Consider the following 57,671-nt stretch of genomic DNA (forward strand, 5'->3'; position numbering starts at 1 on the left):
CGATATTGGTGCTGAAGACCGGAATCGAACCGGTACGGTGTTTAAGCACCGCAGGATTTTAAGTCCTGTGCGTCTGCCAGTTCCGCCACTTCAGCCTATATTGTCCTACGCCATTCAGCCGGGACAACAAAATTAATTATAATCTAGGATATGATTTATGTCAACACTTTTCGCAAAAAATTTAATTCACATGTTATTATGGCATAAACAAAGGCTTCTAGTGCACCTAGAAGCCTAATTTAAACAATACTATTTAACCTGAATTTTTTCTTCCTCTACCTTTAAATTCTTGATTTTTCTTAACGTCTTGAAGCCTTTCTTCGCTATCCTTTAAAAACTTTGACATAATATCTTCAAAGTTTTCAGTAGATTGAGATGGCTTCTTTTTATCTGACACCCAATCAATTTCTACTGGTTTTACACTTTTCTTTTGAGGATTAGCTTGCTTAATAGATAAGCTAATTTTTCCATTATCATCAATTGAAATAACTTTAACTTTAACTTTATCTTGTTCTTTTAGATGTTGTCTAATGTCTTTTACAAAAGAATCAGCTACTTCTGATATATGAACTAATCCTGTTTTTCCCTCCACCTCAACAAATGCGCCAAAGTTTGTGATGTTTACTACTGTACCTTCTAAAATGTTTCCTGCCACTAAGGTCATGTTTAAAAGACTCCTCCTTAAAATTATATATATGTTATAAAATAATAACCTTTATTTTGAGTTTGAACTTCCATTACTATTATTGACAACTTTTTCTCCATCTTTAACTAATCCTAGTCTTTCTCGTGCCAATTTTTCTGCAAATTCATCTGTATTTATACTATCCACTTTTTGTTGAAGTAATTCATTCTCTTTTTCTAAAGCTTCAAGCTTATTCTGTCTCTCAGATACCTGTTTACTTAGTTTTTTAATAGCATTTTCTTGTCTTACTACACTAAAACAAAATATAGCAAGCAAAAAAACTATTACTATGTTTTTAAGGGTAATTCGTTTTGCCATACATATTCCCCCGATTTAAAATAATAATGAATCTTATACTCTATTTTAAATACAATGAGGTATATATTCAAGCTATTTTTAAATTTATTTACTTTTTTCAAATATTTTATAAATAATTATCTTACAAATATATATGAAATTTTTTATAATTACTCTCGAGCCTTTACCAGCTTTTCTTGCGCTACTTCTCTCGACTTTCAATATATATGAGCTTAAGGTTTTCATATACACTATAAACCCCAATACAATACCTATATATACATATAATCCTAGGAAGGCATAATTTGTATATAACAAAAAGGTGAATACTATTAATCCACAAAGCCCTCCAAAAAGTACATCTTCTATAATCACAATAGCCCTAGGAGCCCCAACTCCTCTTATTAGCCTATATCCATCAAATAATACTCCAGTTAAAATTCCGCCCAATATACTAAATAAAACTATATTATATTGGATACTAGTAGGTAATAACATGATCTCCTCCTACTTAAAAAGCCTTTTTAATAAGGCTTCCTTTTCTTTTTTTGCCTCTTTACTTGAATATACTATACTATAAACTAACCCTATTATCATTACATCTCCATTTTGTACATCAAGTTTATTCATTTTAAGTCCTTGTCCTTTTATAATTAACATTCCCCCGTTTGTATTTAGCTCTATTTTTTCTTCATCAAAGCTTAATACTTCCATTACCCCTGTCAAATCTAATCTTTTTCTATTTTCAAGATGTATAGAATTCTTATTTTCTTCAAGATTTAAATCTTTTCTACTTTCCATAATTTCTCCTCTTCATAATATTTCTATAAGAATATATGACTTTCATCTAGTGTATATTCTATTATAGTCATCTTTTATATGTGAAAATTTATAAAAAATAAAAAAAATGACCGAATACTAACTTTATATGAAGTCAGTACTCAGTCTATAATTTTATTCTTTATCTTCTTCACCTTCTAATATCTCATACAAATCTCTTGCTTCATCTTTTTTTACATGTTCAGAAACATTCAATATTTTAGCTTTTAACTTTTTATTTGCAAAAGTTATTTCTATAATATCTCCTTCTTTTATGTCAGTAGATGGTTTAGCTACTTTTCCATTAATAGAAACTCTTCCACTTTCACAAGCTTCCTTTGCAACTGTTCTTCTTTTAATTATTCTAGAAACCTTTAAATATTTGTCTAATCTCAAAATTAAATTCCTCCTATAATACAAAAACCCGAGAAATTCTCGGGTTCACAAACTACTATTTGCTAACTGTATCTTTAAATTCTTTTCCAGCTTTGAAAACAGGAACTGTAGAAGCTGGGATTTGGATAGTTTCCTTAGTTCTAGGATTTCTTCCTTCTCTTGCAGCTCTTTCTCTTGTTTCAAAAGTTCCAAATCCAACTAATTGGACTTTTTCTCCGTTAGCTAATGCTTCTTGAACACTTTCTATGAATCCCTTTAAAGCTGCTTCTGCATCTTTCTTAGTTAGTTTGCTTTTTTCTGAAATACTAGTGATTAATTCTGCTTTATTCACGATTACATCCTCCTTAAACATAGAGATATTTAATTATTACTGTAGTCTTTTTTATGTACAATACTACATTATCATATTATATACCTAGTTTTATACCTAGTCTATAGAATAATAGATATTTAATACAAAAAAGGCATATTTATGATTAAGTAGCAATACATTTATTTATTTTAATATATATATTCTCCTTAAAAGGCGGTTTTCCTTCACTATTATACTACTTTTTTAGTTTTTTTGCATCTTCCCACAACTTATTCATTTCATCTAAAGACATTTCTTTCATATCTTTGTTGAGTTCTTTAGCTTTTTCTTCTATAAAAGAGAATCTTTTAATGAACTTTTCTGTGGTTTTATTTAATGCAAGTTCTCCGTCTATATCAAGGAATCTACATATATTTACACAAGCAAATATTAAATCTCCCACTTCTTCTGTTATTATTTCCTTATTTTGCCCATTATATACTTCTTTTATTTCATTTAATTCTTCAATTACTTTATCCATTGCTTCTTCAACTTCATCCCAGTCAAAACCAACTTTTTTAGCTTTCTTTTGAACTTTATTAGCTCTAATTAATGCTGGTAGATTTCTGGCTATAGCTCTCATCTCTTCTGTAATACTATCTATTCCTTTTTCTTTCTTCTTTAGTTCATCCCAATTCTCTAAAACCTTGCTAGAAGTATTTATACTTTCTCCTCCAAATACATGAGGGTGTCTGTATATCATTTTATTACAAATTCCTTCTATAACATCATTTATAGAGAAAAACTCTTCTTCCTTTCCTATACTTGCGTGGAAAACTACTTGAAGAAGCACATCTCCTAATTCTTCTATAATAGCATCATCATCTTCGCTTTCTATTGCATCTATAACTTCATAACTTTCCTCTATTAGTGCAGATTTTAGACTATCATGAGTTTGTTCTCTATCCCAAGGACATCCATCCTCACCTCTTAAAGTTTCTATTATATTTACTAAATCATAAAAATCTTTTTTGTTGCCTAAATCTTTTGGTATATATATTGAAGTCAAATAGTCTATATCTTCCTGCCTATCTAATTCGTATAAAGGTATTTTTCTTATACTCTCCATACCCTTAATTCCAGCAGCTCTTACAAAGAATATCTGAGTATCATCATTATAATACTCAGAAAGTTTTAATTTAACCTCTGAAGCTATAAACGGGTTATATACTTGAGTTATTATGGTCCCTATTCTCTTGTCAAGAATTTGGCTATCAAGTTCAAAAGCATCAAGAATTTTTAAACCTTCTATTGGATCTATCTTTAATGCCTCCATCATAACGTCAACAAAGCTTACTGCTGGTATAATCTTGTATTCAATATTTCTTTCTTCACAAATATTTATAATATTAAATACTGACTTTTCTGCAACTAATGGATGCCCTGGCACTGCATAAACTAAATCTCCAATTTTATCATGCTCTTCTATTAAATCTTTAGCTATATTTTCGTATACTTCATCAAAAGATGATCCTTCTTCATATTTTGAATCATAGGTTTCAAACAAAAAATTTCTTTTACTTAAGTATTCTACTGTAGGATGCTTTTCCGTCCTTAGAAATATTCTATTACCATTTCCTAGCACATCTAATGTCCCTAATGTTAAAGCTTCTGGTGCCCCAGGCCCTAATCCAACTATTGTTATCATTAAATAATCTCCTCTTTTCCCTGTATATATTAAATTATAACTTAGGTATTTCTATTTAATCTACTCCTAATAATATCATAATTAAATACTCCAAAAATAATTATTAATGTTATATATATAATAATACCTAAAAATATTGAAATTAAGCAAGCGAGAGAAGAACTCTTTAAAATATATGCTAAAGGGATATAACTTCCCATTACTCCAACACTCATTATGATGGTTGCAAATGCTGGTTTTACCAATATCTCATAGAATGGAATTTTGACTGACATACTTGTCTTTAATGTAATTAAGTTTAATATAGAGGATATTAAATATGCAGATACACTTGCAATAACCGCTCCATATATATTTATTTCATTTATAGAAACCAAGGTATTTGTTATTACTATTTTAATAACACATCCTATGAATAAATTAATTACAGGCAATATATATTTCCCTATCCCTTGTAATATGGCTGTTGTTGTCTGTGCTAAAATAATAAATGGTATTGATATAGAAAGATATTTTAATATCTCATAACCTTCATATTTTCCTGGAAACAAAATCTGCATTATTGGCTGAGCTAAAAAAAATAATCCTGCAAAACACGGTAGTCCAATTGCAAAAGATAGCTTTAATGATATGTTTACTTTCGATTCAACTTCTCTCTTGTTTTTAAGAATAAAATTTTCTGCTATGATTGGAACTAAAGAGGCACATAAGGCTACAGATAAGGTTAATGGTATATTGGTTAATACAGCAGCCTTGCCCGTTAACTGTGCATATAATATGGTAGCACCCTTTTTATCAAATCCTGCCTCTAATAACCTCTGTGGCACTAATACAGAGTCTATTAAGCCCATCACGCTTCCTACAGTTGCCCCAAGAGATATAGGAATAGATATCTTTAGTAGTCTTGTTAATATCTCTGGATTAAAGTTAACTTTTTTTACTCCACTTTCTTTCCTAATCTTTCTATATTTAAAGAATAAGTATCCTCCCCCTAATATCCCTCCAGCTGTGGCTCCAAATGCTGCTCCACCTGCAGAGTATTCTATTCCTCTAGGAAGTAACAATATAGCTAGTCCAACTCCAACTAGGATTCTAGTGATTTGTTCTATTAATTGTGATATTGCTGACGGGGTCATATTCTGAAGCCCTTGGAAAAACCCTCTGTATATTGTCATAAAAGACATCGCCATAGGTGCAAATGCTATTCCCATTAAAGAGTAGTAGGCATTATCTTCCCATTTTAACAATGTTATAAGAGGTTTCGCTCCAAAGAATAAAAATAAACTAGTACCAACCCCTAAAATTATCATTAACAAAAAGGCTTCCTTTATAATCTCAAAGGCTGCCTTATCATTTCCAAGTGCATTATTCTCAGAAACCATTTTAGATATAGCAACAGGTACACCCGATGCTACTGCTATAAAAAACATATATAAAGGATATGACATTTGATAATATCCTACCCCTTCATCTCCTATTAACATAATTAATGGCCATCTAAAAAATATTCCTAAAAACTTTGCTAATATCCCTGCCATGCCTAAAATAATACTTCCTTTTATAAGGGATTGTTTCTTCATATAAAAACCTCCACATTGATACTGTTACTAATAATTTTTATTTCAATGGTGGAGGTATTATTCTACTTTAACATAAATAAAATCAATTTTTCTATTGTTCCATTTGTTTTCCTAAAAACGATGCAGCTGTTTCTGCAAGTTTCATTTCTAAATCTCCTAGTTTTTCAGAACTATCTTTAGAAAGAATGATTACGGCCCCAATAGCATCTCCCTCAGCAATTATAGGAGATATAACTTGATAATTATATTTGCCTTCTTCTTCGTCATTATAAAGTGGTATTACCTTACCTCCTCCTTCTCCTAATAGAACTGGTTTTCTATCTTCCATGACTTTTTCTAAATCATTAGATATTTTCTTTTCTACATATTCTTTCTTTGAACTACCACTAACTGATATAAAAGCATCCTTGTCAGCGATAAGTATTATATGACCTATAGATTGTTGTAGTGATTCTGCGTATTCCTTTGAGAAATCTGTTAGTTCACCAATAGGAGAATATTTTTTTAATATTACCCCACCTTCTCTATCTGTGAAAATTTCAAGAGGGTCTCCCTCTCTTATTCTCAAAGTCCTTCTTATTTCTTTTGGAATAACTACTCTACCTAAATCGTCAATTCTTCTAACTATGCCTGTAGCTTTCATCCTTAGCGTCCCTCCTATTTATATTTAAATTTTTTATTTACAATACTATTATTTTTCTAAATGAGATTTTTATACGTAAAAATGGTTATATTTATTTTTATTTACAGTGCTCATTGAATTTTGTCAATTATGGAATATAAAAAAAGGCATAATTAAAGAGCCCATGCAAATAATTGCAATGAGCTCTTTTTTATTAATTTTATAGTTTATCTTCGTAAGTTTTAACGTTAAGTTCTTTTTTCCACTCTTCTAACTTAGTATTATATGCTTCATTTTGTTTTTGTTGAGTTAATGTTTGAGTTATTTTATCTTTTACTGCATAAAATTCTTGAACTTTATCTTCGCTTTGAACATCAGTTACCTTTATTATATGATATCCAAATTGACTCTTAACAGGAGCTGATATTTCTCCTTCTTTTAAGTTCTTAAATCCATCCATAAATTCTTTAACATATTGAGTTGAAGAATAATCAATATGACCTAAACTTCCACCTGACGTTGCTGAGCCAGTGTCATCTGATTCAGCTTTTGCAAGCTCCTCAAAGTTTGCGCCGCCATTAAGCTTAGACTTTATTTCATCTATTTTTGCCTTAGCTTTAGAATCTTCCTCAGCTGTTGCTTCTGTACTAGCATCATTAAACTTAGCTAATATATGAGCTACTGTAGCTCCAGCACCTTGTGTATAAGTTGCTTTATTTGCTTCATAGTATACTTTAGCATCATCTTCAGTTACTGTTGCATCTTTAGTTATCTCATCATAAACCTTATTCATTGTTTCATTTTCTTTAATCATTTTCTTAAGAGCATCCATATCTAGTCCATAAGCTTTAAGAGCTTCATTTAATTTATCTTCTCCACCATAAACTTCTTTATATTGTTCTAATTGCTCATCTACCACTTTATTTAATTCATCTTCTGTTGGAGCAACACCTAGTTCATTAGCCTTATTTAATAGAATTTTTTGTTGAACTAATTGCTCTAATGCACTTTTTCTTTGTTCAGTTAAAGTACTTTTAGCAGTTTCATTGTTCTCATAATCATCCCCATACTGTTCTTTAAGTTGAGTGATTACAGATTGAATTTGCTGATCTACATCCCCTAGTGTTATCTTTTCACTTCCTACTTTTGCTACAACTGTCTTCTTTATAGCCTCTGGTGTTTTCTGTATCATGCTGCATCCAGCTACAGATACACCTATAACTCCTACTATTAAAAGTCCTAATATTTTTCTGAATTTTTTCAACTTCTCCCTCACCTTTCATTATATAAGTTAAAGTAAACATAACCTTAGTATAACAATATTATGTGTCAAATTCAAAACAATAAGAAAATATTTCTTTATCCTAAATCTTCAGTTAATGAATTTAATAACTCTTTTATATCTAACAACATATTTTCATTTTTAGCTTCATTAACTTTATACACAAAAGATGGTTTCTCTCCTAAGCGTATATAAACTTCTTTTTTGTAATTATCAAGTATTCTTTTGTAAACTGAGCTTTTAATCCTATCTCTGTTTTGGAACATGAAATGAATATCTTCATTTTTTTCCTTAACTTCTTCAACCCCTAAAGATTTAGCTTTGCTTTTTATATATGCTATATCCATTAAATTATATACAGGTTGTGGAATAGCTGAATATCTATCCTCTAGTTCTTCTTTAATATCATCATAATCCTCTTGATTTTCTATAGCTGCTATTTTCTTATATATAGATATCTTTTGTATCTCATCCTCTATATATTCTCCTGATATAAAAGCATCAACCTTCACATCTACGGTTGTTTCAATAGGCTCTTGTTCTATATCGCCCTTAATTAACTTTATAGTATCTTCAAGCATTCTGCAATATAAATCATATCCAACTGATGCCATATGACCATGCTGAGCTGACCCCATCATGTTTCCTGCTCCTCTTATCTCTAAATCTCTCATTGCAATCTTAAAGCCTGAACCTAATTCTGTAAAGTCTTTTAACGCTTTTAATCTCTTTTCTGCCACCTCAGTTAATACTTTATCCTTTTTATAAGTAAAATAAGCATAAGCTATTCTATTACTTCTTCCAACTCTTCCTCTTAACTGATAAAGCTGCGATAAGCCCATTTTATCTGAATCATATACTATCATGGTATTTACATTTGGGATATCAATTCCTGTTTCAATAATTGTAGTACACAAAAGTATATCATATTCTCTATTCATGAAAGCAACCATTTCTTTTTCTAATTCTTTCTCTGTCATCTGTCCATGAATTATTGTCACCTTGCCTTCCGGCACAAGATCAGCTATATATTTAGCCATTTTTGATATATCTTCAACTCTATTATAAACAAAGAAAACTTGCCCTTCTCTATTTATTTCTCTAAGTATAGCATCTCTGATTAGCTGATCATTTTGTTCAACTACATAAGTCTGAATAGGATACCTCTCCTCAGGAGGTGTCTCTATAACAGATATATCTCTTACTCCAGTTAAAGACATGTGAAGTGTTCTTGGAATTGGAGTTGCACTTAAAGTTAATACATCAACATTTTTCTTCACATTTTTAATTTTTTCTTTTTGGGTAACACCAAATCTCTGTTCTTCATCTACTATTAATAAACCTAAATCTTTAAACTCTATATCTTTAGAAACAAGTCTGTGAGTACCTATTAATATATCTACATTTCCTTCTTTTAAAGCCTTTAAGGTTTCCTTTTGTTGCTTTGTAGTTCTAAATCTACTTACCATATCAATCTTTATAGGAAAATCCGAAAACCTTCTCTTCATATTATTATAATGTTGATCTGCTAAAATTGTTGTAGGAACTAAAAAAGCAACTTGTTTCCCATCCATAACCGCTTTAAACGCTGCTCTTATAGCTACTTCTGTTTTCCCATATCCAACATCACCGCAAAGAAGTCTGTCCATAGGTTTATCTGATTCCATATCCTTCTTTATCTCTTGTAATGATGTTAATTGGTCAGGTGTTTCCTCATATGGAAATTCTTCTTCAAATTGATTTTGCCACTGTGTATCTTTAGAATATTTGTATCCCTTAAGGGTAGATCTTGCAGCATAAAGTTTTACTAATTCCTGTGCTATATCATTAATTGAATTTTTAACCTTAGCTTTAGCTTTTTGCCACTCATTTCCCCCTAATTTATTTACCTTAGGAGATTTACCTTCACTACCGATATACTTTTGTATCATATCTAATTGATCTACAGGAACATATAACTTGTCACCTTTGTCATAAAGTATATCTAAGTAATCCCTTTTATGACCACCTACTTCTATTTGTTTGATTCCCTTATATACACCAATACCATGATTTACGTGAACTACATAATCTCCTGGTTTTAAATCAGCAAAACTTTTTATTTTGCCTATACCTTTTTGTTTAGAAGGTCTTTTGGTAAGTTTTCTTTTAGCCTCTCCAAATACTTCTTTATCAGATATAACACATATTCTAAGGTCAGGATATTCAAAACCTTTTATAAGATTTCCAAAGGTTATAACAACTTCACCAAATTCTATAGAAGATATATCATCTTTGTATACACTCTCTATCCCTCTATCTCTAAGAGTTTGTACCAAACGTTCTCCTCTACTTCTTGTACCTGATAAAATAACTGTTTTATATCCTTTTTGTTTTTTATCTTTTATATCTTCTATTAAAAAATCTAATTGCCCTTGATAATTGTGAAGTGTAATTTGTGATATATTTTTTATATCTAAAGGCGCCAAAAATGTTCTTCCTTTAGTTAAAGCATCTATAGTAACAACTTTACTATTTTCAATCATGCTATTAAGGATATCTTTTCCTAACAGTAAATTCCCTTGTGATGGTAATATATCTCCTCTATACAAGAACCCTTCATAATTCTCTTTAAACTCAAAATATAAACTTTCTAATTTACCTTCACATCTCTGAGTATCGTCCATAATAATTAAATAATCTTCAGCATATTGGAATAGATTCCACGGTTTTTCATATAAAAAGGGTAAATAACTCTCAATAGTCTCAAAACTATAAGATTCCTTTAAACTCTCAAGATTACTTCTAATTATTCCTGTTAATTTCTTTACTATATCCTTTTCTTCTTTTCTATTTTCTACAACACTTTTAAACTCTGTCTCAATAGCCTCAACAGCACTATTTAAGACTTCTGAATTCACAATTATCTCTTTAGCAGGAAATACTTCTATCTCTTTAACCTTAGAAATACTTCTTTGCGTTTCTATATTAAAGCTTCTTATAGATTCTATCTCATCGCCAAAAAACTCTACTCTATAGGGGATTCCATATTGAGGTGGAAATATATCTAATATTCCTCCTCTTAATGAGAACTGCCCTTTTCCTTCTACTATATCTACTCTTTCATAACCACTTTCAATTAAAAGGTTTACTAGCTCATCTGTATTTACTTCCTCTGAGGTTTTTAGTTTAATAAAATGTTTTAAATATAGTTCCTTTGGAGTATACAAAGCAGCAAGACTATCCACAGATGTTACTATGATTTTCTTTTTGCTATCTAACATCTCTTTTATAACCTTGAGCCTTGCCCACCTTAAGTCTCCTGAAATAGCATCTATATTATAAAAAACTACTTCTTTTGCAGGTAAATAAAACACATCCAGTTGAAAAAGATTCAAGTCTTCATATAAGTTTCTAGCTTCAATATCGGAATGTGTTACCACTAATAGTGGCTTATCTTGAGTTTCATATATTCCATTAATAAAATAACTTTTTCCTGATTCTCCTAATCCATATACTCCTATAGGATAAATATCTTTCTCTATACTTTTTATAATACCTTGAAAATCCTTATAGGATTTCAGAGGTTCCATTAACCCCCCTAATCGCATGTCACTACACCACCATTCAAATACTTCTATATAGAAAAACTATTATATTTGTTCATTGCTTCAACTTCGTCGTTTTTAATTATTTCTTCAGTTGCTAAAGCTGATACTTCTATGACTTTTTGTAATTTCTCCATCTCTTCTTGAGAAAACTTTCCTAATACATGAGATACTAAATCTCCTTTAGGTTGTCCTACACCTATTTTAATTCTTGGGAATACATCACTATTTAGGTGTGCAACTATGCTCTTTATCCCATTATGCCCACCAGCGCTACCTTTTCCTCTTATTCTGACTCTACCAACTTCAAGACTTATGTCATCATATATCACTATTACCTGTTCATTAGATATCTTATAAAAATCTACTACTTCTCTAATACTCTCTCCACTTAAATTCATGTAAGTACTAGGTTTTAAAAGTATAACCTTTTCTCCAGATATCCTACCTTCCCCATACTCACCTTTAAATTTTTTCCTATTAATCTCTATATTATACTTTTCTCCTAAATAATCTATAGCATTAAATCCAATATTATGTCTTGTATTTCTATATTCTGCTCCTGGATTACCTAATCCAACTATTAAATACATGTAAATATCCTCCAAAATAAAAAATCAACTATATCTATAATATAATATTCATAGATAATAATAAAGAGACTTCATTCAAAGTCTCTCATAAAACTAATTTGTATTTTACAAGTGTGAGCACCAAATCCATGTTCTCAGCACCTCTTAATACTCTACAGCTAATATTATCTCCAATATTATGTTTTTTTATTATATTGTCTATATCATCAATACTTCTTATTTTTTGATTATCTAGCTCTATTATTATGTCAGTTGGTCTTATACCTGCATTAGCAACACTACTTTCGGGATATACCCATTCAACATATATTCCATTAATTCCTTCTTCATTTAATGAACTAGTTGCTCCTCCAATAAAGCCTAAATCCATTTTTTCAGCGTTACCAGTATCAATTATAGATCTTACTATAGATTCTAGCTCGCTTCCTCCAACTACAACACTTAATCCATACTTTGAATGTTTATCTATAAAGTCCAAAGAATTAATCCCTATTATGTCACCATTTAAGTTACAAAGGGGACCTCCATTATTCTCTTCATTTACAATTGTGTTATTCTGGATACTTTTAAATATCTTTTGTTCTTTGCTACTACTTGATGTATCTAGAGTTAAGCTGGTTGAATTAATTATTCCAGAGCTAACAAATCCTACATAATCATTTGCACTAGCATTTCCAAGGGAAACTACCCTGTCTCCTGCTCTTATATCCTTATCATTTGCAAATTTACTAACTGGATAATTACCGCCTTCAATTTTAATAACTGCTATATCTAATTGTTCATAAGAACCAATTAACTTAGCCACTTGTGTGCTAGAAGCCACTGAAGAAAGTTTAACATATATGTTACTAAAACTTTTTATAGAACTATAGCTTGTGACTATATACCCCTCATTATCTATAATAACTCCAGTAATATTTTGTTGATTATAGCCATTTTTCTTCAATTTATCAGTATCGTCCGATATGCTAACTAAAGATGGTCCAACCTTAGATATTATTTCAGATAAATAAACATAATTTAAGTTTTGTTCTTCTACTGTAATATCCTTTTTAATTGAACTAGTTAATCCTAATTCCTCAATTTTTTTATCAACTATCACATTCGATGTAATAATTCCTGTTGCTATAGAAACAGCTACAAGAGCTGCACTTTTAGAAAGTAATTGTATTGTATGCTTCTTTTTATTTCTTTTGAAACTTATAGGTGCTTCATCATTCTTATTAGTATAAGTATGTGAATATTTTTCATCTTTAGACATTTAGCACCTCACTTTAATTAGATTTTGATAGTGTAAAAGTAAAAACTACACCAGAATTATCTTTTTCATTTTCCACCCATATATCTTGACCATGTTGAGTGATTATTTCTCTTACTATAGATAATCCAAGCCCTGTACTCATTTTGTTAGTTCTAGATTTATCAGCCTTATAAAATCTATTCCATATATTATGTATCTCTGAATCTTTTAATACAATACCTTCATTAGCTACACTTATATAGATTTTATTTCCTTTACTTCTAGTAGTAATTTTAATATTTCCACCTTCATTAGCATACTTTATTGCATTATCAACAATGTTAGTTATAACTTGAATAATCCTATCTAAATCACCTAAAACAAAATCTCTTTTTCCTTCAAAAACAACTTCAACTTTAACCTTCTTCTCCAAAATCTTACTTTCAAGATTCATGACTACAGTTTTTATAATATCATTAATCTCAATTTCTCGTATTTTAAGTTCCATCTTTCCTGCTTCCATTGCTGATAAATCTAAGAGCTCATTTACTAATCTTGTAAGTCTTTGTATTTCATCATAAACAATCCTAAGATAATAGTTTTCTTTATCTTTAGGTATTACTCCATCTAAAATCCCAGCTATAAATCCCTTTATTGAGGTTATAGGTGATCTAAGTTCATGAGAAACATTAGATATAAATTCTCTTCTATTATTATCAACCTTTTCTAAAGACTCAGCCATAAAATTGAAAGATTCGGCAAGTTCCTGCATCTCATCTTTAGACCTTATATCAACTCGCTGTCCAACCTCGCCTTTTGCTAGTCTTTTTGCTGCTCTATTTATTTCATCCAATGGATCTATTAATATTTTCTGCGCTAACATATTTATGACAATTGCTGATACAGTTACTGCTATTATTGCAGATAACCAAATTATAAAATAGAACCTATTTAGTGGAGCTTTTATTTTCTCCAAAGGTGTTACCATTGCAATAAACCCATAATAATAGTTATTACTTATTATTGGCTTATAATAAATATAATCTGAAACATCGAGAAACTTGTTAGAATTAGTTCTATCCTCAATAGAATTTCCTTGCTTTAATTGTTCAATCTCTTCTGATGATAAATACATCTGTTGATACTTCATATTGATATAATTATCGTTTGAAACCTTATAAATATAGCCTAAACTATCAACTAAAATTATGTCTATTGACAAAGTATCTGAAACATTAGTAATAGCATAATTCAAATTGTTCACAGAATCTGTTTTATTATTTGCATAATAATCTGTAACAGCTGATGATATACGTTGAGCTTGCTTATCTAACAAGTCCTTTCGTTGATCAAAATAATATCCTTTAAACCAAAAGGATAAAACTGCCGCAATTATTGTAAAGGATAATGCTACAATTAAAGTTACTGTCACAAGTAGTTTAGATACTAAACTATTTTTCTTCATCAATTATTTCACCTCGAATTTATAGCCAACCCCCCAAACAGTTTCTATCTGCCAATTAATACCCTCTGGAAGTTTTTCTCTTAATCTTTTTATATGAACATCTACAGTTCTAGAATCTCCTGGATAATCATATCCCCAAACTTCACACAATAACTGTTCTCTTGTAAAAACCTTATTTTTATTTGATGCTAAATAATATAATAATTCAAATTCCTTAGGAGGCATTTTTATCTCTTCTCCTCTATAAAGAACGTTATAAGAATTAGCGTCAACATTTAAATCACTATAATCAATTACTTCTTTATTTGTTGAGTCAGTGTTGTACCTTCTCATTACAGCCTTTACCCTAGCTAATAATTCCTTAGGTTCAAATGGCTTAACTATGTAATCATCTGCTCCAAGTTCTAAAGCCAAAACTTTATCAAAAGTATCACCTTTTGCTGTAAGCATTATTACTGGCACTTCACTTTCTTTTCTTATCCACTTAAGAACATCTATGCCATCTACATTAGGTAGCATAATATCTAGTAGTACTAGATCTGGCTTATACTCCATAAAAGCATTCTCCACATCTTTCCCATTGTTTATTATTCTATTATCATAATTTGAACTATTTAAATACATTCTTATAACTTCGCAAATATTTTCATCATCATCGACAATTAAAATTTTACCTATTGTTCCTTCCATAAAAAAACACTCCTTTCATATTATTAATTTACCACAAGCTAAAATAATTAAATATAGATTTTAATAAAAGTTACAATTATTTAATGATGTTAGAAAAAATCCCCTTAGAAACTTTCTTCTAAGGGGATTGATTTTATACTTCAAATAATTTGCTTAATGGCTCTTCATCGTATATTCTCTTTATTGCTTCTGCAAATAAAGCAGCTACTGATAAAGATTTGAATTTATGTAAGTCATCTCTTTCAGGTAATTCTATTGTATTTAACATTACTAATTCTTCAATTGCACTAGAATTAATTCTATCTAAAGCTGGTCCTGAAAGAACTCCATGTGTACAGCATGCATATACATTTTTAGCACCTAAATCTTTTAATGCATTTGCAGCATTAGCTATAGTTCCAGCTGTATCTATCATGTCATCGATAAGTATGCAAACTTTACCTTCAACATCACCTATTATGTTCATGATTTCTGAAACATTTGCTTTAGGTCTTCTTTTGTCAATTATAGCTATTGGCGCATGCAATCTATCTGCAAATTTTCTTGCTCTAGTTACACTACCTAAATCTGGAGATACTACCACTACGTCTTCTCTCTCATCAAAGCCTTGTTCAACAAAATAGTTTGCTAAAATAGGTGCACCTAATAAATGATCAACTGGGATATCGAAGTATCCTTGTATTTGTGCTGCGTGTAGGTCCATTGTTAATACCCTATCAGCTCCTGCTGTAGTTAAAATATCAGCAACAAGTTTTGCAGTTATTGGATCTCTAGATTTTGCTTTTCTATCTTGTCTTGCATATCCATAGTAAGGAATAACAGCCGTTATTCTGCCTGCTGAAGCTCTTTTTAAAGCATCAATCATTATTAATAATTCCATAAGGTTATTATTAACTGGAGAATTAGTTGATTGAATAATAAAAACCTCTTGCCCTCTTACTGTTTCATTAATATCTACTGATATTTCTCCATCACTGAAGGTTCCTACCTTCGCACTACCCACTGGGACCCCTAATATGTCTGCTATTTCTTTGGCTAATTTTGGATGCGAGTTTCCAGTGAAAATTTTAATATTTCTTCCATGGGTAATCATTTTTTAGAAAACCTCCTTATTTAATTAGAATACCTCAATTTATTTCAAAAAGTGCTGTTTTATGTTACTTTTTTAAGCCCTTTTTATTGACCCAGCCTTCGATATTTACTTGTTTTGCTCTTGCAATAGCCAAGCTACCTTCTGGAACTTCTTTAGTTATAGTAGATCCAGCCGCTATGTAAGTATTATCTTTCACCTCAACAGGTGATACTAGATTTGTATTACAGCCTATAAATGAATTATCTCCAATTATAGTTTTATTTTTATTTTTTCCATCATAATTAACCACAACTGTTCCACAACCAAAGTTGCAGTTTTCACCAACCTCAGCATCTCCTATATATGTTAGGTGAGATACCTTAGTATTGTTTCCAATTGTAGATTTCTTTATTTCAACAAAGTCACCTATTCTAACTTTATCACCGATATTTGATTCAGGTCTTACATAGGCAAAAGGTCCTACAGTAGTATTGTCTCCTATTTTACTTTGTAAAATAACTGAACTTTGTATTTCAACTTCATTACCAATAATTGAAGAATCTATTCTAGAATTCGGGTAAAGTACACAATCCGTACCTATTTCAGACTTTCCTTCTAAAACATTGCCTGGATATATTATTGTATCCTGTCCAATAACAACGTCTACTCCTATATATGTATTACTAGGGTCTATTATAGTAACTCCATTATCTAAATGTTTTTTATTAATTACTTTTCTCATAATTACTTCTGCTTGGGCTAACTCAGCTCTTGAATTAACTCCAAGAGTCTCGTCGAATTCAGTAATAACTGCTCCAAGTTTTTTACCTTCAGACTTTAATATTGAGATTACATCTGTTAAATAATATTCCCCTTGAGCATTATTATTAGATAACTTTTCTAAAGCTCCTAAAAGTGCTTTAATATCGAAACAATACATACCTGCATTTATCTCATTTACCTTAAGCTCATCCTCGTTACAATCCTTATGCTCAACTATTCTCTCAATTTCATTTCCATTTCTTATTATTCTTCCATATCCTGTTGGATCTTGTATTAATGAAGTTAATAAGGTTCCAGTATTCCCATTTTCTATATGATTATCTAAAAGTTTTTTTACTGTTTCTTTTCTTATTAGAGGTGCGTCTCCAGTAAATATTGCAACTACTCCATCCTTGTCCTTCAAGAATTCTTTAGCACACTTTACTGCATGACCTGTACCTAATTGTTCTTCTTGTAGTGAATACGATACATTTCTACTTTCAGTAGCTTTTTGTACTAATTCAGCACCTTTACCTATAATTATATTTACATCTTCAATGTTTGCTTCTCTCATGGTGTCTATAACGTGATTAATCATCTCTTTACCACATACTTTATGAAGTACCTTAGGAAGATTTGATTTTATTCGCTTTCCTTGTCCTGCTGCTAATATTAAAGCACTTTTAAACATCCATTCCACCTCAACAATTTTTGCATATTAAAATAAAATTTTAATAATTTCTAAATGCATCTATTACATTATAGGGTATTAAAACTACTATTTCAACCTAATAAATATAATTAGAATTATCCCTAATTTTCTGAATTTTCAATAACAAACCACACAGTAAAAAAAGGAAGCACTGCCTCCTTTTTTACACGTAATTATTCCTCTACGATTTCTTCTACTTTAGCTTTTTCATATTCATCTAAAATAGCGTTTTGGATCTTTTCTCTGGTATCTGTATTTATTGGATGCGCTATATCCTTAAATTCTCCATCCGGAGTCTTTCTACTAGGCATTGCAATAAATAGACCATTTTGGCCTTCAATAACTTTAATGTCATGTACAACAAACTCATTATCAAAGGTCACAGAAACTATAGCTTTCATTTTGCCTTCAGCAGCTATTTTTCTTATTCTTACGTCTGTGATTTGCACTTCACTACACCTCCAGTTGTTTATTGTAGTTAATATTCTATAAAAGTTAGTAAAATCCTCTTTTTTGTAGAAAATTTAATATTTTTTTAACTTTAATTTTAATTTTTCTATTTATATATTTTTATTAGTCGAGGGTTGTAGATCAACCACGCCATTTTTGTCTACATTTTTTAAATCTATAATCGAATAATAGTTTTCTACAAGCTTTGTTTCAGCACCAATATGATCAACTAGTACCCCAATACCAACAAGCTCACAGTCAAACTCCTTAAGCAAATCATTAATTCCTTTTGCAGTTCCTCCACCTTTTAGAAAATCGTCTACAAAAATACATCTACTTTCTTTCTTTAACGACTTTTTAGAAAGAGACATTTGTTGAATTTTGCCACTGCTTCCAGAAACATAATTTATGGTAACTGTTGGTCCTTCTGTGACTTTATTGTTATCTCTTCTAGCTATTACTAATTCAACGCCTAAATTTTTAGCAACTTCATATGCTAAAGGAATCCCCTTAGTTTCAACAGTCACAACATAATCAACTTTTTCTTTTCCTAAATACTCTGATAATATAACCCCTGCCTTACCTATAATCTGTGGATTATACATAAGATCTGTCATGTATATAAAATTCCCTGGAACAATTCTAGATGGATCTCTTAAAAGTTCACATAATTGTTCTCCGAAGTTGTCCTTATTTTCTTCACTGATTCCATTTATAAATCTTATTCCACCAGCTGCTCCTGAAATAGTCTCAACTCTACCCATGTGTAACTTTTCTAAAACTTCTCTAACTATTACTATATCTTCACTAATAGTCGACTTAGCAGCATTTAATAAATCCGAAAATTTATTAAGTCCTATCACTTTATTAGGATTTTCTATTAACGATTTAGTAATAGCTACAACTCTACTATTTCTACTTAATTTTTCCACTCTAATCACCTACAATTTTTAATATAATTAACGAATTTTCTCTCTCTTAAACACTCTTAATATTCATATTTTATTCCATATTATAACCTTAATCAATACAATTTAATCAATTATTATGGATATTTCATAATTTATATAAAATTTCTTTTAATGTGATTATTTTTCATAGGTATATGTTAATACTTTCTCATATAAGAATTTATTCCAAATAACGAAAAAGAACACTCTTACGAAACAGAGACGAACTTTTTTCATTGATTTTGCATATAAATACATGTAAAGGTGTGTTCAATTCTGTAAAAATGTATATAATTAAATAATGTAGTTAACAAAAGGAGTTGATATTAGTGTCTTTTGATTTTTTAAAGGATAAGCATATGAAAGTGCATTTTATAGGTATAGGCGGAATAAGTATGAGTGGTTTAGCTGCAGTACTTTTAAACGGAGGATATAGAGTATCTGGTTCTGATGCAAAAGCATCTAAGATAACTGAGTCATTAAAGAGTAAAGGCGCAGAAGTATACATAGGCCACAATAGTGATAACATTAAAGATGCTGACCTAGTTGTTTATACAGCTGCTATCCCAAAGGATAACCCTGAATTACTAGAGAGCATATCAAAAAATATACCTTTAATGGATAGAGCTGAGTTCTTAGGGCATATAATGAATGGTCATAAATATAATGTAGCTGTAGCTGGAACACACGGTAAGACTACAACTACATCTATGATATCTCACATTACATTAGAAGGTAACTTGGATCCAACAATTTTAGTCGGCGGAGAATTGGACATCATAAATGGTAATTATAAAGTGGGAAATTCCGAATACTTCATCACAGAAGCATGTGAATACAAGGAATCATTTTTAAGTTTTTATCCTTTTATAGGAATAATATTGAATATTGATGCTGATCATTTAGATTACTATAGAGATATAAATCACATTCAAGAAACTTTCGAAAAATTTATAGATATTATACCAAACGACGGTTATATAATTGGTAATGCAGATGATGAGAGAGTAAATAAGGCAATGTCTAAAGCTGAATGTAATGTTATAGGTTATGGAATTGACAATGGAGATATTTTAGCTAAAAACATCAGCTATGATAATAAAGGCTGTGGAACATTTGATGTTTATAAAAATGATACTAAATTATTCACTTTATCTTTAAGTGTTCCTGGGAGACACAATGTGTTAAATGCCCTTTCAACCGTAGCTGTAGGTCTAATATTTAACTTATCAGATGATGCAATCATAAATGGTTTAAAAGCTTTTGGGGGTGCTCATAAAAGATTTGAATATAAAGGCGTTAAAAATGGAGTTACTGTAATAGATGACTATGCTCATCACCCAGTAGAAATACAAGCTACCTTAAGTACAGCAACTAAAATTCCTCATAATAAAACCTACTGTGTTTTCCAACCACATACTTATACTAGAACAAAAACATTATTTAAGGAATTCACAGAATGCTTCGACCATGCTGACGAAGTAATATTAATGGACATCTATGCTGCTAGAGAAAAAGATCTAGGAGAAATAAGTTCTAAAATCCTAGGTGATGCTTTAAGAGAAAAAGGTATAAAGTGTACCAATGTATCTTCTCATAAAGAAGCTTTAGATTATGTTAAAACTATAGTAAAAGATAAAGATCTTCTTTTAACTGTAGGTGCAGGAGATGTAGTTCAAGTTGGAGAAATGTTTTTAAATGAATAACCCTTAAATAATAAAACAGCTGTTTTCATACAGCTGTTTTATTATTTAAAAATATCTTTCATTAACCCTAATATTTCTCTCAATCCACCATAAATTTCAGTATACCACTTATCTTTTACAAAAATCCCTGAGAAACTTGCTTTCAAACCTAATTTATCACTAATTAACTTTGCTCTTCTAAGATGGAACTTGTTAGATACAATAAGAACATCTTTAAAATTTTTATCCTCTATTATCTTCTTTGAATTAACCAAATTTTCATAAGTATTTGTAGATTTATCTTCTAATATAAGTTTTTCATCATCTATTCCTTCATTTATAAGTATTCTTCTCATACATTCAGCTTCTGATATATTCTCACCTTCACCTTTACCACCAGAAAGGATTATATACTCTGAGTATCCCTCTTTATAAAGCCTACTTGCTAACATAGTTCTTTCATATAAAAATCTAGTAGGATTTTCTCCATTAACTTTGCAACCTAAAACTATAATAGCATCGCTTTTTTGTGGTTTATTAAAATAGTCTGTTGAGAATATAAAGGTTTCAGTTAAAATCAATAGAACTATTAAAGATCCAATCATTTTAAAAATTCTCTTCCTCATAAAGTTCTCCTCAGTAAATATTATTTTTTATGCTGGTTAATTGTTACCATTTAATTATACTTAATTTTTAAGGAATATCATAATATCTATTGATTTTTATATAGAACTATTGTAAATTGAATTTAAAATAAAACCATTTTTCCATGGTCAAAACTTAGGAGGAGTTTAGATGGCAGCAACAATTAGTGATATAGCTAAGGCAGCAGGAGTTTCTTTAGCTACCGTATCAAGAGTTTTGAACAATTCTGGATATGTAAAAGAGGAAACGAAAGAAAAAATACTTAAAGCCATTAAAGATTACAACTATACACCATCTGCTATAGCTAGAAGTTTATCAAAAAAACAAACTAATACTATAGGAGTAATTGTTCCTGATATCACTAATCCCTTTTATGGCGAGATGATACGTGGAATTACAAAAGTGGCAGAAGAGCACGGATTAAATATACTTTTATGGGATTCTCATGAATCAGTAGAGAGAGAAATTAAAAGCATTCAAGCCCTTAGAGAACATAGAATTAGAGGAATATTAATTACACCAACTTCTTCTGAAGATGATAGAAATGCTGAATGCATTAAAAATCTAGAAAACTTAGGAATTCCAGTAGTTTTAATAGATGGTCATTTAAAATATTCTAACTTTAGCGGCATATTTGTGGACAACATTCAAGGAAGCTACGATGCTGTAAATGCTTTAATTAGAGAACATCACAAAAAAATAGCCATAATTACAGGTAGAATGAATTCTAAAACAGCTCAAGAAAGACTTGAAGGTTATGAAAGAGCACTTTTAGAAAACAATATCTCCATAAACAAAAATTACATATTATATGGTGACTATAGCCTAGAATCTGGTTATAATTTAACTAAAGACATACTTTCAATGAAAGATAAACCTACAGCTATATTCACTTCATCAAATCAAATGACAGTAGGTGCTCTTAAAGCCTTGTCGGAACATAATCTTAAAACCCCTGAAGATATTTCTTTAATTGCTTTTGATAAAGTTGATATTTTTAATATATTGGGGTTAAATATTAGTTATGTAGATGGGCCAAGCACTGAATTAGGTGAAATTGGTATGAGTTTACTATTAGAATTTCTAAATTCTGAATATAATAACAAAGAAGAGAAAAAAATCACTCTAACACCCACTTTAATTTTAAAAGGATCAGAGAAGCTAATAAAAAAATAGAGATTTATTCTCTTTTCTTTTTAGAAAAACAGTAAAGCGTTTCCATAAAAAAAATAAAAACTTACGGAGGTATTTTATGATAAAAAGAGTTATTCTAATAATCCTAGACAGCGTAGGAATGGGAGCACTTCCAGATGCTGATAAATACGGAGATGTAGGTGCAGATACCATAGGTCATGTTGCTAAATTTAATGGTGGTTTAAAACTTCCTAACATGGAATCTATAGGACTAGGCTTAATTGAAGGAATACAAAATATAAATAAAATTAGTAATCCTTTAGGCTGCTATGGTAAATTCTATGAAGCATCTAATGGTAAAGATACTGTAACAGGTCATTGGGAAATGGTTGGAGTAAAATCTGAAATCCCACTACCTACTTATCCAAATGGATTTCCAGCTGAAATCATTAAAGAATTTGAAGAAAAAACAGGTAGAAAAGTAATAGGTAATAAACCTGCTTCTGGTACAGAAATATTAGATGAATTAGGAGAAGAGCAATTAAAAACTGGCTCACTAATAGTTTATACTTCTGCTGACTCTGTTTTTCAAATAGCTGCTCATGAAGATATAATTCCTATTGAGGAACTATATAAATATTGTGAAATCGCTAGAGAAATGCTTACTGGTGATAATGCTGTAGCTCGTGTTATTGCTAGACCATATCTAGGCGAACCTGGAAACTTTATCAGAACTTCAAACAGGAAAGACTATGCCCTACTACCACCTCATGCTACTGCTTTAGATAAGTTACAAGAAGCTGGCGTTAAAGTAATGGCTGTAGGTAAAATTGAAGATATCTTCTCTGGTAAAGGTATCTACTCTGCTGTTCATACCAAAGACAATATGGATGGCGTAGATAAAACCCTTGATTATATGAAAACTGAAAAAGAGGGTCTTATTTTCACTAACTTAGTTGATTTTGATATGAAATGGGGACATAGAAATGACCCTAAGTCTTATGGTAAAGGTCTAGAAGATTTCGATGTTAGACTTAAGGAAATCATGCAAAACATGGAATCTGATGATATACTATTTATAACAGCAGACCATGGATGTGACCCAACATATCCTGGAACAGACCACACCAGAGAATATGTACCTTTCTTAGCTTATGGAGAACCACTTAAAAAAGGCTATAATTTAGGAACTAAAGTAGGATTCTTCAATATGGGGCAAACTATTTGTGATATCTTTAATAGTGAAACAATAATAAACGGGGATAGTTTCCTTGGTGAAATTTTAAAATAATAGGGAGATGTTAAGATGGATTTAGATTTAAGAATAAAGGAAGCCGCTGAATATATATTATCAAAAAGTAAATATAAACCTGAAATTGGTCTTATTCTTGGTTCAGGACTCGGTGCAATAGCTGACGATATAGAAGATGCTGAATACTATGACTATAATGATATACCTCACTTTCCTGTTTCAACAGTAGAAGGTCATGCTGGAAGATTAGTAATAGGAAAACTTCAAGGTAAAGACGTATTAGCTATGCAAGGAAGATTCCACTTTTATGAAGGTTATAAGATGCACGATGTTACTTTTCCAGTGAGAGTAATGCATTTATTATCAGTAAAAAAATTAATTGTTACAAATGCTGCTGGTGCTGTTAATACATCATTTACTCCTGGAGATTTGATGTTAATCACAGATCACATTAATCTTTCTGGAGATAATCCTTTAATAGGAAGAAATCTTACAGATTTCGGAACTAGATTCCCAGATATGTCTTCTGCCTACGATGTAGACTTAAGAAATACAGTTAAACAAATAGCTACTGACTTAGGAATAGATCTTAAAGAAGGCGTTTATTGCATGATGAGCGGTCCAACTTATGAAACTCCTGCTGAGATTAGAATGATTAGAATAATTGGTGGAGATGCTGCTGGAATGTCAACAGCTCCTGAAGTTATAGTTGCCAAACATCAAGGTATGAAGGTTTTAGGAATATCATGTATGACAAATATGGCTGCTGGTATATTAGATCAACCATTAAGTCATGAGGAAGTTATGGAAACATCTGAAAATGTAAAAAGTAAATTTATAACTTTAATGAATAATATAATAAAAACTATTTAAAACATTTGCAATTTTCCACATATGAATTTATAATATTTTTATGTGGAAATTTAATGCCAGATCGTCTAAGGGTAGGACAGCAGACTCTGACTCTGCACGTGTGGGTTCGAATCCTACTCTGGCAGCCAATTATAAGCTATTACAATTTTGTAGTAGCTTTTTGTTTTCTAGATTTATAGGTAAAAATACTGGCGTCTCATTTATGAGACGCCGTATTTTTACATAGGAATTTTTAACTTTTTAACTTTTTAACTTTTTAACTTTTTAACTTTTTAACTTTTTAACTTTTTAACTTTTTAAGAAGAATGACTTTAATGAGGCTTGAGAAGAAGCCTTTACAGCAATAAGGTGCACTACTATTCTATAGAAGCGTTCCTCAGCTTTATTAAATTCCTTTTAACTACTGCTCTGTAGAAACTTTTCTTCTTCAGTGTCAATCTAATCCTGTTAATCTCTACGGCACAGAGGTTTATAAAACCACGAGTTCCTTAGTAACCTTATTTAAAACTTCTACTCCATTTTCAGTTACTAAAACCAAATCTTCTATTCTCACGCCTACATCTCCAGATAAATATATACCTGGTTCTACTGAAAATACATTTCCTACTTGTAGCTTATCATTGTTTACGGAGCTAACATCACCGTAATCATGAACTTCTATCCCTATTGAGTGCCCTGTTCTATGGGTAAAATATTGTCCATATCCATAAGATTCAATTGTGCTTCTAGCACCTCTGTCTACCTCACTGAAAAGTGCTCCTGGCTTTACAGCCTTTATTCCTTTTTCATTTGCCTCTTTTACTATGTTATATACTTCTCTTCCCTTAACGCTTGGTTCTCCATAAAATACTGTTCTAGTCATGTCAGAGCAATAGTGGTTATACAGACATCCTATATCTATAACAACACCTTCACCCTTCTTTAAAAAGGATCTATCTGGTTCATGATGCGGATCAGCAGCATTAGCTCCATAAGCTATAATTGGAGAAAATGAAAATCCATCTGCACCTTCTTTTTCATAAAGTTCTCCTAAAAGACTGCACATCTCTTTTTCTGTTTTTACTTCACCAACACTTCTCCATATTTCTTTCATAGCTCTATCATTTAATTCACTTGCTTTTCTCATTAATTCAATTTCTTCTAAGTCCTTAACTGCTCTAGCCTTATCTATGATTAAGGAGCCATTAACAAATGCTTTACCTCCACCTAGTTCCATAAGCTTAATTAAAAAATGAGCTGGCCAATTTTTATCTATTCCAACTGCGCTATTTTTGTTGATAAATTTACTTAATAAAAGTACAGGATTTTCTACATCCTTATACCAAACTATATCTAAACCTAAATCCTCATTAACTGGAAACAATTCATTTATAATAAGTTTAGGTGATGATTTTGTACTAACGTAAAGAGCAATCATTCTTTCCCCTGGTTCAAACCACTTACCAGTTAAATAAAATATTGCTGCTGGTGATGAAATTACCATCTGTTCTAATCCTTCAGCACTCATCTCCATAAGAATCTTTTTTAATCTACTATCTTTCATGGACTTTCCTCCTTAATTATTTTCTCTGATGTTTCCATATTACTACTACATGAAATAAAAATCAAAAACACATAATATTTTGTCATTATAAACCTGACTGGGTGTTATAATAATATTATTAGCTAGATTAGGAGGATTAATATAAATGAGAATGGCAGTTATATCCGATATACATGGGAATATTTATGCACTAATGAAAGTTTTAGAAGAAATTGATAGCGAAAATATAGATTTTATAATGTGTTTAGGAGATCTTGTGGGGTATGGTCCTCATCCTAACGAGGTTATAGCTTTAATGAAAAGAAAAAGGATTCCTTGTCTAAAAGGAAACTATGATGCTTCTGTAGTAGACAATGAATATAGTTATATAAGAAACACCTCAATAAATTCATTTTCACTTCCTTGGACTGTAGATGAACTTAGGGCCTCCAATAGGCACTATTTAAATAATCTACCTTTATCTATGAGTATGGAATTTGAAGGCAAGAAAATAACTTTTGTACATGGAAGTCCAAGAAAAATAAATGAATATCTATTACAAGATGGTGAAAACACCAAAGAGATTATGGAAACTTTTGATGGAGACATTCTAGTGTGTGCTCATACTCACATCCCATCCTATAAAGAGTTTGGAGATAAGTTATTTATAAATGGTGGTTCTGTTGGAAAACCTAAAATAGGCAATCCTAATGCAACTTATGCAATACTTGAACTTGAAAATGGCAGTAAACCTACAGTAAAGTTTAAAGAAGTTTCTTATGAATATAAGCGTATTATTAAAGATATGGAAATATTAAAATTCCCTTCTCAGCTTATATATACTTTTGAAACTGGAAATGAATAAATGGATTATAGAGAATTGATACCTTATATCAATTCTCTATTTTTTATCTATATTTTATTCTTCATTTCTTCAAGATCATTTAATCTCATTTCTAATAACTCCATGATTACTTCCCTAGAATCAGGAGCAACCATTAGCATTGCTTTTATAAGTTCTACTTCCTTTAATAACTCCTGTACAATATCTTGATTCGTCAATATCCTCTCCCTCCTTAAAATAACTGTATGTCCATATACATTATTATGAGATAATGTTTGCAAATATTAAATTTTTGAGGTAGAATCATTATGAGTTTATTATAATTTGGAAATTATTCTTTCATCATTTTTGATGAAGGCTTTTTTTATTTTAAAATATTAAGGAGGTTCCTTATGAATAAAGATGTTTTAGTGAAATCTTTATATAGAGATTCACATGAATTTATTAACAAGCAAGTTACAGTAAGTGGATGGGTAAGAACCCTTAGATCTTCTAATGCATTTGGCTTTATTGAACTTAATGATGGTTCTTTTTTTAAAAACTTACAAGTAGTTTTAGATGCTACTAAACTTGAGAACTTTAAAGAAATAGCAAAACTACCTATAAGTTCATCAATATCCGTTACCGGTACCTTAATAGAAACACCAGAAGCTAAACAACCTTTTGAAATTCAAGCTGAAGTGATAACGATTGAGGGTATGAGTTCTTCTGATTATCCACTACAAAAGAAAAGACACACGTTTGAGTACCTAAGAACTATAGCTCATTTAAGACCTAGAAGTAATGCTTTTTCGGCTGTATTTAGAGTTCGTTCTGTAGCAGCTTATGCTATACACAAGTTCTTCCAAGAAAGAAACTTTGTATACACTCACACTCCAATAATAACTGGTTCTGATGCTGAAGGTGCTGGAGAAATGTTTAAAGTTACTACTTTAGATTTACATAACATCCCTAAGACAGAAGAAGGTAAAATAGATTACTCTGATGACTTCTTCGGAAAAGAATCTAATCTTACAGTATCAGGTCAATTAAATGGCGAAGCTTATGCTTTAGCTTTTAGAAATATATATACCTTTGGACCAACTTTCAGAGCAGAAAACTCTAACACTGCAAGACATGCAGCAGAGTTCTGGATGATTGAACCAGAAATATCTTTTGCAGACCTTAAAGATGATATGGAACTTGCTGAAGATATGCTTAAGTATGTTATTAGCTACGTAATGAATGAATGTCCAGAAGAAATTGAATTCTTTAATCAATTTATAGATAAAGGTTTATTAGAAAGATTAAATCATGTTGTAAATTCTGATTTTGGAAAAGTAACTTACACAGAAGCTGTGGAATTACTACAAAAATCTGATAAGAAATTTGAATACCCAGTTAAGTGGGGAATAGATCTTCAAACTGAACATGAAAGATATTTAACTGAAGAAATCTTCAAGAGACCTGTATTTGTAACAGATTATCCTAAGGAAATAAAAGCCTTCTACATGAGACTTAATGATGATGGAAAAACTGTTGCAGCTATGGACTGTTTAGTTCCTGGAATCGGAGAAATAATAGGTGGTTCTCAAAGAGAAGAAAGATTAGAAGCTCTTAAGAAAAGAATGTCTGAACTTAATTTACACGAGGAAGATTACTGGTGGTATTTAGAACTTAGAAAATACGGAGAAACTCCTCATGCTGGATTTGGTTTAGGTTTCGAAAGACTTATAATGTATATAACAGGAATGTCTAACATAAGAGACGTAATACCATTCCCAAGAACTACAGGGCAAGCTGACTTTTAATAGTATAATGCCTTAGAAGCGGCTTATTTTAAGGATATATGTAATTAATCTATCTTTAAATTTTAGTAAAATAACACAACCTGAAAATAAAAAGAGAAATAGCTTTATATTTTAGCTATTTCTCTTTTTTTACTTCATTTATTACAACTTCTACAGAATAGTAGCTAAAAGGATTTGATGAAGCTGTGAAACGCTTCTACAGAATAGTAGTGTATGGTTTTTCTACTTTATGGCTATTCCACTTTATGGTTAGTCTACTATACGGTTAGTCGTCTTTACGGCTATTCCACTTTATGGTTGTTCCACTATACAGTTAGTAGACTTTACAGCCTAAAGTATAGCAGGATTCTAATGAAGTTCTATAGGACAACTCTCCAATAAATTTATGGATAAAAAATAGCACTGATGCCATTTAATAACTCAGTGCTTATATACTATTTGCTATATTAACTCAAAAGCCTTCATAGCATTATAAATTCCATCATCAAATATATTTGAAGTTATGTAGTCAGCTACTTCCTTAAGTTCTTCTACTGCATTTCCCATTGCTATTCCTGTGTTTACCTTCTTTATCATCTCTACGTCATTATGTCCATCTCCAAAGGCATAGGTGTTTTCCATAGGTATTTCTAAATGTTTGGTTATATACTCTATAGCTTCAGCTTTTCCCCAGTCCTTAAGAGATACGTCTGCTGACATATCAGCTCCATGAGCATTGAAGATTAGCATGTCCTTAAAATATTCACGGCATTTTTCTAATACTGAATCATCCTTATAAAATATATCTAAAGAACTTGCTTCTACATCTTCTACCTTCCACTCTTCTAAAATGTATGCTTCTCCTGGGAATTGTGAATTATATCTATCAATTCTTCTTCTATCCATCTTATAGGAATAGCCTTTATGTCCTCCAGCAAAATTACAAGAAACCCCTAGTTCATCAAAGGATTTCATAAGAGATGTTAACATATCTTGAGATAAATTTCTCCCATAGACCTTCTCTCCCTTAAAAAATATCTCTGTTCCATTTCCAGATATATAACCATCAAACATATCTGTTCCAAACTTATCATTTATAAATCTTATCTGTCTTCCACTGCATATAAAAGCTAAATTTCCTTTTTCTCTGAATTTTTTTATAGCTAGTTTTGTACTTTCTGGCATTATTAAAACATTTTCTTTATGTTCAACTAATGTTCCATCTATATCAAAAAATGCTATTTTATTTCTCATAAGTTCTCCTCCTCTTATATAATTAAAATCTTCTCTACCTATAAAGTATATCATAGTTAAATACAGCCTTAAATTCCTTAATAAATACTTTGACATAAAGCAATAATTTCTTTAAAGTATAAGTAATAATAATTCTTAATTGGGAGGTATTAATGAAAAATCAAGCGCAAAAGCTTACATTAATCGCTATAACTATAGCTCTACTCATAGTTGGGGGGGGAGTTATCTACTCAGTTAGCTACCTTTTAGGTGGTTCACAAATAGTCAAGATACTTCTAATGTCGCTTTATTTTAGTATTCTTTTATATTTACTTATTCTTAGATGTAGTGATATTGGAACTTTAACTACTTTATCTATAGTATTAGGCCTTATTCTATCTGTATTTAGTCCATTAATGACTTTAGCAATAATTCTTTCTGGAGTTTTTACTGATTTGACTAGTTATTTAATGTTTAAGGGATATGGAAAAGATAAGCAAAAAATTATAAGTATCGGTTTTTACCCTTTATACTCTGTAGTATTTTCCTTATTAGTTACCTCTGCTTTAACAATTAGATTTCATAACACTATGATTACTTTTATAGTTTATATTCTAGGTGGACTAGCTGCATTTATACTGGGCATTATTGGCGGCTACTTAGGTTATTATTTAAATAATAAATATATACATCTTGAAAAACAATTTAACATACAAAAATAAAAAGAGGCCAAGCCTCTTTTTTTATTAAAACATATCTTTTTTCTTTAAGTATAAAGTTGAACCTACGCATAGAAGAACAATAAACAACACCACAGATAAAAGACCATATGGACTTTCTAGAAGAGGATTCCCCCCTACGTTCATTCCGAATATTCCTGATATCATATTAGGTATTGACATTACTATTGTTACAGATGCTAACACCTTCATAACTATGTTAAGATTGTTTGCAATTACTGATGCAAATGCATCCATGGTTCCTGCTAATATATCACTATATATACCTGACATCTCTATTGCCTGTTTATTTTCTATAATAACATCCTCTAAAACATCATTATCCTCAGGATACTTCTGCATGATCTGCATCTTAAGCATTTTTTCTAGAGTTATTTCATTAGACTTTAATGAAGTTGAGAAGTAAACCAATGACTTCTCTAAAGATAATAACTGAATAAGTTCTTTATTTTTCATGGATTTATGGAGTTTCTTTTCTACCATTACACTCTTTTTATCTATTTGTCTTAGGTAAAGTAAATAATATGTTGATATTCTATTTAATATTTGAAGTATAAATCTAGATCTTTTAAAGGTATAAAAACTTCTAATATCACCTTTAGCAAAATCAGTTAATATTTTTGAATTCTTTAAACAAACTGTTATGATTTCTTTTTCTGTATGAATTATTCCTAATGGATAAGTATCATAGGTTAGAGAATTATCTTCCATCTCTGTAAAAGGTATATCCACTATAACTAAAATATTATTATCTATTATATCAATTCTTGAAGTCTCCTCATCATCTAGAGGCGCCTTAAAAAATTCAAGAGGTACCCCAGTTTTCTTAGCCAATAGTATTATTTCTTGCTCCGTGGGAGCTACCACATTAATCCAGCATCCTGGTTCTATATTTTCTAAGGCTCTTAGGGTTGTATTAGTTTCATTAGTAGTTCTATATATGTTTATCATAATAACTACCTCCTCTCTTTTTTCCACATTCATTATAACAGTTAATAACTAAAAAGAACATGGTAACTACAAAAAAGCTACCATGTTTATAAAAAATTATTTTTTCTCTGTACTTCTTCTTTTGATTAATTCATATATTGTTCTTACTGGCTCTCCTGTACCACCTTTTGGAGAATATTCTCTAGGTGAATCACACCATGCTGTTCCAGCTATATCCATGTGTAACCATGGTTTATCTTCTACAAATTCGCCTATAAATAATCCTGCTGTTATAGTACCAGCCATTCTTCCACCAGTGTTCTTTAAATCAGCTATATCTGACTTTATAAGCTTCTTATATTCTGGGAAGCTTGGTAAGTTCCATACTCTTTCCCCAGTGTATTTAGATGCCTCTTCTAACTCTTTATAAAACTCTTGATTGTTAGTGATTACAGCTGTAGTTGTTCCACCTAATGCTACTAAAGCAGCTCCAGTTAAAGTTGCTAAATCTATAACTTCTTTAGCTTTTTCTTCTCTTATAATATAAGTTACTGCATCAGCTAAAGTTAATCTTCCTTCTGCATCTGTGTTTAATACCTCAATTTTCTTTCCAGCCATAGAACCTATTATTTCTCCTGGTTTATATGCATCTCCAGATATTAAGTTTTCGCAGGCTGCAACCACTCCAACTACATTTATTTTAAGCTTACTTTTTGAGATAGCAGCTAAAGCTCCTATAACAGCGGCTGAACCACCCATATCTGATTTCATAGTTACCATACCATCATTAGGTTTAATAGAGTATCCGCCTGAATCATAAGTTAGTCCCTTACCTACAAGTCCGAATATATTATCCTTATCTTCTTTGTTTCCAAAGTATCTCATAACTATTAATCTTGGTTTATTTGCTGATGCTTTAGCAACTTGTAAAAAGGCTTCCATACCTAAAGCTTTTATTTCTTTTTCTTCTTTAACTTCAACCTCAAATCCATACTTTTCTCCAACCTCTTTAGCAGCCTTTGCTAAAGTTTCAGGATATATAACATTTGATGGTTCATTAACTAAATCTCTAGCGATAATAGTAGCTTCAACTAAAAGCGCCCCTTCTTCTAAAGCTTCTTTAATCTGACTTGAATTTTCTTCATTTATTAAAGAGCCTCCTATAGAAAATGTTAAACATTCAGTTTTGCTGTCACTTTTATATTTATCAAAAGAGTAACAACCTAATCCTAAACCTTCTACTACTGCTCTAGTAGTATCATATGGACTGATTTCCTCATTTAGTGGCAATCTTACAAATATCTTTTTGCATTTTAATTCCTTTGCCTTTTTAACTCCACTAGCTAAAGCTACTCTTACAACTTCTTCATTTAGCTCTTTTTCTTTTCCTAGCCCCACAATAACAGCATCTTGAAGACTGCTATTAGTTTTTCTAATAAAACTAAAAATCTCGCCTTTAGCACCTTTAAATTGACCTTTAGATTTCATACTTTGTATATAATTATTAGTTTCTTCATGATGTACCTCTGCCTTTTCTTCAAAAAGCGGTATTATAACTAAATCTGCTTCTTGGCAGGTAAATCCTTTTAATGTTATGTTCATTTTATCACCTCGTTATTTTTAATACTTCTATAATTTTCCCCAATTAATACTTACAATATAGCACATTTCTTAATTAAATACTAATTGCTATCCAAATTAAAATAAACAGTTATAAATTTGTATAACTGTTTATTTATAAAGTTATATAATTATAAAAAGTTATAAAGTTATAAAAGTTGAGAGCTTACTAAAGATTTTGTATATTCTTCCTTAGGAGAATTTAAAATCTTTGATGTTTCCTCAATTTCCATTAAGCTTCCCTTATACATAACTCCAATTCTATCACATATATGTTTAACAACTTTAAGATCATGAGATATAAAAAGATATGTCAGACTCAATTCTTTTCTTAAATTCATTAATAGATTTAATATTTGTCCTTGAATAGAAACATCTAGGGCAGAAACAGGTTCATCACAAACGATGAAGCTTGGCCTTGTTGAGATTGCTCTAGCAATACCTATTCTTTGTCTTTGACCTCCACTTAACTCATGGGGAAGTTTTTTCTTAGTACTTTCAGCCATTTCTACTAAATTTAAAAGTCTTTTAACTTCCTGATCCAATTTGCTGTTATCAACAACTTTATGAAGTTTCAGTGGTTCTTTTAGCAATTCTTCTATTGTCCTCTTTGGATCTAAAGCCCCTTGATTATGTTGAAAAATTATTTGAAGTTCTTTTCTTAAATTTCTCATCTCATATTCTTTTAAGTCTATTAGATTTTTTTCTTTATAAAATATACTTCCTTCATCAGCTCTTACAAGATTTAGAATTAAAGAAGCTGTAGTAGTTTTTCCACATCCACTTTCTCCTATTAACCCTAAAGCCTCACCTTTTTTAATATTAAAGCTTATATTATCAACAGCTTTAATTACAGTGCTTTTAGAGAAAATATTTTTCTTTACCACATAATGCTTAGAAAGATTTTTAACTTCTATAAGTACATCTTTATTCAAAATCTTCACCAACCTTCTCTAAAACACATCTGAATTTTCTATTCCCTACTATTTTAAAATCTGGTATCTTTTCTAAGCACTTATCATTTCTATACTTGCATCTATCATAAAAAGGACATTGATTCTTAAATTCCTCTGGCGATGGAGCTTTACCATCAAGAGAGTATAAGTCTTTATCATTTTTATTTAGTGACTCAACACACTTAATTAATTCCTTAGTATAAGGATGTTTAGGAGATTTTAAAACCTCTTCTGTTTCTCCTTCTTCCATAACTAATCCCCCATACATTATAACTACTTTATTACATGTATATTTAACTACATCAAAATCATGGGTTATTATTATAATAGAGGTATTATTCTTTTTGTGTATATCCTTAAATAAGTCTAATACCTTTTTTTGAAGAGAAGCATCAATAGCTGCCGTAGGTTCATCTGCAATAATTATTTCTGGAGAACATAAGGTACTCATGGCTATAACAACTCTTTGACAAAGACCTCCGCTTAACTGCCATGGATACATATTATAGATAACTTCTCCATTATCAATTCCAACTTTTTTTAACCCCTGGATAATTTTCTCCTTACTAAAACTTTCTCCATGAACTTTTAGCACCTCTTTTAACTGCTTTCCTATACTCTTATAAGGATTTAATGCGCCAGTTGGGTCTTGAAAAACATAAGATATCTTTTTTCCTCTTATATCTCTCATCTCTTTATCATTTAACCCAATAAGTTCTTTATTATTAAACACTATGCTTCCTGAATCTATTCTATAGGTATCATCCTCTATTAACCTTAATATAGTAGAAGCAGTTACTGTCTTTCCACTACCTGATTCTCCTAATATTCCAAGTATTTCTCCTTCATTAAGTTCTATATCTACACCTCTTATTACTTGAAGAAATCCTCCATTATTTCTAAAGGATACCTTTAAATCTTTTATATTAAGTGCTGAATTATTCTCCATATTCTCACCCCCAACTAATAATTTATTTTCGAAATTGAAGATACTAATACATCCACAAATTTTTTCTCTATAAGATCCTTGTTTGTATTATTTTCTCCACTGCCTAACATTGATATTGTAGGCACTGCCCCCACATAATACATTACCTGCTGAGAATTAGGATTTTTAACAATTTCAGCTACCTTTTTCTTATTTACATATTGATTAATATTAAATCCTTTCCCCTTAAGATTTAATTGGAATTGATGATTAAAACCCCATGAAGAATACTTAGTTACTGGAACCTGGGCTTCATCAAAGGTTAGTGTATCTCCTTTTACATCCATATTGGTTAAATCAACATTAATATTTGCAAATTCTAGTGATTGAGCTGGTTTTGCCACATACTTCTTTACTCCAGAATATTCTTCTGTTAAATTACCATCCCAAAAGGCAAACATTATACTTCTTCCTTGATTCTCTTTATTATCATATAATCTTTTAGCTATCTCTAACATCATGTCCATCTTTTTAGCTGAGGACTCCTTATCAGAAGCTAAATAATTATAACCCATGCTAATAATTATTACCTGCTCAGAAAGATTTTTATTACTTCCTGGAATCATTGCTAAAACATTTTTTCCAGAGCCTTCTAAAGTTTTAGTTTTTATAGATATGGAAACATTACTATCATGTTTTAGCTTTTCTCCTGAATCCTTAGTTAAATATATCACGTTATCCTTACTTTCTTCTCCAGTAATAGAATTCGGTAATTTTTCATTTTTTGATATTACATCTATTACCCCTAAAGCCTTTGACTTTTCTTTAATTATGTTTGAAAAATCTGCTATAGTTTCTCTCGAATAAACATCCTCATCTAAAACCAATAACTTTCCATCAAATATGCTAAAATCTTTTATAGTAAATAAGTCTAGCGCCTCATCTTTATAAACTTTTCCTTCTATAGAAAAGTCTTTATTTGAAATCACTGAAAAATCTCTTCCTAATACTAAACTATCTGAATCTACTTCAAAAGAGTAACTATCTATAACTTTTAACTTATCAATATCATATTTACTTATATAATCTTCTCCTACTGGACTTAATCCTATTTCTTGTAGGGAATTTTTAAGATTATTAGCTGTATAATCCGCTTCTTCACTTCCTATAACTACCTGATCCTTAAACTCCCAATCCATAATAGATGAAAGTTGTTTTTTAGCCTTTCCAGTTTTATAAGTATTAACTCCAAAATTAAATATACCTACTATTAATATTGCTGCCATAAATGCTGCTACAGGTTTATAAACTTTCTTAGGAATATTTCTTATCCCAACTTTAGAATTTTTTCCTTGAAGTTTTTCTCTAAGACCCTCTCCAAAGAGATTAAATCCAAATATACTTATAAAGAATGTTAATGCTGGTGAAATTACCATCCAAGGTAATTTGGTTATATATGGCAAAGAAGTTGATAGCATGCTTGCCCATTCTGGCTCAAAGCTTATATTTATAGGTACATTTGTATCCTGAAATACTCTTAAATTTCCTACATATATTCCAAAGTAACCAAGCTCCATTATCATTGATAGGGCTAATGCCATTTCCATAAATACTAGGACCATTATCTCTGCTGAAAGATGGGGTAAAACATTTTTCATAGCTATATCTAAATTGCTTTTACCTATAGCTTTCTCTCCATCTATAAATGATTTTGACAATATTCCTTGTACCCTTTCTCTTATAAGTTCAGCTAACTTACCAAAACCAACAATAGTAAGAACTACTACAAAGGCTAATATTGACTGATTTTTATCTAAAGATTTAAAGAAACTTATATTAAGGACAAAAAGACTTATAATTAATGCCGGTATAGCACTAAATATTAAGCTAAAGAAATTTATTATGGATTTGCATAAGTTATTGCCAAATCCAGCTGCTATTCCTAATGGTATTGCAACTAAAAATCTTCCTAATACTATAAAAAATCCTAATTCTAAAGTTAGTCTTGTTCCATATATTATAAGACTAAGTATGTCCCTTCCAAGCTGATCTGTTCCTAATATATTTTCTTTAGATGGTGCAAAAGGTGCTCCTTGTAATGATAATCCTACATTTTTTTGTATAGTAGCCCTAACGCCTTCCATTACATAAGGATTGTCACTTGTAAAACATCTTGGAAATAATACTACTACTGCTAAAATTACTATTATAAAACCTCCAAATATAAGAGGTAGATTACGCTTTTTCATTTTGCTTACCTCCAATCATAGCACGTCTTTTAAATGGATTAATTATTATAGACAAACCTTTAAATATAGCAGTTAGAATAAAATAGACAACTCCTATTCCAATTATTAATCCAACGCAAGTCCTAATATCATAATCCTTAAAATAACTAAATAACTGATATACTATTCCTGGATATGAAAATACATACTCAACAATTATTACATTTGATACTATGATATTTAATACTGAAGGTAAAGTCTCAACAACCTTTATAGCTACACTTATTAACAAATGATCCTTTAGAATATTAAAAGTTGATAGACCTTTCGCCCTAGCTGCCATTATATAATCTTTAGTTATTTCTTCCTTTACTGCAATCTGAGCAATTCTCGATATATATGCCGTTGGAATTATTGCTAAAGATATAAATGGAAGTAAAAATTTAGTTAACTCACTACTACCTGAGTGCAGTATGTTGTTCTGACGAAGTATTATAAATAAAAGCTGAACAGATATAGCTATTAAAACATCAGGTAAAGACAACATTGCTATTGGGCCTATAAAACTTATATTTCCTCTTTTTTTGTTTTTAAAAGAACTTATTATCCCTATGGAAGTTCCAACTATAAAAGCTAATATTACCGAGCTTAATATTAAGCCTATACTTTTTATTATTGAAAAGCTGATGATAAATGCTACAGAAAAACCACTATCTGTTTTTCCTAAACCTTTATCAAAAAAATTTCTTATATATTCAATAGTACTTTCAAAAGAAAAATATATAGAATGATTTGATATATAGCTCCCATTGTATTTAACCAAATCAAAGCTACTTGGAATATAAACAATAAATGCAGTTATAAATATTATTACCCCTACTAGAGCAGCCCCATTTACTATTTTATCTATAACATTAAATATACTCGAATAATAAATGTTCTCTGCGCTTATTCCTAATAACTTGATTGAGGGCTTAGTTTTATATACAGATTTAAATAGGTACATTATTAAAAATACTATTACAAATGTTATTATATAGCTTTTTTCTTTGCTTTGAATCATTCCCTGTGACCAATCTTTATATATATCTCTTTGAATATAGTTTAAAAGTACTTGTCCTGCATCTGCGAAGTCTCCTTGCTGAAAAAATTCATAACTACTAACTTGTCCACCTGATCTATCTCCATTTATAAGAACAGCTGGAGTATCTTTTAATAAAAAAGTCTTGCTATCATTATATAATATGTCATTTGTCACATTGGGTCTAATTCCCCTATGCATTGCATAATCTGATAATTTGTTCATTATGAATTGTCCGGCTTTCCCATAAGTAGAGATATTCATTACTCTACTGTTAAGTGAAGCAACATCGTCTAAAACAAATACTTCTGTTTCCTTTAATGGATATATTGGATTTTCTACATAATAATTAGAGCCTTTCATTCCTTCATCAAAGCTATTCCAAACAGCAAAAACAATAGTTTTTTCAGGAGTATTATCCTGCATCTTAAGTACTCTTGCATATTCCATTAATAATGCTATCCCTGAATTATCATCAGATATGTGAGCTGATATTATACTATATCCAGCACTTTTGCTCTTTCCGTGGATTTTAGAGAGAATATTAGGACTGCTCTCCATCTTAAAAGAAACATCAACCTTTAAGTGAGCATCTAAATTATTTATATAGTTACTACTAAGCTCACTAAATAATCTTTGTGATACTCTATAAATAATAGTAGACTTAGCTTGTTTTAACCTTGTATCTACACTCTCTTTTTTACTTACATCTGGATCTATCATCATTATTGCTTTACATCCATTATTAACAGCATAATCTATATCTTCATCTGTTAGCGCTCTACTACTAAGGATTATGTTATTTTTTAATATATCTTTAGACAATGAAGACATATTATCTTCAAGTAAATATATTTTCCCACTAACATCTCCATTTCCACCAAACCCTAATAAAGATTCCCTAAAATCCTCACCATACACAAAACTTCTAACTACAGAATCATTATTTTTTATATAAAGTGATGGTGTAGAATTATATACTGGAATCATTGTATTAAAATTCTGAAGATAAGTCCCTTCCTCACCACCAGGAGAGGTTCCTAACTTTTCAAAATAATTTTCTATATATTTAACCTTATCTTCATTAGTTTCTAATTTTGATAACTCTTCTGTATTTTTAGCTACATTATTTACTTCAAATGCATTATTAAACTTATGTATATTTATTTGAACCAGCACTACCGCAACAATAATTATACATGCAAAAAATCCTGCTAGCCCTCTGCCCCACTTTAACACAATATCTCCTCCTAATTAGTCCTATATTTCTATCTCTATTATTTCACCTGTATTTAAGCTTTTTTTCACATCTATTATCCTTTGATTAGATGACCCTTTAAATCTTAATCCATCTTTCTTATTCTCAAGTTCAAACCTTCCATCTACAAGCACATCTAAACAGTTAATTAAATCTCTCCACCCTTCTCTCCTATCTAAGTGGGCTAATATGTATTCAAATTTATAGCCCGTATAAGACCATATATTTAATCCTAAATCTCTGAATTCCTTAGCCATATATGAAAATTTATCTGCTTGCTCAAAAGGATCTCCACCTGAGAATGTAATTCCTTTTATCATAGGGTTCTCTTTTACATCTTGTATAAGTTCATCCATATCTCTAAGTTCTCCACCTGTGAAAGGATGAGTATCTGGGTTAAAACACCCCTTACAATTATGTATGCACCCCTGTGAAAAGAATACTCTTCTAATCCCAGGACCATTAACTAATGACTCGTAGGCTATGCCTGATAATCTTATGTTTCTATCCATTTTCTTCACTCCATGCTCTAAATTGTATTATTTAATTTTAGCATAAATTTAAATAGAAAAGAGAATACCCTAGAAATTTTAGTTTTGGCATTCCCTTAATTATCTTAAAGTTTTTTATCTATATGCTTATCTAACTCTACAGTTTTTATATCCTCTTTTTCTACGCCGTCTATGGTGTAATTAAATTTCACTTGAATTTCTTTGGCTTTAGTTATTTTTTCTTTTGTAGATGATAATTTATCGCTAAACAATTCATAATAATCGTCTCCACGTTTTATATCAGTCATCACTACACTTTCTTTTTGGAAACTAAAACCTGAACTCATTAATACTTCAGCATCTCGAGATATCTCTAAAATACAATTATTTATTTCACTTTTTGATGCACTTCTCTTCTCTATTCTAGTATCACTCGTAATATAATACTTATTTTCAAATGTAACTAAGGTAAAGTTCCTAAGTATTAAATCTTCTCCTATTACATCAAAATTATAAGTAACTACCTCATTATTTCTAGCGCCGATATAACTTCCTACAATTATACCAGTAATAAATACTAATATAATTACACATATCAACCTCATTCTTTTACCCACTAAAAATCCCCCTCATAATTATATTCCCCTCTAAAAACAACACTACCAATATTATACTATATTTCAAAACAAAAGAACCTAGATTTCTCTAAGTTCTTCTTAAATATTAAAGCAGCGCTTCTAATCTAGCTCTTACTTCTTTTATAAATTCTTCTGTGTTTACTGTTTTTATGTTTTCTATAGAAGATAATGATGCTAAATCCTTAGTCATTACTCCTTCTTCTATAGTTTTTATTGAGGCTTCCTCAAGTTTATCTGCAAAACTTATTAGCTCTGGAATATTATCAAGTTCTCCTCTTTTTCTTAAAGCTCCAGTCCACGCATATAATGTGGCCATGGAGTTAGTTGAAGTTTGTTGTCCTTTTAAGTGGTTGTAGTAATGTCTTTGAACAGTTCCATGAGCTGCTTCATATTCATAATAACCTTCTGGTGATAACAATACTGAAGTCATCATAGCTAAAGAACCAAAAGCTGTAGCTACCATGTCACTCATAACATCTCCATCATAGTTTTTACAAGCCCATATAAATCCACCTTCTGATTTCATTACTCTTGCAACTGCATCATCTATTAGTGTATAGAAATATTCTATCCCTTTTTCTTCAAATTTAGCTTTATACTCTGCTTCATAAATCTCCTCAAATATATCTTTAAAAGTATGATCATATTTTTTAGATATAGTGTCTTTACTTGCAAACCATAAATCTTCTTTTCTATCTAAAGCATAGTTAAAACATGCTCTAGCAAAACTTTCTATAGATTCATTAGTGTTGTGCATTCCTTGAAGAACTCCAGATCCTTTGAAGGTATGAATTACTTCTTTAGTCACCTTTCCATCTTCAGATGTAAATACTAGTTCAGCTGTTCCTTTTCCTTCTGCCTTTATTTCAACACTTTTATAAACATCTCCATATGCATGTCTAGCTATAGTTATCGGTTTTTCCCAAGTTCTTACGAAAGGTTTTATAGAATCAACTATTATAGGACTTCTAAATACTGTTCCGTCTAAAATAGCTCTTATAGTTCCATTTGGACTCTTCCACATTTCCTTTAAGTTATATTCCTTAACCCTAGCTGCATTAGGAGTTATTGTTGCACATTTAACCCCTACACCATATTTTTTTATAGCTTCAGCAGCATCTACTGTTACCTTATCATCAGTTTCATTTCTATATTCTAAACCTAAATCATAGTACTCTGTCTTTAAATCTATAAATGGAAGTAAAAGTTCATCCTTTATCATCTTCCATATGATTCTTGTCATTTCATCTCCATCCATCTCAACTAATGGAGTTATCATAGCTATCTTTGTCATTAATTTATCCCCCACTTCTATGAACTCATTTTTACGTAGTTAAGTCTTCCGCCTGCTTCAATTACTTCTATTTCCTTTGGAGTTAATTCTACATTAACCTTAAGGCTGTAATCTCCAGTCTTATTAGTGATTTCTAGTACTCCGGATTTTAATCCTTCTTTAACATTTTGTATAACAAATTCATCAAAGTGGTTTATTTTATCATAATCCTCTTCATTAATAAACGTCATAGGAACTATTCCGTTATTTATTAGGTTAGCTTTATGAATTCTAGCAAAACTTTTAACTAAAACTCCTTTTACTCCTAGATAAAGTGGTGCTAACGCAGCATGTTCTCTAGAAGAACCTTGACCATAATTACTTCCACCTACTATAAATCCACCATTGTTTTCTTTCGCATATTTAGGGAAATTCTCATCTACTGTATTAAAGCAGTAGTCAGCTAAATATGGAATATTAGATCTATATGGAAGTAGTTTAGAGTTTGATGGCATAATATGATCAGTTGTGATATTATCTTCAACCTTTAATATAGCCTTTCCTTCTAAAGCTTCTCCTAGTGGTTTATTAACTGGGAATGGTTTAATATTAGGTCCTCTTAAAATTTCAACCTTACTTCCATCCTCTGCTGGTGGTATTATCATGCTGTCATCTATTAAAAATCTTTCTGGTAATTCTACATTTATATCTACATCATAAGTTGAAGGATCTGTTAAATATCCTTCTATAGCTGATACAGCAGCTGTTTCAGGTGATACTAGATATACTTTTGCTGTTAAAGTTCCGCTTCTTCCGTAGAAGTTTCTGTTAAAGGTTCTTAAAGAAACCCCATTAGTTCCTGGCGCTTGCCCCATACCTATACATGGGCCACAAGAATTTTCAAGAATTCTAGCTCCTGCACTTATGATATCTCCTAAAGCACCATTTCTAGCAAGCATCTCCATAACTTGTCTTGAACCTGGAGCTATTACTAAACTAACTTCTGGATGAACCTTATTACCTTTAAGAATCTTAGCTACTTTCATTAAATCTTCATAAGAAGAGTTTGTACAGCTTCCTATAGCTACTTGTTCTACTTTTATTTTTCCTATAGTTTCAACTTCTTCAACATTATCTGGTGAATGAGGTTTAGCTGCAAGTGGCTTAAGTTCATCTAAATTAATAGTTACTTCTTCATCATAAACAGCATCTTCGTCTGGTTTAAATTCTATCCAATCTTCTTCTCTTCCTTGAGCTTTGAAATACTCTAAAGTTCTCTCATCACTTGGGAATATAGAAGTAGTTGCTCCAAGTTCAGCTCCCATATTAGTTATAGTTGCTCTTTCTGGAACAGATAAGTTTTTAACGCCTTCTCCAGCATATTCAAATACTCTTCCAACTCCACCTTTTACAGTAAGTTTTCTAAGTACTTCTAATATGATATCTTTAGCTGCAACCATTGGGTTTCTCTTTCCTACTAAATTTATCTTACATACTTTAGGAGTGTTTATATAATAAGCTCCGCCACCCATAGCTAAAGCTACATCTAATCCACCAGCCCCCATAGCAAGCATTCCTACTCCCCCTGCTGTTGGAGTGTGAGAATCTGAACCTGTTAGAGTTTCTCCTGGTGTTGAAAATCTCTCTAAAAATACTTGATGACATATACCATTACCAGGTTTTGAGAAATGAACTCCATATTTTGAAGCTACTGTTTGTATAAATGCATGATCATCTGCATTTTCAAAACCTTGTTGAAGCATATTATGATCTATAAAAGCAACGCTTCTTTTAGTTTTTACCTTATCAATACCCATAGCTTCTAATTGAAGATATGCCATAGTTCCTGTTGAGTCTTGAGTTAATGTTTGATCTATTTTAAGACCTATCGGTTCACCTACTACTAAATTTCCTTCTACTAAATGTGATTTTAGGATTTTATAAACTAAATTGTCCCCCATTTTCATTCCTCCTTGCTTATTGCTATTTTGTGACTTTTTTGTATTCTCTATAAAGCTGAACTAACTCCTTATCAAAAAGACTTCTCTTAAGATTAACAGAAGTTTCTCTTACCTTTTCTAAAAGCCAATCAGCAGCTTTATTGTCAAGCTCTTCACCATACTCTTCAAACTTCTTTAATATACTAGCTCTACCTGAATGTTTACCTATTACTAATTGTCTTGCAAGACCTACTTCATCTGGTGAAAAAGCTTCATAGTTCTTAGGATTCTTTATCGCTCCATCTGCATGTATTCCTGATTCATGAGCAAACATATTAGTACCAACTATAGCCTTCCATGATGGAAGTTCTCTTCCTGAAGCTCTTGATACATACTCTGAAAGCTCTCTAAATCTCTTAGTATCTACATCTAATTCATATCCATAAACATGTTTAAGTGCCATAAATACTTCTTCTAATGCAGCATTACCAGCCCTTTCCCCAAGTCCATTAACAGTAACCCCTACATGAGTAGCGCCTCCAAGAATTCCTGCAATAGCATTAGCAGTTGCCATACCAAAGTCATTGTGAGTATGCATTTCTATATCAAAGTTTGTAGTTTCTCTTAAGTCTTTTATTACATTATTTATTTTAAATGGCTCCATTATTCCTACAGTATCACAATATCTAAATCTATCTGCTCCCGCCTTTTTAGCCTCAGTTATAAATTGAACCAAAAAGTCTCTGTCAGCTCTTGAAGCGTCTTCTCCATTTACGGATACATATACACCATTTTTCTTTGCATATTCTACAGATTTAAGCATACTTTCTAAAACCCATTCTCTAGAGGTTTTAAGCTTATGCTCAATATGAATATCCGAAACGGAGATAGAAATTGCTACTGCATCAGCTCCACAATCAATAGATTGTTCTATATCTGATATAACAGCTCTATTCCAAGCCATAATAGAAGCTTTTAAGCCTCTTTGTGCTATTTTCTTTATGGCAGCTTTTTCATCTCCGCCCATAGTAGGAATTCCTACTTCTAACTGATCTACCCCGATTTCATCTAATAAATCGGCAATAGCTATCTTTTCATGATTAGAAAAAACCACTCCTGCTGTTTGCTCTCCATCACGTAATGTAGTGTCAACAACAATAATCTCTTTTCCTGTCCTTGGATCTTTAATAGGCATTTTAATCCCCCTCTTTTAAATAATTACTAAACCCCAAATTTGTAAATAATGTAATTTCCAGTTTCCCAAATGCAATAAATATACTTTTTCTTTCATTATATTCAATTCTATCATAACTAATAATCAATAACAAGATTTTTTATTTTCGCCCTAAAGCCTTTGTTTTCAACGTTTTAAAGCATTGTTTATAGTTTTTTAATAATAAACAACTCCATTTTTTTTGCAAGTTTTCATTTATTTCTTTCAGTCATTAGAATTTTTATGTGCACGAATTTTAATTTTTTTATAATAATATACTTAACTTATTATAATAACAAAAGGCCAAATCTACATAAATGTACATTTAGCCTTTTAAATCCACTATACTCGATGATAGTTCTTGTTATGTTTTTCTGTATGGGTTATTCTGTCTTCTCTTTCATCATATTTTCCAGGACCAAATCTTTCATCAAGGCTCAAGTAACCTGTAACTCTAGATACTCCTTGAATATCAGTTGAACCACATTTAGTACATGCTCCCTCATTACTATGAAGATAAGTTCCACAGCTCTTACAATATCTTATATGAAAGTTAATTCCTAAATAACTTATATTAGTGTTTTTATAAGCATAATCAAGTATATCCATAATAGCTTCTCCAGTAGGACAATCATCAACTTCAAGATAACTTATATGTCCCCCATTACAAAGCTTATGGTATGGAGCTTCTATATCTATTTTAGACTTTATAGAAATAGGATGATAAACAGGCACATGATAACTGTTAGTATAATAATCCTTATCTGTAACACCCTTTATCTTTCCAAATACTTTTTGATCTTGTTTTATAAATTTACCACTTAGTCCCTCAGCAGGTGTTGCATAGGCACTCCAGTTTAATTTATATTCTTCACAATATCTATCTACAGTTTCTCTTAAGTGAGTTATTATTTTAACTCCAAGCTCTCTAGCTTCTTCACTTTCTCCATGATGTTTCCCTGTTAATGCTATAAGTGTTTCAGCTAAACCTATAAATCCAATTCCCCAAGTTCCTTGTTTTAATATAGGTTCTATAGAGTCATCTGGTGCTAATCCTTCTGCACCTTTCATTAGGTTTTGACCAGCTACAAAAGGTAGATCTTTAACCTTTAGGTGTTTTAATACATTATATCTATGAAGAAGAGATTCCTTAGCTAACTCCATACGTGCATCGAATATTTCAAAGAATTTATCTACATCACCTTTAGCAAGAATTCCTATTCTAGGAAGATTAATTGTAGTAGGTGCTATATTTCCTCTTCCTTTACAACCTGGTTCTCCATTTACATTTTTCATTAGATAAGTTCTACATCCCATAGTAGCAGGCATATATCCTTTATCATAATATTCTTTATTAAAGTCTGCATCTATATTCATAAAAGTAGGATTCATTCTCTTAGCTGCAACTCTACAAGCTACTTTATATAAATAGTGATAAGGATCATTTTTCGCCCTATTTACGCCTTCTTTAACTCTAAATATTATATTAGGGAATATAGGTTGTTCTCCCTTACCTAATCCTTTTTCATATTCTAATAAGAAGATTTCACAAACTAATGCTGCATCATGATTAACAGGTATTCCTAAGTTTATAGATGAGAAAGGTACTTGTGAACCAGCTCTTGAATGCATTGTATTTAAGTTATATACAACACCTTGCATAGCCTGATGTACTCTTTCCTTAAGTTTCTCTTCAGTAACCTCTGCTAACTTATCCCCTTCTAAACCATATCCCATCAGCTCTTCTTTAATTTCTTGTCTTGTAGGGTCGACAAAAATAGACATATCGTTGTCAAAGTCTGGATGTGATTGACCTCCAAACATATCATTTTGAGTTGATTGTAATAATATACATGAAAGTTCTGCAGCTGTCTCTATTCTTCTTGGTTTATTTATAGTTCCATATCCAGTGTTGAAACCATTTTCAAGCATTTCCCTAGTAGGAATATGAAGACAGTTTGTAGTTAAATTATATGAATCTAAATCATGATAATAAACATCCCCATTTTCATGAGCCTTAGCTAAATGCTTAGGCATGTTTGAAAGATTATGCCACTTGTTAGATTCTGAAGCAATCCTAAGAAGCTTAGAGGAAAAGTTATTACCAACATTAGCATTATCTCTATCGGTTTCTATTCCTATTCTTTTTATAGCATTCATTAAATCTGATTTTATTTCTCTAACTTTAGTTCTTTCATTTCTATAAGTTGAATAAATACTTGCTATATCTTGAAGTCCACTATCCTTTAGTGCTCTTTCCACAAGATTTTGTATTTCTTCAACAGTTACCTTCTCTTGTTGTGACATTTCTATGTAAGTTATAACCTTTTGAATAAGATCTATAACTTGACCTTCCCTTAATGGGCTTCCTAGTTCTTCAGCCGCTCTCTTAATCGCATTAGATATCTTCTCAGTATTGAATTTCACTTCTCTACCGTCTCTTTTCACAACATCTAGCATTCTTTATACCCCCGTTACACTATATCTTGTACCTGGTTTATTATATATTAGGAAAAATTTATTTACAATTTCGAAATTTCCCCTTTTTAGGTTATAGCATTTACTATATTCTATTTACTCTCTTTTTTAAGTTTTTTTATAGTTTTTCACACATTGACATTTTAAAATTATGAGAGTAAATGCTAGCAAAAAATGAAACATTTTTCTTTTATACCACACTACATATACTCGAAAAGTATCGTATAAAATTAAATTCTCCACTCTACCTATGCATAAATAAATATAATTACAATATTATTGTAATATAGATTATGTAAATGCATTGTTATAAGGAGATTACTATGATTAAAAAATTGTTACCACTAATACTAATAGTCATTATTCCACTTACAGCGTGTTCCAATTCATCACCTAAAAAAGTTGAAGAAGAAAATACTTCTACTGACCCTGTAGTTGCTGAGCAAAAATACTACTCTCCATATACAGGTGAAGAAGTATCAGAACAAGTTTTAAATAATAAACCCTATATGGTTATCGTAGAAAATTCATCTTCCTCAAGACCCCAAAGTGGATTAAGTGGCGCTGATATAATATACGAAACCATGGCAGAAGGGGGAATCCCTAGATTCATAGCCCTATTCCATAAAAATTCTGTTGAAAAAATAGGTCCAGTAAGAAGTGCAAGACCTTATTTTATTTCTATTGCAAAAGATATTAATCTCCCATTTGCTCATTGTGGAGGAAGTCAAGAAGCACTAGATACCATAGCTAAAGACTCCACCTATATGAGCATAAATGAAATGGCTCAAGGCTCTTATTTCAGTAGAGACAACAAGAGAAAAGCGCCTCACAATTTATATACCTCCTCAGAAAAACTCTTAAAATATATAAACGATAAAAAATTATCCTACACTCCAAATAATAGTCTTGTTTTTAGCAACGAATATTGGGATAACTCCATTTTAGACCCACTTGATAGGATAGTTTTAAAATTAAATAAATACTATTCCACATCTTATGTTTTTAAAGATGGCTACTATGTAAAATCAATGGATGGAACACAAGCTATAGATACAAATACAAATCAAGCTTTAAAATTTACTAATATAGTGATACAAAAAACTAATATAGTAACCAGGGAAGATGGTCGCTTAAATATAAAATTAGATGGCTCAGGTGAAGCTTATGTACTTTCTAAAGGAAAAATAGTAAAGGGTACTTGGAGGAAAGATTCTTCTAAAACTATGCTTTTAGATTCAAACAATACAGAGATTCCTCTTTCAAAAGGTAATACTATATGGCATATAATTTCTAACGATGTCACTATCCCAATTGAATAAATTTTTATCATAAACTCCTTAATTATTAGGAGTTTATTTAGTTTACTATAAAAAATCCCACAATTTTTAACAATTATTGATCCAGAATTTATGAATAACTTTTACATCTATAAGAGCTTATAAATATAAAGATTTTCTATATAGGTTAGACATTTCCCTAGAATATCTATATAATATTATTAAAAAAAGAATTGCAGAAAACGTATCTTACATATATAAAACTTTCAACTATCAGACCTTGTCTTATAGGAATAACTTTGGAAAAGGAATAATTTAATGAAAAATTCAAGCTTTAATACTAAAGAAGATATTAGAGCAGAAGAAAAGCGGCTCTATAATGAGTATAAACAAAAGCTATCTGAATTAAAAAAAGTGCATAAAGAAAATAATGCTGTTGGGCAAGTTTTTACTAAAGGCCTTTTACCTATCTATGTACTATACATCTTAAGCGAATCTCCTTCTAACGGAAATGATATATCTCATAAGATTGGTGACAAAACAAAAGGGTTATGGGTTCCATCAACCGGAGGAATATATCCAATATTAAAAAAGTTCGAAAAAGAAGGTCTTATAGAGGGTCAATGGGATGATCCAAAAAAGAAATTTCAAAAGATATATACCCTTACCCCTTTAGGCGAATCAGAGTTTTTAGAAAGAAAAGAATTGCTTAAGCCCAAAATTCAAGAAGCTTTAAAAGTATTTAAAATAATTTACTCAGATTTATATTAAATGTATATAAAAGTCTCCTAAGATAAAGAATATTAAATGTATATTCTTATTTTAGGAGGCTTTTATTATGAAAGGTAAAATTATTGATATGAGTTCCAATGATGCTGTAATTCTACTTGAAGATGGCACAAGTGTTAATGTATCCATTTCTCATCTTCCTTATGGCAGCAGAGTTGGTTCTGAAGTTAACCTAAATCCATCAAACATTTACGGCATAGAGGAAAGTACTGTATCTCAAAATAAAATAAGTAATGATAAGTTAGTTGATTTTTTCTAATTTCTAGTATATTATAAGCATATAATAAAATAACATGTGCTAGGGGTGCCTTAATGGCTGAGAGATGTCTTACATTAACCCTTTTACCTGATCTGGTTAATACCAGCGTAGGGAAGCGATAGTATCTAAAGTATAATATGCCGCAACCTTATTGGGTTGCGGTTTTTTTGCTTCTTCGCTTTAAGCACAAAAAGAAGGAGGTTTTTATGAATTATTTATCTGATGCTTTAACTTATGTTAAAGATGTATTTACAGAATTTTTTCAAAGCTTGGCAGAAATTTTTATTAATCTACCAGCAAATACTAGCGAGATAGTTAAACATCCGCTATCTTTAGTTGCACTTATAGGGTGTGTAATTATTTTAATAGTACTTATAAAGGCTAAAAAAATCGAAATAACTACACAATTGATAACAAGGATTGGAATAGCCTTGGCTCTTGCAACTGTGCTTAAGGTATTTAGGCTTTATCACTTCCCTCAAGGCGGTAGCGTAACCTTAGGAAGTATGGTTCCAATATTAATAATAGCCTTTATGTATGGTCCTTTAGTAGGCTTTTTGACTGGTTTCTTATATGGAATAATAACCTTGTTTATGGATCCATATATCCTACATCCTGTACAAGTCCTATTTGACTATCCACTTCCATTTTTAGCCCTAGGACTAGCTGGATTCTTTAAGCAAAATAAGCTACTCGGAACCTCTGTCGCCATATTTGGCAGGTTTATATGTCACTTTATATCTGGTGTTGCTTTCTTTGGAAGCTTTGCTCCAGAGGGAATGTCTCCAATAGTCTATTCACTTTTTGTAAATGGACTACTAGTAGGGGTAGAAGGTATCATATGTTTAGTTATAATAAAATTTTTACCTATAGACAGAATAGTAAAAGCAACTAACAAAAACTACCTAGCTTAGAATAGCAAAAAAGCAACCTTACGGTTGCTTTTTTATTATTCTATGCTAATTGCATTAACTGGACAACTTTCTTCAGCTTCTTTTGCGCTATCTTCCGCACCTTCTGGAACTGGATCTGAGATAACTCCTGCCTTTCCATCATCCTCCATATCAAAAACTTCTGGACAAATTGATGGGCATAATCCACAACCTATACAAGTATCCTTATCTACTATAGCATTCATATTTTTCCCTCCTGTGATATTACTAACAAAATTAGTATGTCATCATAAAGGAAATATTATTCAATAATTTTAATATAATCCTTGGAATACCGATGTATAAAGTGGATCTTCCTTAACGTACTCTTCAGCTGTGCCATTCTCTAATGCCTCTGTTAAATCTAAATTAATAGGAAGCTCAGCTAAAAGTGGTAAACCTAAATATTCTGCATGTTCTTCAGCAGATTTTTTGCTAAATATTTTTATTTTATGATCACAACTATCACAATTAATGTAAGACATATTCTCTACTACACCCCTTATACTAATTCCCATCTTTTGCGCCATAATAACTACCTTCTTAACTATCATAGAAACCATATCCTGAGGTGTAGATACGATTATAAGTTCTTTTAATGGGAAACTTTGCATTACAGTTAATGCTATATCCCCCGTTCCTGGAGGCATATCTATGAGTAGATAATCTAAATCGCCCCACTCGGTATCAGTATACATTTGGTTTAATACTCCCGTTATAACAGGCCCCCTCCAAATAACTGGTTGATCTTCTACTGGAGTAAGTAGATTCATAGATATAACCTTTATACCTAACTTACTCTCTACTGGTTTGAACTTAAAGTTTGAATTATTATCTAACGGAATCATCTCTGCTCTTTTATCATTTATACCAAAAAATCTAGGCATAGATGGTCCTGTTATATCTCCATCTAAAACACCAACCTTATATCCTCTATTGGCTAACTGAGTTGCTATAAGTCCTGTAACTGTAGATTTACCTACCCCACCTTTACCACTTATCACTCCAATAATATTCTTTACGTCTCCATATTTAGGTAATACTTTCATACTCACTGTATTTGTTCCACATCCTTTGTCTTTTGTATTGCAACTATCCTTGCTTGCACAACTTGAACAACTTGACATAAAAAAACTCCTCCTTAGTCTATATACTACCAATCTTTCGGTTTTGTAGTGCTTGTTTGAATGCTCCATGCTTTAAGGTCATAATCTCCCCAAACATAATAGATCTCATAGCTATGGTCATTCTTATTTTCAATAGTTATGTTAGTTTTGAATTTTTTTGATGTATACCCTTGATTTCTAACGGTTATTATCACATCAAAATCCTGTTTATTCCCATTTATTATTTTAACATTATTAGTTATCTTAGCCATATCGCTATTAAAGGACTCTATATCCCTAGATAATATGTATTTAGTACACTCTACATCTCCCAATATATCTATACCTATTTTTTTGTTGCCATCATTTAAATAACTTTTCTTCTCTTCAAGAACCTTCAATATGCTTCCATAATATATGGTGCTAAAATCTCTTGGTTTTCTTACAAAAGATAGATTTTGAATTATGTCATTATCGATTCTACTAGAAACATAATATACTTTATTTTCATCATAAAAATTCCCTTTAGATTTTTCGTCTACCCCTACTACGTAGTTAAACTTTTTTACCTCTTCACCTACATATATTTCAAAAATGTAATCTGATTCAAGGTCCACCTTTTCACTCATCGCTTTTGCAGAAGAAAGTAGATTATATACATCCTTAATAGTTTTATCATCTGTTACTACGAATCTAAAACCCTTATCTCTAGTACTTTGTATTACTATTTTATCAACCTCATCATTTTTTATATACTCGAAGTCCTCATTTTTAAGCCCTAATTTAAGTTTCCCTTTATCTACTATAGAACACCCCGTAAATAGGGTTAATATTACTAACATTAACAAACTAAACTTCGTGATAGACTTTCCCATACCTAAACTTTCTCCCTCTTAACTTATTTAATTATGTTAATCATAACAATAAACATAATTCTAAATAAGGAGAAGCTAAGCTTCCCCTTATCATAAATAAATTATAATACTTAATACTTTTTATATCAAATTTATTTCACTGAATCCACCAAAACCTTAAAAATATCTTGATAATTAGTTTTGTAATACTTGCCATCTACCATAAAGCTAAACTTAACTAATTTTTCACCTTTTATCTTTAAATAATATACATCATAAAATGTCTCTCTTTTATTTTCACCCGTAACTATAAAAGAAGCCTTATAACCCTTATAGTTTTTACTTTGATAACTATCTAAACTATAGTTTCCGATCTCCCCTTCTATATATTCCTTATCTTTTTCTATAAGAGCTTTATCATCCCCCTTATAATTTATTAACTGCACATATCCTGTAATACCTAATGAACTGTCAGAAAAACTCTTATAATATGTTATATAATTCCCTGGTAAGCTTCTATCACCGTTTTCCCATTGACTAGGTAACTTAAAAGAAATTTCCTTATCCTTGTCTGTATACTCTGTGAAATCTGTTATATTATTATTCATTAATGAAATCGACTGAAATCTTTCATTGAATATCCTTTGTCCTACAAACAATAGCCCCATTAAACATATAAGTACTATAGTAACGCCTAACTGCTTTCTATTCATAAAAACCTCCTAGATAATCCTTAATAATTTATTTATACTCTCTTTAACATAAATCTATGATTAAAGATTTATAAATAAATTATGATCCTAGAAATAAATACATACTTCTAGGATCGTATCTTATCTTTCTGCTGGTATTACAATAACAGAGTTTCTGAAATCATAGAACATTAACCAATAACCCATTCCATCTCCTAGGGTTTCATCTTCCATCCATGTTACAAAACCTGTCTTTCCTCCATATGGTTGATCTCCCTTATCCTTTTTGCCTGGAATTCCATATACTATATATTTCATCTTTCCTTTGTCATTACATTTATAGCCTATACAATAATGTTTATGTTTTTTAAAGTAAGGATAATAATTTATCATAGGATAGTATATTACTGTGTACTTATTATAATCAGCTATATTACACATCTCATCTAGATTATCCACAGGTACTTTATACCATTTACAATGTTTTATATCCTTCTTTTTATTTTTGTGTCTATCAAGTTCAAAGTCTTCAGCTAAAGATTCAAAAAATTCTCCAACAGATCCTCTAATCTTGAAGTCTTCTTCACTATAATCATCTACTATCTTGTTCTCATATTCGTCAAACTCACTTCTTACCTCAATAGTATCCTCTTCAACTATCGGCGGCTTAGCCCCTCCAATATTTCTTCCTACTGTGGTATAAGAACTATCATATAAAGGTTTATTATCAATTTCTACATTTCGTGGTGAAGTAGTGTTATACATATTTCCACCTTGAGTTCCTGGTGTACTATATCCTGGCTGATTTTGCATATTTCCTGTGCCATTCATCATACCACCTTGGTTTCCCATAGTACCTACTTGCCCAGTTGTCATTCCTCCTTGGCCTCCCATGGTACTTCCTGGACCATTCATTGTAGCTCCTGCTCCCATGGTAGGAACTGCATCTTCATATAAAGGTGCCTCTCCCATCCCATCATATGGAGTTTCATAAATACCATTTTCTTCTGTCATTGTTCCTGGTGATTGCATTGCTCCTGGTGTTTGTGTAGGAGCTTGTGCAGCTGTTGGTGATGTAATTTGTGAATATAGAGTTGAACCTGTAAACTTACCTAAATCAACACTATTAACCACAGGGTACTGTTTCCAATCATCCTTTGGCATTTCATTACTCATAAATCCACTTATTAAAAATTCTAACTTATCGCCAACTTTTTTTACTATAGCTGCCCCTGATATTTTGTCATAACCTAGTCCCATACCTCCAATGTTATTAACGCTAAATTCTTTATAACCATCTACCTTTCCTATATCAGTTATGTTCACTTCTCCTAAATTCATAAGCTGTCTCATGTCTTTTTTTGCACTCACTATCATCATGAAGTGTTTATGTTCATCTTTTTTAAGATTCTGTGCGTAAAAAGATATTTTACATTTATCGTCTTTAGCCTCAACCTTTGCATAGCCTGATAGAGGTTTATCTTGAGCTGTTGAGTGTCCCCTTTCATCCTCTTGTAATATTATAAAGTTTCTATATAATTTTCCATGCGCCAACTCTACGGTCCCTCCACTTATATTTATTCGTTACATTATATGATTAAATAGTTAAAATATGTTCAAAAGAATTTCCTTTAGACGAAATAAAAAAGTGGCCTAAGCCACTTTTTATTTGAAATAATTATCTATTAAGTTTTTCATACAGAGAATTTGCCAAAGCACCAAACTCTTCTATGCTTAAGGTTTCTCCTCTTCTCTTTTGATCTATACCAGCATCTTTAAAGACACCTTCCATACTTTCCTTATCTAATCCAAAAGATTTTAAAGCATTCCATAAGGTTTTTCTTCTCATATTAAAAGAATTTCTAACTATATCAAAAAATAGTTTTTCGTCTTTTAGTTCAACTCTAGGTTGCTCTAATCTATCTAGTCTTATAACTATAGAATCAACCTTAGGTCTAGGCATAAAACTTGAAGGTGCTACTTTTCTTATAATTTTAGTTGTGCAGAAATATTGAACTAAAACAGATATTGAACCATACTCCTTGCAGTTTGGCTCAGAGTTCATCCTTTCTGCAACTTCTTTTTGAATCATTATAGTAAGAGACTTAAATTTATAACCTTCATTTAAAAGCTTAGCTATAATAGGTGTAGTAACATAATAAGGTAAGTTTGCTACTAGTTTAACACTTTTCTCCCCAGCCATTATTTCATCAAAATTTACTTTTAGCGCATCATTATGTATTAGAGAAAACTTCTCTTCATCTCCTAATTCCTCAGTAAGTATAGGTATTAAATTTGAATCTAATTCTATAGCGACTACTCTCTTTGCCTTCTTAATGAGCTCTCTAGTTAACGTCCCTACCCCTGGACCTATTTCTATTACTAAGTCCTCCTCAGATACCTCTGCACCTTCCACTATATCTTCAAGTACGCTATCATCTATTAAAAAGTTCTGACCTAAACTTTTAGAAAACCTAAAATTATATTTTTTTACTAACTCCTGTGTTTTTACATCCATAATATTATTCTTCACTCTCCATGATTTTCTCTACATTTTTTACAGCATGTATAAATTCTTCTCTAGATATTCCATAATTATTCAACCTTGATATTAATTGATTTGTGTTACCATACCCTACTCCTAATTCTTTTCCTAAAAGATGTCTTCTCTCTTTAGACTTTATATCTGCTGTAAGTTTAAAAAAGAGCATATCTTCTACATTAAAAAAGTCCCTTCTCTCTGTAACTGTTGCCTTAGCCCTGTTTAATGCTCTTAATATAGACTCTGGTGTAGCATTTTCAACCCCTATGTCCCCGTCTTTTGTACCTTCATCTCGTCCTATATAAGCATGTTTTATACCTGGAACTCTTTTAGCTATTATATTTCTTATACGCTCTCCAGCAAAATCAGGATCAGTTAATACTATAACCCCTTGTCTCTTTTGAGCTTCTTTAATTCTTTTTATTACTTTATTATTAATTCCAAAACCGCCAACAGGTATTACCTCTGAATCCACTGCTTTCTTAACAGCAGTAACGTCATCTCTACCCTCAACTACAATAACTTCCTTTATCACAAACTTTTCTTCCTTTCACATTATACTCATATATGTAATCTAAATAATACTCTTCTTCCTTAAACGATAAAAAGATGACTCATTATCTGAGTCACCTTCTTATTTTACCACTGTCCTGGATACGCTACAACATAAAGATTAACTGTTCTTACTCCCCATTGATAACACTCTCTTGTGGAATTCATAAAAATATCTATTTTGTTATTCTTTATTGCACCGCCTGTATCCTCTGCAACTGCGTAACCATAGCCTTCAACATAGACCTTTGTTCCTAAAGGAATGACCCTTGGGTCAACAGCTATAGTACTCAATCCAGATGGATTTCTCTTAGGCACTGTTCCTGTTGCAGTTATACCATCACCAGCATAAGCACTCGCTTTAACAGAAAGAGCTTGTTTATAGTAAAGTTTGGAATCTCCACCTCTGGAGAGAGCAACGTAGCTAAGAGTTCCCTGATGAACCACTTTACTAGTAGGTTCCTTAGTTATCTTTTCACCAACAACTTTTCTCTCAACTTCTACGCCATCTTCATATATCACCTTTACTGTAACTTCTTTTTCTCCTTGAGTACCCTCCTGAACAACTTTTGACATCCCCTTATCCATACTATCATCATTTTTAACAACAGTTTGATAATCTAATGCCTGAGTTTCAACAATATCTTTTGTTTCCACTCTTGTTACTTTAAGTTTTAAATCTTCTGTTATTAGGGTATCTGCTGAAATGCTTAACTTGTCATCCTCATTAAG

54 protein-coding genes, 2 tRNA genes and 1 riboswitch (1 of these 57 only partly in view) are annotated in these 57,671 nt (G+C 31.0%); of the genes, 12 read left to right on the top strand and 44 right to left on the bottom strand.

What is annotated here, in order from left to right; genetic code table 11:
* Positions 1 to 6 precede the first annotated feature (6 nt).
* The 20 genes from BUA92_RS14025 to purR all read right to left on the bottom strand — a co-directional run bounded on the left by BUA92_RS14025 (position 7) and on the right by purR (position 19,184).
* Positions 7 to 95 (bottom strand) — tRNA-Leu (locus BUA92_RS14025).
* Between the two features lie 158 nt (positions 96 to 253).
* Positions 254 to 664, bottom strand: coding sequence for a S1 domain-containing RNA-binding protein (locus BUA92_RS14030; RefSeq protein WP_073020437.1), 411 nt, complete (start codon positions 662 to 664; stop codon positions 254 to 256).
* A gap of 51 nt (positions 665 to 715) precedes the next feature.
* Positions 716 to 1,003, bottom strand: a complete 288-nt coding sequence (locus tag BUA92_RS14035; protein WP_073020439.1) for an FtsB family cell division protein — start codon at positions 1,001 to 1,003, stop codon at positions 716 to 718.
* A gap of 84 nt (positions 1,004 to 1,087) precedes the next feature.
* Positions 1,088 to 1,480 carry a spore cortex biosynthesis protein YabQ gene (gene yabQ, locus BUA92_RS14040; protein WP_073020441.1) on the bottom strand — a complete coding sequence of 131 codons (393 nt, stop codon included), beginning with the start codon at positions 1,478 to 1,480 and terminating at the stop codon, positions 1,088 to 1,090.
* Between the two features lie 9 nt (positions 1,481 to 1,489).
* On the bottom strand, positions 1,490 to 1,783 hold the full coding sequence (gene yabP / locus BUA92_RS14045) for a sporulation protein YabP (RefSeq protein ID WP_073020443.1): 294 nt from the start codon (positions 1,781 to 1,783) through the stop codon (positions 1,490 to 1,492).
* Between the two features lie 153 nt (positions 1,784 to 1,936).
* Positions 1,937 to 2,197 carry an RNA-binding S4 domain-containing protein gene (locus BUA92_RS14050; protein ID WP_073020445.1) on the bottom strand — a complete coding sequence of 87 codons (261 nt, stop codon included), beginning with the start codon at positions 2,195 to 2,197 and terminating at the stop codon, positions 1,937 to 1,939.
* A 55-nt stretch (positions 2,198 to 2,252) separates the two neighbouring features.
* On the bottom strand, positions 2,253 to 2,528 hold the full coding sequence (locus BUA92_RS14055) for an HU family DNA-binding protein (protein WP_021804417.1): 276 nt from the start codon (positions 2,526 to 2,528) through the stop codon (positions 2,253 to 2,255).
* 217 nt (positions 2,529 to 2,745) lie between these two features.
* Complete coding sequence (gene yabN, locus BUA92_RS14060; RefSeq protein ID WP_073020447.1) at positions 2,746 to 4,197, bottom strand: bifunctional methyltransferase/pyrophosphohydrolase YabN; 1,452 nt, start codon at positions 4,195 to 4,197, stop codon at positions 2,746 to 2,748.
* Positions 4,198 to 4,238: 41 nt separating this feature from the next.
* The gene (locus BUA92_RS14065) at positions 4,239 to 5,777 is read right to left on the bottom strand and encodes a putative polysaccharide biosynthesis protein (protein ID WP_073020449.1); all 1,539 of its coding nucleotides are present in this window, start codon (positions 5,775 to 5,777) and stop codon (positions 4,239 to 4,241) included.
* Between the two features lie 91 nt (positions 5,778 to 5,868).
* On the bottom strand, positions 5,869 to 6,420 hold the full coding sequence (spoVT, locus tag BUA92_RS14070; RefSeq protein ID WP_073020451.1) for a stage V sporulation protein T: 552 nt from the start codon (positions 6,418 to 6,420) through the stop codon (positions 5,869 to 5,871).
* A 199-nt stretch (positions 6,421 to 6,619) separates the two neighbouring features.
* A complete protein-coding gene (locus BUA92_RS14075) occupies positions 6,620 to 7,663 on the bottom strand; it encodes a peptidylprolyl isomerase (protein ID WP_073020453.1) in 1,044 nt (347 codons plus the stop codon).
* Positions 7,664 to 7,758: 95 nt separating this feature from the next.
* Complete coding sequence (mfd, locus tag BUA92_RS14080) at positions 7,759 to 11,271, bottom strand: transcription-repair coupling factor (RefSeq protein ID WP_073020455.1); 3,513 nt, start codon at positions 11,269 to 11,271, stop codon at positions 7,759 to 7,761.
* A 26-nt stretch (positions 11,272 to 11,297) separates the two neighbouring features.
* Complete coding sequence (pth, locus tag BUA92_RS14085) at positions 11,298 to 11,861, bottom strand: aminoacyl-tRNA hydrolase (RefSeq protein WP_073020456.1); 564 nt, start codon at positions 11,859 to 11,861, stop codon at positions 11,298 to 11,300.
* 85 nt (positions 11,862 to 11,946) lie between these two features.
* Positions 11,947 to 13,122 carry a S1C family serine protease gene (locus BUA92_RS14090; RefSeq protein WP_073020457.1) on the bottom strand — a complete coding sequence of 392 codons (1,176 nt, stop codon included), beginning with the start codon at positions 13,120 to 13,122 and terminating at the stop codon, positions 11,947 to 11,949.
* Positions 13,123 to 13,135: 13 nt separating this feature from the next.
* The gene (locus tag BUA92_RS14095) at positions 13,136 to 14,566 is read right to left on the bottom strand and encodes a sensor histidine kinase (RefSeq protein ID WP_073020458.1); all 1,431 of its coding nucleotides are present in this window, start codon (positions 14,564 to 14,566) and stop codon (positions 13,136 to 13,138) included.
* Between the two features lie 3 nt (positions 14,567 to 14,569).
* Positions 14,570 to 15,256, bottom strand: coding sequence for a response regulator transcription factor (locus tag BUA92_RS14100; RefSeq protein ID WP_073020459.1), 687 nt, complete (start codon positions 15,254 to 15,256; stop codon positions 14,570 to 14,572).
* Between the two features lie 133 nt (positions 15,257 to 15,389).
* Positions 15,390 to 16,349 carry a ribose-phosphate diphosphokinase gene (locus BUA92_RS14105; protein ID WP_073020460.1) on the bottom strand — a complete coding sequence of 320 codons (960 nt, stop codon included), beginning with the start codon at positions 16,347 to 16,349 and terminating at the stop codon, positions 15,390 to 15,392.
* Positions 16,350 to 16,413: 64 nt separating this feature from the next.
* The gene (glmU, locus tag BUA92_RS14110) at positions 16,414 to 17,781 is read right to left on the bottom strand and encodes a bifunctional UDP-N-acetylglucosamine diphosphorylase/glucosamine-1-phosphate N-acetyltransferase GlmU (RefSeq protein WP_073020461.1); all 1,368 of its coding nucleotides are present in this window, start codon (positions 17,779 to 17,781) and stop codon (positions 16,414 to 16,416) included.
* 194 nt (positions 17,782 to 17,975) lie between these two features.
* Positions 17,976 to 18,251 carry a septation regulator SpoVG gene (gene spoVG, locus BUA92_RS14115; RefSeq protein ID WP_021804406.1) on the bottom strand — a complete coding sequence of 92 codons (276 nt, stop codon included), beginning with the start codon at positions 18,249 to 18,251 and terminating at the stop codon, positions 17,976 to 17,978.
* A 111-nt stretch (positions 18,252 to 18,362) separates the two neighbouring features.
* Positions 18,363 to 19,184, bottom strand: coding sequence for a pur operon repressor (gene purR / locus BUA92_RS14120; RefSeq protein WP_073020462.1), 822 nt, complete (start codon positions 19,182 to 19,184; stop codon positions 18,363 to 18,365).
* A 347-nt stretch (positions 19,185 to 19,531) separates the two neighbouring features.
* Here purR and murC point away from each other — a divergent pair, with 347 nt between their 5' ends.
* A complete protein-coding gene (murC, locus tag BUA92_RS14125; RefSeq protein ID WP_073020463.1) occupies positions 19,532 to 20,908 on the top strand; it encodes a UDP-N-acetylmuramate--L-alanine ligase in 1,377 nt (458 codons plus the stop codon).
* A gap of 41 nt (positions 20,909 to 20,949) precedes the next feature.
* On the opposite strand, the gene BUA92_RS14130 is transcribed toward murC, so the two are convergent.
* Positions 20,950 to 21,513 (bottom strand): YdcF family protein, encoded by a 564-nt coding sequence (locus tag BUA92_RS14130; protein ID WP_073020464.1) that lies wholly within the window; start codon positions 21,511 to 21,513, stop codon positions 20,950 to 20,952.
* A gap of 169 nt (positions 21,514 to 21,682) precedes the next feature.
* On the opposite strand from BUA92_RS14130, the gene BUA92_RS14135 reads away from it, so the two are divergent.
* From BUA92_RS14135 to BUA92_RS14150, 4 genes are all read left to right on the top strand, one after another.
* Positions 21,683 to 22,708, top strand: coding sequence for a LacI family DNA-binding transcriptional regulator (locus BUA92_RS14135; RefSeq protein WP_073020466.1), 1,026 nt, complete (start codon positions 21,683 to 21,685; stop codon positions 22,706 to 22,708).
* A gap of 76 nt (positions 22,709 to 22,784) precedes the next feature.
* Complete coding sequence (locus tag BUA92_RS14140; RefSeq protein WP_073020468.1) at positions 22,785 to 23,957, top strand: phosphopentomutase; 1,173 nt, start codon at positions 22,785 to 22,787, stop codon at positions 23,955 to 23,957.
* 15 nt (positions 23,958 to 23,972) lie between these two features.
* Positions 23,973 to 24,791: a purine-nucleoside phosphorylase gene (locus BUA92_RS14145; protein ID WP_073020470.1), complete on the top strand. Its 819-nt coding sequence runs from the start codon at positions 23,973 to 23,975 to the stop codon at positions 24,789 to 24,791.
* A gap of 54 nt (positions 24,792 to 24,845) precedes the next feature.
* Positions 24,846 to 24,919 (top strand) — tRNA-Gln (locus BUA92_RS14150).
* Positions 24,920 to 25,260: 341 nt separating this feature from the next.
* On the opposite strand, the gene BUA92_RS14155 is transcribed toward BUA92_RS14150, so the two are convergent.
* On the bottom strand, positions 25,261 to 26,334 hold the full coding sequence (locus BUA92_RS14155) for a M24 family metallopeptidase (RefSeq protein WP_073020472.1): 1,074 nt from the start codon (positions 26,332 to 26,334) through the stop codon (positions 25,261 to 25,263).
* A 145-nt stretch (positions 26,335 to 26,479) separates the two neighbouring features.
* Here BUA92_RS14155 and BUA92_RS14160 point away from each other — a divergent pair, with 145 nt between their 5' ends.
* A complete protein-coding gene (locus BUA92_RS14160; protein WP_073020474.1) occupies positions 26,480 to 27,178 on the top strand; it encodes a metallophosphoesterase family protein in 699 nt (232 codons plus the stop codon).
* Between the two features lie 47 nt (positions 27,179 to 27,225).
* On the opposite strand, the gene BUA92_RS23335 is transcribed toward BUA92_RS14160, so the two are convergent.
* Positions 27,226 to 27,375, bottom strand: a complete 150-nt coding sequence (locus tag BUA92_RS23335) for a hypothetical protein (protein ID WP_156337883.1) — start codon at positions 27,373 to 27,375, stop codon at positions 27,226 to 27,228.
* A 174-nt stretch (positions 27,376 to 27,549) separates the two neighbouring features.
* On the opposite strand from BUA92_RS23335, the gene asnS reads away from it, so the two are divergent.
* Entirely contained in the window at positions 27,550 to 28,947 is a 1,398-nt protein-coding gene (gene asnS, locus BUA92_RS14165; protein ID WP_073020476.1) for an asparagine--tRNA ligase, read from the top strand.
* A gap of 441 nt (positions 28,948 to 29,388) precedes the next feature.
* Here asnS and BUA92_RS14170 read toward each other — a convergent pair whose 3' ends face one another.
* Positions 29,389 to 30,180, bottom strand: a complete 792-nt coding sequence (locus BUA92_RS14170) for a Cof-type HAD-IIB family hydrolase (RefSeq protein WP_073020478.1) — start codon at positions 30,178 to 30,180, stop codon at positions 29,389 to 29,391.
* Between the two features lie 152 nt (positions 30,181 to 30,332).
* On the opposite strand from BUA92_RS14170, the gene BUA92_RS14175 reads away from it, so the two are divergent.
* On the top strand, positions 30,333 to 30,881 hold the full coding sequence (locus BUA92_RS14175) for a hypothetical protein (protein ID WP_073020480.1): 549 nt from the start codon (positions 30,333 to 30,335) through the stop codon (positions 30,879 to 30,881).
* A 24-nt stretch (positions 30,882 to 30,905) separates the two neighbouring features.
* On the opposite strand, the gene BUA92_RS14180 is transcribed toward BUA92_RS14175, so the two are convergent.
* The 12 genes from BUA92_RS14180 to BUA92_RS14235 form a co-directional block, all read right to left on the bottom strand.
* A complete protein-coding gene (locus BUA92_RS14180; RefSeq protein ID WP_021804389.1) occupies positions 30,906 to 31,850 on the bottom strand; it encodes a magnesium transporter CorA family protein in 945 nt (314 codons plus the stop codon).
* 96 nt (positions 31,851 to 31,946) lie between these two features.
* Positions 31,947 to 33,431 carry a leucyl aminopeptidase gene (locus tag BUA92_RS14185; RefSeq protein ID WP_073020483.1) on the bottom strand — a complete coding sequence of 495 codons (1,485 nt, stop codon included), beginning with the start codon at positions 33,429 to 33,431 and terminating at the stop codon, positions 31,947 to 31,949.
* 167 nt (positions 33,432 to 33,598) lie between these two features.
* A complete protein-coding gene (locus tag BUA92_RS14190) occupies positions 33,599 to 34,384 on the bottom strand; it encodes an ATP-binding cassette domain-containing protein (RefSeq protein ID WP_073020485.1) in 786 nt (261 codons plus the stop codon).
* Positions 34,377 to 35,354: an ABC transporter ATP-binding protein gene (locus tag BUA92_RS14195; protein ID WP_073020487.1), complete on the bottom strand. Its 978-nt coding sequence runs from the start codon at positions 35,352 to 35,354 to the stop codon at positions 34,377 to 34,379. Before BUA92_RS14195 ends, BUA92_RS14190 begins: the two co-directional genes overlap by 8 nt.
* Before the next feature lie 14 nt (positions 35,355 to 35,368).
* Positions 35,369 to 37,582: an ABC transporter permease subunit gene (locus BUA92_RS14200; protein ID WP_073020490.1), complete on the bottom strand. Its 2,214-nt coding sequence runs from the start codon at positions 37,580 to 37,582 to the stop codon at positions 35,369 to 35,371.
* Positions 37,569 to 39,881 (bottom strand): ABC transporter permease subunit, encoded by a 2,313-nt coding sequence (locus tag BUA92_RS14205; protein WP_073020493.1) that lies wholly within the window; start codon positions 39,879 to 39,881, stop codon positions 37,569 to 37,571. Before BUA92_RS14205 ends, BUA92_RS14200 begins: the two co-directional genes overlap by 14 nt.
* Positions 39,882 to 39,902: 21 nt before the next feature.
* Positions 39,903 to 40,412 carry an anaerobic ribonucleoside-triphosphate reductase activating protein gene (gene nrdG / locus BUA92_RS14210; protein ID WP_073020495.1) on the bottom strand — a complete coding sequence of 170 codons (510 nt, stop codon included), beginning with the start codon at positions 40,410 to 40,412 and terminating at the stop codon, positions 39,903 to 39,905.
* Between the two features lie 104 nt (positions 40,413 to 40,516).
* Positions 40,517 to 41,008, bottom strand: a complete 492-nt coding sequence (locus BUA92_RS14215) for a hypothetical protein (RefSeq protein WP_073020496.1) — start codon at positions 41,006 to 41,008, stop codon at positions 40,517 to 40,519.
* A gap of 106 nt (positions 41,009 to 41,114) precedes the next feature.
* Positions 41,115 to 42,323 carry an NADP-dependent isocitrate dehydrogenase gene (locus BUA92_RS14220; RefSeq protein ID WP_073020497.1) on the bottom strand — a complete coding sequence of 403 codons (1,209 nt, stop codon included), beginning with the start codon at positions 42,321 to 42,323 and terminating at the stop codon, positions 41,115 to 41,117.
* 17 nt (positions 42,324 to 42,340) lie between these two features.
* On the bottom strand, positions 42,341 to 44,263 hold the full coding sequence (locus BUA92_RS14225; protein ID WP_073020498.1) for an aconitate hydratase: 1,923 nt from the start codon (positions 44,261 to 44,263) through the stop codon (positions 42,341 to 42,343).
* Between the two features lie 22 nt (positions 44,264 to 44,285).
* Positions 44,286 to 45,437, bottom strand: coding sequence for a homocitrate synthase (nifV, locus tag BUA92_RS14230; RefSeq protein ID WP_073020499.1), 1,152 nt, complete (start codon positions 45,435 to 45,437; stop codon positions 44,286 to 44,288).
* A gap of 360 nt (positions 45,438 to 45,797) precedes the next feature.
* A complete protein-coding gene (locus BUA92_RS14235) occupies positions 45,798 to 47,915 on the bottom strand; it encodes an anaerobic ribonucleoside triphosphate reductase (RefSeq protein ID WP_073020500.1) in 2,118 nt (705 codons plus the stop codon).
* A 341-nt stretch (positions 47,916 to 48,256) separates the two neighbouring features.
* Between BUA92_RS14235 and BUA92_RS14240 the strand changes: the two genes are divergently transcribed.
* The 4 genes from BUA92_RS14240 to thiT all read left to right on the top strand — a co-directional run bounded on the left by BUA92_RS14240 (position 48,257) and on the right by thiT (position 51,175).
* Positions 48,257 to 49,255: a DUF3048 domain-containing protein gene (locus BUA92_RS14240; RefSeq protein WP_073020501.1), complete on the top strand. Its 999-nt coding sequence runs from the start codon at positions 48,257 to 48,259 to the stop codon at positions 49,253 to 49,255.
* 276 nt (positions 49,256 to 49,531) lie between these two features.
* The gene (locus BUA92_RS14245; protein ID WP_073020502.1) at positions 49,532 to 49,984 is read left to right on the top strand and encodes a PadR family transcriptional regulator; all 453 of its coding nucleotides are present in this window, start codon (positions 49,532 to 49,534) and stop codon (positions 49,982 to 49,984) included.
* Between the two features lie 67 nt (positions 49,985 to 50,051).
* Complete coding sequence (locus BUA92_RS14250; protein ID WP_073020503.1) at positions 50,052 to 50,261, top strand: hypothetical protein; 210 nt, start codon at positions 50,052 to 50,054, stop codon at positions 50,259 to 50,261.
* A 31-nt stretch (positions 50,262 to 50,292) separates the two neighbouring features.
* Positions 50,293 to 50,392: riboswitch (TPP riboswitch) on the top strand.
* 75 nt (positions 50,393 to 50,467) lie between these two features.
* A complete protein-coding gene (gene thiT / locus BUA92_RS14255; protein WP_073020504.1) occupies positions 50,468 to 51,175 on the top strand; it encodes an energy-coupled thiamine transporter ThiT in 708 nt (235 codons plus the stop codon).
* Positions 51,176 to 51,210: 35 nt separating this feature from the next.
* Here the strand turns inward: thiT and BUA92_RS14260 are convergent, their stop codons facing one another.
* The 8 genes from BUA92_RS14260 to BUA92_RS14295 all read right to left on the bottom strand — a co-directional run.
* Positions 51,211 to 51,399, bottom strand: coding sequence for a ferredoxin (locus tag BUA92_RS14260; protein ID WP_073020505.1), 189 nt, complete (start codon positions 51,397 to 51,399; stop codon positions 51,211 to 51,213).
* 69 nt (positions 51,400 to 51,468) lie between these two features.
* The gene (locus BUA92_RS14265; RefSeq protein ID WP_073020507.1) at positions 51,469 to 52,320 is read right to left on the bottom strand and encodes an Mrp/NBP35 family ATP-binding protein; all 852 of its coding nucleotides are present in this window, start codon (positions 52,318 to 52,320) and stop codon (positions 51,469 to 51,471) included.
* Positions 52,321 to 52,346: 26 nt separating this feature from the next.
* On the bottom strand, positions 52,347 to 53,174 hold the full coding sequence (locus BUA92_RS14270) for a YhfM domain-containing protein (protein WP_073020509.1): 828 nt from the start codon (positions 53,172 to 53,174) through the stop codon (positions 52,347 to 52,349).
* Positions 53,175 to 53,305: 131 nt separating this feature from the next.
* Positions 53,306 to 53,866: a hypothetical protein gene (locus tag BUA92_RS14275; RefSeq protein ID WP_073020511.1), complete on the bottom strand. Its 561-nt coding sequence runs from the start codon at positions 53,864 to 53,866 to the stop codon at positions 53,306 to 53,308.
* A 120-nt stretch (positions 53,867 to 53,986) separates the two neighbouring features.
* The gene (locus BUA92_RS14280) at positions 53,987 to 55,399 is read right to left on the bottom strand and encodes a DUF7922 domain-containing protein (protein ID WP_073020513.1); all 1,413 of its coding nucleotides are present in this window, start codon (positions 55,397 to 55,399) and stop codon (positions 53,987 to 53,989) included.
* A gap of 124 nt (positions 55,400 to 55,523) precedes the next feature.
* Complete coding sequence (gene rsmA / locus BUA92_RS14285; protein WP_073020515.1) at positions 55,524 to 56,363, bottom strand: 16S rRNA (adenine(1518)-N(6)/adenine(1519)-N(6))-dimethyltransferase RsmA; 840 nt, start codon at positions 56,361 to 56,363, stop codon at positions 55,524 to 55,526.
* Between the two features lie 4 nt (positions 56,364 to 56,367).
* Positions 56,368 to 56,922 (bottom strand): ribonuclease M5, encoded by a 555-nt coding sequence (gene rnmV, locus BUA92_RS14290; RefSeq protein WP_021804367.1) that lies wholly within the window; start codon positions 56,920 to 56,922, stop codon positions 56,368 to 56,370.
* 104 nt (positions 56,923 to 57,026) lie between these two features.
* Positions 57,027 to 57,671: the 3' portion of a ubiquitin-like domain-containing protein gene (locus tag BUA92_RS14295; RefSeq protein WP_073020517.1), read on the bottom strand. 381 nt of this gene lie beyond the right edge of the window; only the last 645 of its 1,026 coding nucleotides appear in the window; its start codon lies beyond the right edge, outside the window; the stop codon is at positions 57,027 to 57,029.

Origin of the sequence: Clostridium intestinale DSM 6191, assembly GCF_900130055.1 — a bacterium.
GTDB lineage: Bacteria > Bacillota > Clostridia > Clostridiales > Clostridiaceae > Clostridium_T > Clostridium_T intestinale.

Excerpts from the sequence above, each read along its gene's own strand:
- BUA92_RS14030 (WP_073020437.1), bottom strand. The coding sequence starts at position 664 with ATGACCTTAGTGGCAGGAAACATTTTAGAAGGTACAGTAGTAAACATC.
- BUA92_RS14035 (WP_073020439.1), bottom strand. The coding sequence starts at position 1,003 with ATGGCAAAACGAATTACCCTTAAAAACATAGTAATAGTTTTTTTGCTT.
- yabQ (WP_073020441.1), bottom strand. The coding sequence starts at position 1,480 with ATGTTATTACCTACTAGTATCCAATATAATATAGTTTTATTTAGTATA.
- yabP (WP_073020443.1), bottom strand. The coding sequence starts at position 1,783 with ATGGAAAGTAGAAAAGATTTAAATCTTGAAGAAAATAAGAATTCTATA.
- yabN (WP_073020447.1), bottom strand. The coding sequence starts at position 4,197 with ATGATAACAATAGTTGGATTAGGGCCTGGGGCACCAGAAGCTTTAACA.
- BUA92_RS14065 (WP_073020449.1), bottom strand. The coding sequence starts at position 5,777 with ATGAAGAAACAATCCCTTATAAAAGGAAGTATTATTTTAGGCATGGCA.
- spoVT (WP_073020451.1), bottom strand. The coding sequence starts at position 6,420 with ATGAAAGCTACAGGCATAGTTAGAAGAATTGACGATTTAGGTAGAGTA.
- mfd (WP_073020455.1), bottom strand. The coding sequence starts at position 11,271 with ATGCGATTAGGGGGGTTAATGGAACCTCTGAAATCCTATAAGGATTTT.
- pth (WP_073020456.1), bottom strand. The coding sequence starts at position 11,861 with ATGTATTTAATAGTTGGATTAGGTAATCCAGGAGCAGAATATAGAAAT.
- BUA92_RS14090 (WP_073020457.1), bottom strand. The coding sequence starts at position 13,122 with ATGTCTAAAGATGAAAAATATTCACATACTTATACTAATAAGAATGAT.
- BUA92_RS14095 (WP_073020458.1), bottom strand. The coding sequence starts at position 14,566 with ATGAAGAAAAATAGTTTAGTATCTAAACTACTTGTGACAGTAACTTTA.
- BUA92_RS14100 (WP_073020459.1), bottom strand. The coding sequence starts at position 15,256 with ATGGAAGGAACAATAGGTAAAATTTTAATTGTCGATGATGATGAAAAT.
- BUA92_RS14105 (WP_073020460.1), bottom strand. The coding sequence starts at position 16,349 with ATGATTACCCATGGAAGAAATATTAAAATTTTCACTGGAAACTCGCAT.
- glmU (WP_073020461.1), bottom strand. The coding sequence starts at position 17,781 with ATGTTTAAAAGTGCTTTAATATTAGCAGCAGGACAAGGAAAGCGAATA.
- BUA92_RS14130 (WP_073020464.1), bottom strand. The coding sequence starts at position 21,513 with ATGAGGAAGAGAATTTTTAAAATGATTGGATCTTTAATAGTTCTATTG.
- BUA92_RS14135 (WP_073020466.1), top strand. The coding sequence starts at position 21,683 with ATGGCAGCAACAATTAGTGATATAGCTAAGGCAGCAGGAGTTTCTTTA.
- BUA92_RS14140 (WP_073020468.1), top strand. The coding sequence starts at position 22,785 with ATGATAAAAAGAGTTATTCTAATAATCCTAGACAGCGTAGGAATGGGA.
- BUA92_RS14145 (WP_073020470.1), top strand. The coding sequence starts at position 23,973 with ATGGATTTAGATTTAAGAATAAAGGAAGCCGCTGAATATATATTATCA.
- BUA92_RS14155 (WP_073020472.1), bottom strand. The coding sequence starts at position 26,334 with ATGAAAGATAGTAGATTAAAAAAGATTCTTATGGAGATGAGTGCTGAA.
- BUA92_RS14160 (WP_073020474.1), top strand. The coding sequence starts at position 26,480 with ATGAGAATGGCAGTTATATCCGATATACATGGGAATATTTATGCACTA.
- asnS (WP_073020476.1), top strand. The coding sequence starts at position 27,550 with ATGAATAAAGATGTTTTAGTGAAATCTTTATATAGAGATTCACATGAA.
- BUA92_RS14170 (WP_073020478.1), bottom strand. The coding sequence starts at position 30,180 with ATGAGAAATAAAATAGCATTTTTTGATATAGATGGAACATTAGTTGAA.
- BUA92_RS14175 (WP_073020480.1), top strand. The coding sequence starts at position 30,333 with ATGAAAAATCAAGCGCAAAAGCTTACATTAATCGCTATAACTATAGCT.
- BUA92_RS14180 (WP_021804389.1), bottom strand. The coding sequence starts at position 31,850 with ATGATAAACATATATAGAACTACTAATGAAACTAATACAACCCTAAGA.
- BUA92_RS14185 (WP_073020483.1), bottom strand. The coding sequence starts at position 33,431 with ATGAACATAACATTAAAAGGATTTACCTGCCAAGAAGCAGATTTAGTT.
- BUA92_RS14195 (WP_073020487.1), bottom strand. The coding sequence starts at position 35,354 with ATGGAGAATAATTCAGCACTTAATATAAAAGATTTAAAGGTATCCTTT.
- BUA92_RS14200 (WP_073020490.1), bottom strand. The coding sequence starts at position 37,582 with ATGAAAAAGCGTAATCTACCTCTTATATTTGGAGGTTTTATAATAGTA.
- nrdG (WP_073020495.1), bottom strand. The coding sequence starts at position 40,412 with ATGGATAGAAACATAAGATTATCAGGCATAGCCTACGAGTCATTAGTT.
- BUA92_RS14220 (WP_073020497.1), bottom strand. The coding sequence starts at position 42,323 with ATGACAAAGATAGCTATGATAACTCCATTAGTTGAGATGGATGGAGAT.
- BUA92_RS14225 (WP_073020498.1), bottom strand. The coding sequence starts at position 44,263 with ATGGGGGACAATTTAGTTTATAAAATCCTAAAATCACATTTAGTAGAA.
- nifV (WP_073020499.1), bottom strand. The coding sequence starts at position 45,437 with ATGCCTATTAAAGATCCAAGGACAGGAAAAGAGATTATTGTTGTTGAC.
- BUA92_RS14235 (WP_073020500.1), bottom strand. The coding sequence starts at position 47,915 with ATGCTAGATGTTGTGAAAAGAGACGGTAGAGAAGTGAAATTCAATACT.
- BUA92_RS14240 (WP_073020501.1), top strand. The coding sequence starts at position 48,257 with ATGATTAAAAAATTGTTACCACTAATACTAATAGTCATTATTCCACTT.
- BUA92_RS14245 (WP_073020502.1), top strand. The coding sequence starts at position 49,532 with ATGAAAAATTCAAGCTTTAATACTAAAGAAGATATTAGAGCAGAAGAA.
- BUA92_RS14250 (WP_073020503.1), top strand. The coding sequence starts at position 50,052 with ATGAAAGGTAAAATTATTGATATGAGTTCCAATGATGCTGTAATTCTA.
- thiT (WP_073020504.1), top strand. The coding sequence starts at position 50,468 with ATGAATTATTTATCTGATGCTTTAACTTATGTTAAAGATGTATTTACA.
- BUA92_RS14260 (WP_073020505.1), bottom strand. The coding sequence starts at position 51,399 with ATGAATGCTATAGTAGATAAGGATACTTGTATAGGTTGTGGATTATGC.
- BUA92_RS14265 (WP_073020507.1), bottom strand. The coding sequence starts at position 52,320 with ATGTCAAGTTGTTCAAGTTGTGCAAGCAAGGATAGTTGCAATACAAAA.
- BUA92_RS14270 (WP_073020509.1), bottom strand. The coding sequence starts at position 53,174 with ATGGGAAAGTCTATCACGAAGTTTAGTTTGTTAATGTTAGTAATATTA.
- BUA92_RS14275 (WP_073020511.1), bottom strand. The coding sequence starts at position 53,866 with ATGAATAGAAAGCAGTTAGGCGTTACTATAGTACTTATATGTTTAATG.
- rsmA (WP_073020515.1), bottom strand. The coding sequence starts at position 56,363 with ATGGATGTAAAAACACAGGAGTTAGTAAAAAAATATAATTTTAGGTTT.